This window comes from Prevotella sp. TCVGH, from assembly GCF_023522295.1.
Taxonomy (GTDB): domain Bacteria; phylum Bacteroidota; class Bacteroidia; order Bacteroidales; family Bacteroidaceae; genus Prevotella; species Prevotella timonensis.
In genome coordinates, this window is record NZ_QFFX01000006.1 from 1 (window position 1) to 57671 (window position 57671).

Annotated in this window: 44 protein-coding genes and 1 tRNA gene; 28 read left to right on the forward strand and 17 right to left on the reverse strand. The window is 41.2% G+C overall.

Annotated elements, in window-relative coordinates:
- Positions 1-272: 272 nt before the first annotated feature.
- The 3 genes from DEM91_RS01955 to DEM91_RS01965 all read right to left on the reverse strand — a co-directional run bounded on the left by DEM91_RS01955 (position 273) and on the right by DEM91_RS01965 (position 3656).
- Positions 273-845 (reverse strand): WG repeat-containing protein, encoded by a 573-nt coding sequence (locus DEM91_RS01955; protein ID WP_249857764.1) that lies wholly within the window; start codon positions 843-845, stop codon positions 273-275.
- A 657-nt stretch (positions 846-1502) separates the two neighbouring features.
- Entirely contained in the window at positions 1503-2165 is a 663-nt protein-coding gene (locus DEM91_RS01960; RefSeq protein ID WP_249857766.1) for a SprT-like domain-containing protein, read from the reverse strand.
- 36 nt (positions 2166-2201) lie between these two features.
- Positions 2202-3656: an ATP-dependent RecD-like DNA helicase gene (locus DEM91_RS01965; protein ID WP_249857768.1), complete on the reverse strand. Its 1455-nt coding sequence runs from the start codon at positions 3654-3656 to the stop codon at positions 2202-2204.
- A 186-nt stretch (positions 3657-3842) separates the two neighbouring features.
- Here DEM91_RS01965 and DEM91_RS01970 point away from each other — a divergent pair, with 186 nt between their 5' ends.
- From DEM91_RS01970 to DEM91_RS01985, 4 genes are read left to right on the forward strand one after another with little or no spacing between them, the layout of a single operon-like run.
- The gene (locus DEM91_RS01970; RefSeq protein ID WP_249857770.1) at positions 3843-4325 is read left to right on the forward strand and encodes a hypothetical protein; all 483 of its coding nucleotides are present in this window, start codon (positions 3843-3845) and stop codon (positions 4323-4325) included.
- Positions 4306-5124 carry a DUF3822 family protein gene (locus DEM91_RS01975; RefSeq protein WP_249857772.1) on the forward strand — a complete coding sequence of 273 codons (819 nt, stop codon included), beginning with the start codon at positions 4306-4308 and terminating at the stop codon, positions 5122-5124. Before DEM91_RS01970 ends, DEM91_RS01975 begins: the two co-directional genes overlap by 20 nt.
- The gene (rsmD, locus tag DEM91_RS01980; protein WP_249857774.1) at positions 5124-5702 is read left to right on the forward strand and encodes a 16S rRNA (guanine(966)-N(2))-methyltransferase RsmD; all 579 of its coding nucleotides are present in this window, start codon (positions 5124-5126) and stop codon (positions 5700-5702) included. Before DEM91_RS01975 ends, rsmD begins: the two co-directional genes overlap by 1 nt.
- 60 nt (positions 5703-5762) lie before the next feature.
- A complete protein-coding gene (locus tag DEM91_RS01985; RefSeq protein WP_249857776.1) occupies positions 5763-6986 on the forward strand; it encodes an acyloxyacyl hydrolase in 1224 nt (407 codons plus the stop codon).
- Between the two features lie 172 nt (positions 6987-7158).
- On the opposite strand, the gene DEM91_RS01990 is transcribed toward DEM91_RS01985, so the two are convergent.
- A complete protein-coding gene (locus DEM91_RS01990) occupies positions 7159-9306 on the reverse strand; it encodes a M3 family metallopeptidase (protein WP_249857778.1) in 2148 nt (715 codons plus the stop codon).
- Positions 9307-10197: 891 nt separating this feature from the next.
- Positions 10198-10274, reverse strand: a tRNA-Met gene (locus DEM91_RS01995).
- Positions 10275-10407: 133 nt separating this feature from the next.
- Between DEM91_RS01995 and DEM91_RS02000 the strand changes: the two genes are divergently transcribed.
- The 10 genes from DEM91_RS02000 to DEM91_RS02045 all read left to right on the forward strand — a co-directional run bounded on the left by DEM91_RS02000 (position 10408) and on the right by DEM91_RS02045 (position 21074).
- Positions 10408-10806 carry an START-like domain-containing protein gene (locus tag DEM91_RS02000; protein WP_249857780.1) on the forward strand — a complete coding sequence of 133 codons (399 nt, stop codon included), beginning with the start codon at positions 10408-10410 and terminating at the stop codon, positions 10804-10806.
- 180 nt (positions 10807-10986) lie between these two features.
- Positions 10987-12894: an LptF/LptG family permease gene (locus DEM91_RS02005; RefSeq protein ID WP_249857782.1), complete on the forward strand. Its 1908-nt coding sequence runs from the start codon at positions 10987-10989 to the stop codon at positions 12892-12894.
- 22 nt (positions 12895-12916) lie between these two features.
- Complete coding sequence (locus DEM91_RS02010) at positions 12917-14128, forward strand: bifunctional 3,4-dihydroxy-2-butanone-4-phosphate synthase/GTP cyclohydrolase II (RefSeq protein WP_249857784.1); 1212 nt, start codon at positions 12917-12919, stop codon at positions 14126-14128.
- A 113-nt stretch (positions 14129-14241) separates the two neighbouring features.
- Positions 14242-15435, forward strand: a complete 1194-nt coding sequence (locus DEM91_RS02015; protein ID WP_249857786.1) for a pyridoxal phosphate-dependent aminotransferase — start codon at positions 14242-14244, stop codon at positions 15433-15435.
- 216 nt (positions 15436-15651) lie between these two features.
- The gene (locus DEM91_RS02020) at positions 15652-16473 is read left to right on the forward strand and encodes a MotA/TolQ/ExbB proton channel family protein (protein WP_025071955.1); all 822 of its coding nucleotides are present in this window, start codon (positions 15652-15654) and stop codon (positions 16471-16473) included.
- 31 nt (positions 16474-16504) lie between these two features.
- A complete protein-coding gene (locus tag DEM91_RS02025) occupies positions 16505-17125 on the forward strand; it encodes an ExbD/TolR family protein (RefSeq protein ID WP_008122901.1) in 621 nt (206 codons plus the stop codon).
- A gap of 2 nt (positions 17126-17127) precedes the next feature.
- Complete coding sequence (locus DEM91_RS02030; RefSeq protein ID WP_249857788.1) at positions 17128-17766, forward strand: ExbD/TolR family protein; 639 nt, start codon at positions 17128-17130, stop codon at positions 17764-17766.
- 35 nt (positions 17767-17801) lie between these two features.
- On the forward strand, positions 17802-18638 hold the full coding sequence (locus DEM91_RS02035) for an energy transducer TonB (RefSeq protein ID WP_249857790.1): 837 nt from the start codon (positions 17802-17804) through the stop codon (positions 18636-18638).
- Between the two features lies 1 nt (position 18639).
- Entirely contained in the window at positions 18640-19605 is a 966-nt protein-coding gene (locus DEM91_RS02040) for a PstS family phosphate ABC transporter substrate-binding protein (protein ID WP_249857792.1), read from the forward strand.
- A 50-nt stretch (positions 19606-19655) separates the two neighbouring features.
- Positions 19656-21074, forward strand: coding sequence for a tetratricopeptide repeat protein (locus DEM91_RS02045; RefSeq protein WP_249857793.1), 1419 nt, complete (start codon positions 19656-19658; stop codon positions 21072-21074).
- Positions 21075-21568: 494 nt separating this feature from the next.
- Here the strand turns inward: DEM91_RS02045 and DEM91_RS02050 are convergent, their stop codons facing one another.
- Positions 21569-21739, reverse strand: coding sequence for a DUF362 domain-containing protein (locus DEM91_RS02050; protein WP_081411426.1), 171 nt, complete (start codon positions 21737-21739; stop codon positions 21569-21571).
- 1190 nt (positions 21740-22929) lie between these two features.
- On the opposite strand from DEM91_RS02050, the gene DEM91_RS02055 reads away from it, so the two are divergent.
- Positions 22930-23679: a porin family protein gene (locus DEM91_RS02055; protein ID WP_249857795.1), complete on the forward strand. Its 750-nt coding sequence runs from the start codon at positions 22930-22932 to the stop codon at positions 23677-23679.
- A 54-nt stretch (positions 23680-23733) separates the two neighbouring features.
- On the opposite strand, the gene DEM91_RS02060 is transcribed toward DEM91_RS02055, so the two are convergent.
- The gene (locus DEM91_RS02060) at positions 23734-24579 is read right to left on the reverse strand and encodes a bifunctional metallophosphatase/5'-nucleotidase (protein WP_249857797.1); all 846 of its coding nucleotides are present in this window, start codon (positions 24577-24579) and stop codon (positions 23734-23736) included.
- A 27-nt stretch (positions 24580-24606) separates the two neighbouring features.
- Positions 24607-25371 (reverse strand): 5'-nucleotidase C-terminal domain-containing protein, encoded by a 765-nt coding sequence (locus tag DEM91_RS02065; RefSeq protein ID WP_249857799.1) that lies wholly within the window; start codon positions 25369-25371, stop codon positions 24607-24609.
- Positions 25372-26128: 757 nt separating this feature from the next.
- On the opposite strand from DEM91_RS02065, the gene rplS reads away from it, so the two are divergent.
- Positions 26129-26488 carry a 50S ribosomal protein L19 gene (gene rplS, locus DEM91_RS02070; protein WP_103003271.1) on the forward strand — a complete coding sequence of 120 codons (360 nt, stop codon included), beginning with the start codon at positions 26129-26131 and terminating at the stop codon, positions 26486-26488.
- A gap of 59 nt (positions 26489-26547) precedes the next feature.
- On the opposite strand, the gene DEM91_RS02075 is transcribed toward rplS, so the two are convergent.
- Positions 26548-26850, reverse strand: coding sequence for a hypothetical protein (locus DEM91_RS02075; RefSeq protein WP_249857801.1), 303 nt, complete (start codon positions 26848-26850; stop codon positions 26548-26550).
- A gap of 316 nt (positions 26851-27166) precedes the next feature.
- On the opposite strand from DEM91_RS02075, the gene DEM91_RS02080 reads away from it, so the two are divergent.
- Together DEM91_RS02080 and DEM91_RS02085 are read left to right on the forward strand one after the other, a co-directional pair.
- Complete coding sequence (locus DEM91_RS02080; protein WP_249857802.1) at positions 27167-28348, forward strand: phosphoribosylaminoimidazolecarboxamide formyltransferase; 1182 nt, start codon at positions 27167-27169, stop codon at positions 28346-28348.
- An 85-nt stretch (positions 28349-28433) separates the two neighbouring features.
- Entirely contained in the window at positions 28434-28628 is a 195-nt protein-coding gene (locus DEM91_RS02085) for a hypothetical protein (RefSeq protein ID WP_008122929.1), read from the forward strand.
- A gap of 16 nt (positions 28629-28644) precedes the next feature.
- Here DEM91_RS02085 and DEM91_RS02090 read toward each other — a convergent pair whose 3' ends face one another.
- From DEM91_RS02090 to hpt, 5 genes are all read right to left on the reverse strand, one after another.
- Complete coding sequence (locus DEM91_RS02090) at positions 28645-29781, reverse strand: M23 family metallopeptidase (protein ID WP_249857804.1); 1137 nt, start codon at positions 29779-29781, stop codon at positions 28645-28647.
- Between the two features lie 65 nt (positions 29782-29846).
- Positions 29847-30665, reverse strand: coding sequence for a peptidoglycan editing factor PgeF (gene pgeF, locus DEM91_RS02095; protein ID WP_249857806.1), 819 nt, complete (start codon positions 30663-30665; stop codon positions 29847-29849).
- Positions 30646-31812 (reverse strand): GTPase ObgE, encoded by a 1167-nt coding sequence (obgE, locus tag DEM91_RS02100; protein ID WP_249857808.1) that lies wholly within the window; start codon positions 31810-31812, stop codon positions 30646-30648. Before obgE ends, pgeF begins: the two co-directional genes overlap by 20 nt.
- A gap of 99 nt (positions 31813-31911) precedes the next feature.
- Entirely contained in the window at positions 31912-32484 is a 573-nt protein-coding gene (locus DEM91_RS02105; protein ID WP_249857810.1) for an adenylate kinase, read from the reverse strand.
- Entirely contained in the window at positions 32481-33020 is a 540-nt protein-coding gene (hpt, locus tag DEM91_RS02110) for a hypoxanthine phosphoribosyltransferase (RefSeq protein ID WP_249857812.1), read from the reverse strand. Before hpt ends, DEM91_RS02105 begins: the two co-directional genes overlap by 4 nt.
- A gap of 489 nt (positions 33021-33509) precedes the next feature.
- On the opposite strand from hpt, the gene DEM91_RS02115 reads away from it, so the two are divergent.
- The 10 genes from DEM91_RS02115 (at position 33510) to DEM91_RS02160 (ending at position 49796) form a co-directional block, all read left to right on the forward strand.
- Entirely contained in the window at positions 33510-35033 is a 1524-nt protein-coding gene (locus DEM91_RS02115; RefSeq protein ID WP_249857814.1) for an NAD(P)H-hydrate dehydratase, read from the forward strand.
- A 38-nt stretch (positions 35034-35071) separates the two neighbouring features.
- Positions 35072-36118, forward strand: a complete 1047-nt coding sequence (locus DEM91_RS02120) for a DUF4831 family protein (protein WP_249857816.1) — start codon at positions 35072-35074, stop codon at positions 36116-36118.
- Between the two features lie 125 nt (positions 36119-36243).
- Entirely contained in the window at positions 36244-37254 is a 1011-nt protein-coding gene (locus DEM91_RS02125; RefSeq protein ID WP_195253725.1) for a class II fructose-bisphosphate aldolase, read from the forward strand.
- Between the two features lie 242 nt (positions 37255-37496).
- Entirely contained in the window at positions 37497-38669 is a 1173-nt protein-coding gene (locus tag DEM91_RS02130; protein WP_249857818.1) for a DNA-binding transcriptional regulator, read from the forward strand.
- A 934-nt stretch (positions 38670-39603) separates the two neighbouring features.
- Entirely contained in the window at positions 39604-42789 is a 3186-nt protein-coding gene (locus tag DEM91_RS02135; protein WP_410525614.1) for a SusC/RagA family TonB-linked outer membrane protein, read from the forward strand.
- A gap of 26 nt (positions 42790-42815) precedes the next feature.
- Complete coding sequence (locus DEM91_RS02140) at positions 42816-44453, forward strand: RagB/SusD family nutrient uptake outer membrane protein (protein ID WP_249857820.1); 1638 nt, start codon at positions 42816-42818, stop codon at positions 44451-44453.
- A gap of 105 nt (positions 44454-44558) precedes the next feature.
- Positions 44559-45686, forward strand: coding sequence for an alkaline phosphatase (locus tag DEM91_RS02145; RefSeq protein WP_036864600.1), 1128 nt, complete (start codon positions 44559-44561; stop codon positions 45684-45686).
- A 145-nt stretch (positions 45687-45831) separates the two neighbouring features.
- A complete protein-coding gene (locus DEM91_RS02150; protein ID WP_036875581.1) occupies positions 45832-47445 on the forward strand; it encodes an MGH1-like glycoside hydrolase domain-containing protein in 1614 nt (537 codons plus the stop codon).
- 38 nt (positions 47446-47483) lie between these two features.
- Positions 47484-48311 carry an ROK family protein gene (locus DEM91_RS02155; protein ID WP_230583440.1) on the forward strand — a complete coding sequence of 276 codons (828 nt, stop codon included), beginning with the start codon at positions 47484-47486 and terminating at the stop codon, positions 48309-48311.
- A gap of 30 nt (positions 48312-48341) precedes the next feature.
- On the forward strand, positions 48342-49796 hold the full coding sequence (locus DEM91_RS02160; RefSeq protein WP_249857822.1) for a metallophosphoesterase: 1455 nt from the start codon (positions 48342-48344) through the stop codon (positions 49794-49796).
- 101 nt (positions 49797-49897) lie between these two features.
- On the opposite strand, the gene DEM91_RS02165 is transcribed toward DEM91_RS02160, so the two are convergent.
- The 3 genes from DEM91_RS02165 to DEM91_RS02175 form a co-directional block, all read right to left on the reverse strand.
- Positions 49898-54325, reverse strand: coding sequence for an Ig-like domain-containing protein (locus DEM91_RS02165; protein ID WP_249857838.1), 4428 nt, complete (start codon positions 54323-54325; stop codon positions 49898-49900).
- Positions 54326-54351: 26 nt separating this feature from the next.
- Positions 54352-55641 carry a hypothetical protein gene (locus DEM91_RS02170; RefSeq protein ID WP_249857824.1) on the reverse strand — a complete coding sequence of 430 codons (1290 nt, stop codon included), beginning with the start codon at positions 55639-55641 and terminating at the stop codon, positions 54352-54354.
- 708 nt (positions 55642-56349) lie between these two features.
- Positions 56350-57552, reverse strand: a complete 1203-nt coding sequence (locus DEM91_RS02175; RefSeq protein ID WP_410525615.1) for a sugar MFS transporter — start codon at positions 57550-57552, stop codon at positions 56350-56352.
- Positions 57553-57671: the final 119 nt, after the last annotated feature.

Below are 57671 nucleotides of genomic sequence, written 5' to 3' on the forward strand. Positions count from 1 at the left end.
ATACAATGCTGTTTTTCTAATGGCGGTCATTAGAAAATGACAAGAAGCTTTTTCTAATGACCGATTTGGGTTTAATAATATCGACCTATTTACATCTTCTCTTCTTGTATTTCACCTACTTCAGTTCGAGGTAAGCCCCTACCTACTTTAACAAGTTAACCGTAATGTTCCTTGTTAGAGTCTTGTACATGGTAATACATCCCACTCTATCATGATTAGGATAAGATTTAGATAAAAAATGTGGCTTAAAAAAAATGTATGGCTCACTTCATCTATTTTAAAGTTCTGCCTTTATAGTCTATCTGAAAAAACTTTTCATCCTTTAAGACGAGGGCTTTACCATTCTTAAACCGACGATGGTTGGCGATACTATCATATTTCAATGGAATAATCTCGTGTCCCTGTTTATCGATAAATCCCCACTTACCACCAACAACATATTCATGCTCTGGGTCGTCTCCTGGTCTCACTGTCTTGCAGCCTACAGACACAGCTGCTAAACCTTCATGATATGGGAAGATAGCATCATACTTCGGTTTGACAATAACCTGTCCTTTCATATTGGCAACGCCCATCTTCGTACCGCTCTTATCTAAGATTCTAAAGAGTCCATCCTTTGAGTAGTCATTCCCATTATTAGCCATAAATACATTGAATAATTCTTTGCCCTTATTGTTGATAGCTACACAGCCGACATTCGGTTTAAACACAAAGCCAATAGTACGGATTGTGTCGGTATAACACTGCAAGTATCGATTATAGGGCACAACGGTCCGCCCATCCTGATTAACGTATGCATATTGCTCATATCTTGCAGTCGTATCAACCTCTAAAACTAAATACATGTCTTTTACGTCTTTCGTTGACGAACAAGACAATACTAAACTGCATGACAGAGCGAGTATCAAAAGCTTTAAGTTATTCATATTCTATACATTTTACTTTATTTCCACAAAATATATCTCATTACATCTATTGCTATAGTCATGGCTCCAAACCGTTGTCCCATCATAAAGGTCTATTTGTTCACCTACTCACATGCTCCTTTTCTCCATTCGCAAGCGCCACAATAAAGAAATTCTTTCCGACCTTGTACTATCTTTAAGAGTATTTATGTTAATGCTGGTAAATGGTTATTTGGTTTATTCCAAATACAAAAATACAAATTATATCTATTCTGACAAAAGCTATATTAATCTTTAAGTCAAGATATGTCGCAGCTCTTTCATTTAAGAATTCTTGATTCTTTTTATAAATACTGTTATGTTGCAGCATAACAATGACACGGTGAAAGCTGTTCTTTTCTTAAAATACGACCATGATTGTATGGAAGTTGACTGTTGAAACTCACGTTTTATGATATATCAGATTCATCGTCTAACCATATTAAAATCAATAAAATAAGTACTCATAAAAGTTGGTCAAATGAGTTGCTGTTTTTGTAACTTTATTGTGAAGAAGCCAGCAATAGGCATCAACTTATATAAAAAGCAGGAACAGCCCTACCCTGCGTGGCATGAATGGATGTCAAGCGGCTTTAACTTTCTTGCTATTTTTTCCCATTCAGCACGTGATAGTTTCCTACCTCTCAACGTTCTTACGGTGGGAAAGTCAGAAAAATACGAATCGGACGATGTATACCAACAGTATTTCTTGACCGCAGGTATTCGACTTAGACTTTGAGCAAGAGTTCCAAAATAATGAGGATGCACTACAGACAAATAACAACCACGACTGTCTACCTCTGTAAAAAGTATTAGATACGACCGTTTCTTGTTTGTTTTGGCTGCAGGAATCATCGCTTTACATCTGGAACTCACGTGTATCTCCCATCCATATGTCTGATTCAGTTTGTGCATTATCTGACAGAAAACCTTACCATGGGGTGACGTATCGCAAATTCCTTTGTAGGAGATATAATAATGTATCATCTCGTGCAGGAACACATTCTGATATTGTCGTTCTGTTTGGACGTAATAGTTGCTGATTCTAATCACATAATCACAGGTCGTGATGCCACGCCAAGTAAGCTTTCGCTTACACGACATACTCTCCAACTGCGTTCGAGATGAAGACACCTGCAAACGTGGTAGCGGTAATATATCTTCAAAATAAGAATGATTGAAGGCGTGAAACCATTTCTCTAACCAAAACTCATCTACCATTGTTACCTACAATTTATAAAAACATCAACATATCTATTAAACGCCGTTTTCAAAGGTTTGAGACTTTGGCCAATTCACCAAGTACAACTTTTCTGTAGCTCGTGTAAAGGCAGTGTACAGCCAATGCAAATAATCTGGCGACAACATCTCATCCGTCATATATCCTTGATCTACGTAAACATGTGCCCATTGTCCGCCTTGTGCCTTATGGCAGGTAATGGCATAGGCGTACTTAACCTGAACGGCATTAAGAAAAATATCTTCGCGAAGCTTCTTGACACGGTCTTGTTTTCGAGGTATATCCGCATAGTCTGCCAGCACTTCATCAAACAAACGTTCATTTTGTTCGCGTGACAAGGCAGGGGCTTCCGTATGCAAGCTATCCAAGATAATGGTTGCCTCAAGTTCATAGTCATTATAATCAGGGAACTGTAACCACACATCTGCAAATCGGAAGCCATACAACTCACGAATGTTTCGCACTCGTTGCACCATGGCACGGTCTCCATTAGCCAAAAAGGTCATGCTTGTCGTGTCCTGTTCTTCATTGTTTGCTGGTGGCTGCACCCAATGATAGTTATTACGCACAATCATCAACATGTCGCCTGTTGACAATTCTTCCTCACTCCCCAAGATGGTTTGGCGTATTCCTTGATTGTAAATGTGCGCCCGCTTGTTACTCCGTGTAATAACCATAGTCTCATCAACGCCTACTTCCGAATAACTTGAGTTGAGCGTTTCGATGATCTCGTTGCCGGGAACAACCACAATATCAGCAAACGTATTGAAATGAATTTGGGGTAATTGTGTTAATTCATCTCGCATGATATGGGTTCTAATAAGCGTAGCGTTGTACAATATCCCACTTTCTTCGCTTTGACGGAGCACATTATCTAAATGGCACTCGTACACTTTTAGTCCATATCCTTCCATAAAATTGGACGATAGCGCAGGCGATTGTTCTTCCCCAATGGGTGATAATTGGGCAGCATCTCCCATTAAAATCATTCGACAATTGCGTCCGCTGTACACGAATTGCACCAAATCATCGAGCAAACAACCACTTCCAAACGATGATTCCATTTGACCTTGGTTTGCAATCATCGAACTTTCGTCTACCATAAACAACGTATCACTGTACCGATTAAAATTGAGATTGAACACACCACCATCACTGTCGAAAGATTTCTGTCTGTAGATTTGCCGATGAATGGTATAAGCAGGTTGACCGCTATGAACAGAGAAAACTTTGGCAGCACGTCCAGTAGGAGCCAACAGCATTACTTTTTGCTCTAATTTCACCATGGTTCGAGCGATAGCACTTGCCAAAGAAGTCTTTCCAGTACCAGCACTTCCACAAAAAATCATTACCACACGTGGTTCTTCATCCATCATAAAATGAGCAAATTGTGTCAACACATGTTTTTGTTCAGTCGTGGGCTGAAGTTCAAATTGTTGGATTATCTGGAAAATGAGTTCGTCTATAAGCATGATTTCAAACAGTGAAAATATGAGAATTTAACCGATTTATCTCTTTATTGGAAAGTATTTTGTACTTTTGCAAGGATGAACACCACATGTGATGTAAAAAAGATGCAGGCAATGTAACTTACAACTCACGCTGTTTGAATTGAGAGGCATCGCAGCTTCTGCAAAGATACAACAAAAGGCTGACCTATGAAAGTCAAAATTAAGCATAATTATTTACTGACCTGCTGTGTAGGAGTCCTTGCTCTTATCTGTGTCTTGAGCATTTACAGTCCTATTGCTTTCAGCAACCAACAGTCTGAAAGAGAAACCAGCGTAAAGCACTATTTAGTGCAAATAAGACTGGCAGAAGAAAAGTACCGTGCGAAGACAGGCAGCTATACCGCTTCTTTCGACTCTCTGATACAGTACGGATATTTGGCAGACTCACTACAATTTATTCCATTTACAAATCATCAAAAGTTTGAATTGGAAACATCGATGCAGCTCTCTCCGTCAGGGAAACAAATACCACTGATGGAATGTAGAGCCAAATATACTGACTTTTTACAAGGTCTCAACAAGTCATTTGTTCAGGAACTAATAGAGAATGAACTTTCTGCTGGACGTTATCCAGGATTAAAGATAGGCGACCTTCAAACACCAAATAACAATGCAGGAAACTGGGAATAACACACTTATATCAAAAGCACGATTGGTTTTCAGAATCAGTCCACAATCGCTAAGTTTTTCAGTCGTTGATAATGCTGAAGAAAGTCAGTTGGCATTCGAGCCATACGTCATTAGAAGTGGAATATCATTGGCAGCTAATTTGCGTGAAGCCTTCATTGAGAGTGACCTCCTTAACCGAGGTTATCAACGGGCACAAGTGATGATTGATGCGCCAGTGATGCTTGTTCCCACCGAAGAGTTTCGTCAAGAAGAGATGGAATGTATGTACCAACACACTTTTACAGGTTGTGAAGACGAAGCTGTGTTGCACGCCGTACTACCTAATCTCAATGCTGTAGCTGTTTTCTCCGTGAACAAAGACTTGAAAATGGTCATGACTGATCATTTCAATGATGTGAGATTTTTTCCCGTTTCCCAACCCGTTTGGAGTTATCTTCACAAGCGTAGCTTCACTGGTTCGCATCAAAAACTTTATGCATACTTTCACGACAAGAAGGTTGATATCTTTTGCTTCAAGCAAAATAGATTTAAGTTTTACAACACGTTCCATGTCCCGAATGTCAATGACTCCATCTATTTCATTTTATATACATGGAAAATATTAGCGTTGGACAGCGAGAAAGATGAGCTACACCTTGTTGGGGATATTCCCGAACGTGAGAGGTTGAGCGAATCCCTACGAAGATATCTACAAAAAGTGTATTACGTGAACCCCGTTGCTGAATTTAATCGTGCGCCAATCACCATGATTAAAGGGATTTCATTTGACTTAATCACCCTATTTCTAAAAGGAAAATAATGCGTATCATCACAGGAAAATATAAAGGAAGACACTTTGAGATTCCTCGCACTTTCAAAGCTCGTCCAACCACAGACTTTGCTAAAGAGAGTATTTTTAACGTGCTAAATCGGTACATTGACTTAGAGGGAAAAACAGCACTTGACCTGTTTGCTGGTACTGGCAGCATCTCTTTGGAATTACTCTCTCGTGGTTGCGCACAAGTTGTGAGCGTAGAAGCGGACCGTGACCATGCAAAATTTATTCAACAGTGTATGGAGAAACTGGGTACACAGCAAGACGTTTTGATGAGAACCGATGTCTTTCGCTTCATCAAAAGCTGTCATCAGACATTCGATTTCATTTTTGCGGACCCACCTTATGCACTGCCTGAGCTTAAAGAAATACCAAAACTTGTTTTACAACATGGACTGTTAAAAGAAAATGGCGTCTTTGTTTTTGAACATGGGAAAAAGGATGAGTTTACCAATTTGCCAGAGTTTGTAGAACATCGTCATTATGGCAGCGTCAACTTTTCTATCTTTCAATGCGTACAAAACGTTGAAGGAAAAGAAAATAATCATGAGATTCAACCATGATAACCGCTCCATTCTCCCAGTATCATGACCGTTGCCAATTACTTAAAGTACATTAATCTTATGATGAGTTGGCATTTTACTGCACAAACCAAGCAATGTTTGGCTCTCTTTCTTTTGATGTTCTTCTTTGTAGATGTATCTGCAAACCAAATCGATACTTTGCAAGAAAAAAGCAAAGTCATTCATCGCATAGAATTAGACGTTGTCCCTTCCACCATACTTCACACCAACACCTACTTGAAAGGGGATAATATAGAAAAGCGAACCATGAACCACGCTTTCACTACCCGATTGAAGTATGCGTTTCAGCCTCCAGCAACAAGTCAGCAAGCACAGATGTACAAAGGTGTGTACCAAGGTATCGGGGTGGCTTATCATAATTTCAATCCGCAATTAGGAAATCCACTTTCCGTTTTTATTTTTCAGGGTGCTAAAGTTAAACAACTGACAAATGCCTTATCGTTAAACTATGAATGGAACTTTGGTCTCACGGCTGGTTGGCATCCTTACCATGAAACAGACAATCCTGAAAATCGAGTCATTGGCTCAAAAATTACCGCCTATCTGAACGCGGACCTTTATTTGAAATGGCAATTATCTAAACAATTCGACCTTAATGCAGGACTCTCTTTGAGTCACTTCTCGAATGGAAACACCACCATACCTAACGGTGGCTTAAATATTGCAGGCGGTAGAATCAGTTTAGCCTATTACATTCACCGCCCAACTGAAGAGACAGCCATCCTCATACCACGCCCTACCTTCCAAAGACATATCACCTATGACTTCATGTTGTACGGAGCATGGCGCAAAAAAGGGATGATGCTGGGAGATAAAGCAGTTGCTCTTCCCAAAACATATCAAGTGGGAGGCTTCTCTTTCACACCACTATATCATCTAAATCCGTGGCTGAATGCGGGAATATCGCTTGATGGGGTGTATGACAGCAGTGCAAATTTATATATAGAAGATGATATCATTGCGGCTGGTCAGCCAGCTAATGATTTTGAACACTTGGCTCAACCAACATTTACAAAGCAAATCGCTTTAGGACTTTCAGGAAGAGCCGAATTTGTAATGCCGTATTTCACCATTCAAGCAGGTATCGGTAGAAATATTATCAATGCGAAAGGCGAACTAAATGGATGGTATCAAGTTCTTGCCCTCAAGACTAACATCACGAACAGACTGTTTCTAAACATCGGGTACAGTCTTTACAACTTCCAAACTCCTAATCATTTAATGCTCGGTCTTGGCTATCACTTCCAGAAAAAGAAGAGATAACATTGATTTTCGAAATACTCATCAACACAGAACTCAAACAACTACAAGCAAAATCTTCTATTAAGAAGGCTATTCACAAGAAGAGTTAGACTAAGCCACTCATTGTACCAAAAGAAATGAGGTGTATTCTTTTCTGGAACACACCTCATTTTTATCATATCAACTTTAATGGTTACAAACCTCTTGCCTTGAGCAATGCTTTGGCGTCAGGAGCTTTCAACCCTGTAAAGTCACAAAACATCTGCATCAAGTCTCCAGTGTTACCTCTGCTCAACACTTTGTCACGGAAAGCTTGACCTACTTCTGGTTTCAACGCACCATGCGACTCAAAGTAATCTGCAATATTAGCTGCTAAGACTTCAGACCACAAGTAACTATAGTAACCAGCTGCATAGCCGCCACCCCATACATGGTTGAAGTAGGACGTTGAATAACGAGGAGGTATCTGCGGATTCAACAAACCAATATCAGTTAAAGCCTTTGTTTCAAACGCCAAAGCCTTGTCGGCAGTAGGAATCTGATTGGAAGCTAACTGGTGCCATGCCAAATCCAAACAGGTTGCAGCTAAGTTTTCTCCCAATGCGTATGCCGAATGGAAAGTAATAGAGTTGAGCATCTTCTCTTTCAGCTCTTTTGGCATGGGCTGTTGAGTTTTATAATGTTTTGCGTAGTTGGCAAAAACCTCAGGAACCACCGCAAAAAACTCATTAAACTGTGAAGGCATCTCCACAAAGTCACGTGTCACAGCAGTACCACTCAACGTGTTATACTCACAGTTGGATAACATTCCATGTAAGGCATGTCCAAACTCATGGAACATTGTTGTTACTTCGTCCCAGCTAAGCAAGGTTGGTTTTCCTTCGGGAGCTTTAGCAAAATTACACACATTATATATAATAGGTAACTGATTTCTCAATTTACTCTGTTTTGCAAATGAACTCATCCATGCTCCTCCTCGCTTGGTTGGACGGCGGAAGTAGTCCACATAGAAAAGGGCAAGTTGCTTTCCATCTTTGTCAAACACATCAAAAACCTTCATGTCCTTGTGATAGGTAGGCAAATCTGTACGCTCTTTGAAAGAGATGCCGTAGACGCGATGAGCGGCATAGAACACCCCATTTACTAATACGCTATCAATGTTAAAGTAAGGTTTCACTTCATCTTCCGAGAAATTAAACTTCTCTTTTTTCATCTTAGCAGAGTAAAAGAATCTATCGTAAGGCTGCAATTGAAAATCGGTGCCTTGTGTCTTGCGGGCATAGTCTTCTATCGCTTTCGTCTCTTCATCTGCCTTCGGCTTATAAGCACTGATCAGTTGTTTTAAGAACGCCTCAACTTGAGCCGTATTCTTTGCCATGGTATTGTCTAAAGAATAGGCTGCATAGTTCTTATAACCCATTAGTTCAGCCTTTTCAGCACGCAACTTTGCAATTTCGACAACTAACGGCAAGGTATTGAAGTCGTTCGTACCGTCCGCACGATGGATAGATGCGTTATACACCTTTTCGCGTAATGCGCGATTTTCAAGATTGGTCAAGATAGGCTGTTGCGTAGTGTTGGTAATCACAATACAATAAGGAGATTTCTTATCACGACTTTCTGCATCTTTTTTGCATTGTGCAATGTCGGCTTCACTCAATCCTGCTAAGTCTTCCTTTTTATCTACCCAGACTGCTGCCTCATTGGTAGACTTGGGCAACATATTTCCAAAATCTTGCTGAAGTTTTGCGATACGGTTATTGATTTCCTCCATTCGCTTCTTCTTATCAGCTGGCAGGAGAGCTCCTGAACGTACAAAACGTTTGTAGGTTTCTTCTAAAAGTTTTTTATCTTCACCCTTCAGCTGGTTGTATTCGTGATCGTACACATATTTAACGCGCTCAAAGAAGGGCTGGTTGAATGAGACTTCATTTTCAAAAGCTGTCAACAATGGGGTTGCTTCGTCTTCCGCTTTTTCTATTTCGGGCGTTTTGTCAGCACTTGTCAAAGCGAAGAAGATACTCGTCACACGATCTAAAAGAACACCGCTCTTTTCGTATGCCAAGATAGTGTTCTCAAATGTGGCACTATCCTTATTCTCCACAATACTTTTAATTGCTTTGCGCTGCTCTTCAATACCAGCTTTCATGGCAGGTAGGTAGTGTTCTGCCTTAATCTTACTAAAGTCTGGAGCACCAAAAGGTAGTGTGCTCTCGGTCATCAATGGATTGTTTTCCAAATCGGCTCCTTTCTTGTCGTTACAGCTCATCAGCGTACCAACGCACACAGCTGCACACAACATTCCAATTCTTAAAATTGATTTCTTAAAATGGTGATGCATAATTGATATTATTAGTTGTAAAAAAATGCTTGTAAATGTCTCGAAAAATCATGAGCATAGCATGACTCGTCTGCAAGTCTTATGAATGGTAAATATACGTATAATATTCGAAAATAAATCTTTCTTTTTTATATTTTTCAAACTATTAAGTACTTTTTACAAGAAAAGTAAGTAGTAGCATGACAACGAGGCTAAAGATGAAACATCCAGACTGCATTGTTTCATAAGAAAAAATAATCAACGCTATTGTGAAAAAAAGCAGGAGAAAAAAATATGAAAAATACGGACAAATGCCCTTTCAAAACTCAAATATTTTCCACGACAACGTCCATCGCCTCCAAATACGCGAGAAATGAGCAAGGAAAACAAATTTCTGAATCCCAACGACTTATAGAAATCCTACTTAAAAATCACAACAAGAAAGACACTAAATGCATTACTTAGTCGTATTAAGTCATGGAGATAAGCCTCTTGTTACATTAACTTTGCCACACTAACTGTTTGTTTCAAGCCGATTAAGTCAATGGATCAAGCCACTGATAGCATGATAGTAATGCTGAAAAGGACTATTTTTCGCCAAATTCACCCTTTGAAGTGCCTTTTCAAAGGACTAAAATTTTCTATTTCAAAGATTTTAAGAAGGCGTTTTTTATGATATTATATTTACATTTTCTGAAAATATACGAGTCTTTTCATGTCATAAAAAGTAGCTGCCAAAGATTACAATTAGCAAGCTGTTTTGAGCAGGTCAAAAGTACGTCATAGGCACAAAATCACGGAAAATGAGTGCAAGCAGCACAAGTGTTTGTAGTAAGAAGACAAGACGAATGTAGAAAAAATAAAGGTGTTCACAACATTGTTGCAACATCTCTGACGATAAATTTTGTGACTTGGTAGCGGGAACCGGGATTGAACCGGTGACCTCATGATTATGAATCATGCGCTCTAACCAGCTGAGCTATCCCGCCATGTCTTTTCAATTCGGCTGCAAAGATAATACAATCTTTTTAATCTCACAAAAAAAAATAAGTTTTTATTTTATCCCAAATTATTTTAGTATATTTGTACCAAGTGAACTTTTTATCTATAAAGCAACGAAAAATGTCAAAACAACAAGTCCTAATTGAGAGAGAACTGCAGTCCAATTCAAAAAACAGAATATGGAGCATCATCAGTGATACCGACAAACTGTCACGCTGGATAGCCGATGAGATACAGGAAGAAGGCAAAAAGCTACACTTCATTTGGGGAGACTTACAGAACAGCCATGATAGCAGGATGGCGACTATTGCCAAGAAAGTGAAATATCACTATATCCGTTTGAAGTGGACAGACGAAGAAGATTCCAATGCTTTCTTAGAACTTCGCATGGAGAAAAGTAACATTTCCGACAATTATGTCTTGTTCATTACCGACTTTGCGGAGCCTGACGACATTGACACCATGGAAGACTTATGGGCTGATAATCTGGACAGATTACATCAATTCAGTGGGCTTTAGGGCGCAGACATCATGCACAAGCCCTCATGGAGATTTGCTTTCTAACACTTCATTGACAAGGGAGATGAAAGAAACGAAGGGCGATTACGGAATATAAAAAATTACAAATAGAGCCTTTTCTTGTTTTTTTGTACTAATTTTGCATTTTGTATGTACACTCGTACAAAATGAGAAGTCTACATGTTTCGAATTAAGAAATTAGATATATTTACAGCCAAGCAGTTTGGATTATTGTTCGCTGGTACATTTTTCATCTGTCAATTTGTGCTGATGATGCAATTCCTATGGCGTTACGTCGATGATCTGATTGGCAAAGGATTGTCCATGGAAATCATGGCACAATTCTTTTGGTACATGGGACTCTTCCTTGTTCCTCAAGCCTTACCGCTTGCTGTACTATTATCCTCACTCATCACCTTTGGAAACTTAGGAGAGAACAGCGAATTAACAGCCATCAAATCGTCGGGCATCTCGATGTTCAGAACATTTCAGCCACTCATCTTTCTGACTATCTTTATCAGTTTCAGTTCCTTCTACTTTCAGAATTATGTAGGACCTAAAGCCAATATGAAGCTCGCTCAACTCCTACTATCTATGAAACAGAAGAGTCCGGAGTTGGAAATTCCAGAAGGTATCTTTTACGATGGCATTCCTAACAGCAACCTGTACGTACAAAAGAAAGACGTAGAAACAGGCAAACTCTACGGCATCATGATTTATAGAATGACAGGAAGCTATGAAGACCAAGCCATTATACTGGCAGATTCTGGCATGCTCCAATCTACAGCCGACAAGAAACATTTGCTGTTAAGCCTTTGGAGTGGCGAATGGTTCGAAAATATGCAATCGCAAGAATTGGGAGGCAGTGCTGCCATACCTTATCGCAGAGAGACTTTTGCCAGCAAAAAGATTGTTCTTGACTATGACGGAGGGTTCAATTTGACGGATGTTGCCGCTCTCTCTGGAGATGCACGCTCGAAAAGTCTTACGCAACTCGTTGCTGGTATTGATTCACTGAACGGCGTTTACGACAGTGTTGGGCGGAGCATCTATAAAGAAACCCAACGCATGTTTTACTACATTCCTTCTATTGATAAGCGAGACTCCGTAAAAGCAGTTCGAGCAGGATTAGCGAAAGCATTTGTATTCGACACCATATATAATAAGCTTTCTAACGACCAAAAGATTAGTGTAATGAATATGGCACTGAGTAATATTCAGTCCGAAATCAGCGAGTTAAACTTCCAAAGCATGATTACCAGTGACGGAGATAAGATGCTGCGAGAACATCGCATAGAAATGATTGGTAAGTTTACGTTGGCACTAACGTGTCTCATCTTCTTCTTTATCGGTGCTCCCTTGGGTGCTATTATCAGAAAAGGAGGATTAGGTTTTCCTATCATCATCTCCGTATTGGTCTTTATCATATATTATATTTTTGAAAACACAGGATACCGAATGGCTCGAAGTGGTATATGGACTGTGAGTTTTGGCAAAGGATTGGCACCAGCGGTACTCATTCCTTTAGCAGCTTTCGTTACCTACAAAGCGAACAACGACTCCATGGTACTGAATATTGAAACATGGAAGAGTGTGCTAAGGAAAGCCTTTGGAATTAAAACCAAGCGTCACATCACCGGTAAGGAAGTAATTATTCATGACCCAGACTATACAGCAGCAAGGAATCAACTGCAAATGATGACTCAGGCTATTGAAAACTATGTGAGTCAACACAAGCTACGAACAGCGCCAAATGTGCAAAAGGTGTTCTTTAAGTACGAACCCGATCATGAGATTGAACACTTGAGCGAATTGTTGGAGAACATTATAGAGGATTTGAGCAATACCCGAGACAAGTATATACTGAACGAACTGAACAACTATCCCATATTGATGACAAAAGCCCACACACGTCCCTTTGACCGTCAATGGCTCAATGTCATGTCAGCAGTAATTGTACCATTGGGATTGTTCTTCTATCTAAGAATGTGGCGGTTCAGACTTACCCTCATGCGAGATCTAAAACAGATAATACAAACAAACAATCGCATGATAGACAGTATTGACAGAATGTTACAAAAGAAATAATTAATCATAATATATACCCGATATGGAAAACTTCAAATTAGCTACGATTGAAGAAGCTATCAAAGATTTTAAGGAAGGCAAATTCGTCATAGTTGTTGACGATGAAGATAGAGAAAACGAAGGTGATCTCATTATGGCAGCAGAGATGATTACTCCAGAAAAGGTGAACTTTATGCTGAAGAATGCCAGAGGCGTGCTATGTGCGCCCATTACGCTCTCTCGCTGTGAAGAGTTAGACTTGCCGCGACAGGTAGTCGACAACACTTCTGTGTTGGGCACCCCATTTACTGTAACCATTGACAAACTGGAAGGATGCACAACAGGCGTATCGGCACATGATAGAGCTGCCACCATTAAAGCACTGGCAGACCCAAAATCAACTCCACAAACTTTTGGACGTCCTGGACATATCAACCCTCTCTATGCACAAGACAACGGTGTACTGAGACGAAGTGGACATACCGAAGCAGCCATAGACCTATGTAGACTGGCAGGCTTGTATCCCGTAGGGGCTTTGATGGAAATCATGAATGAAGATGGCACCATGGCTCGTATGCCCGAATTGCAGAAGTTGGCGAAACAATGGGGAATGAAAATCATATCTATTGGAGACTTAATTGCCTATCGACTTCAAAAAGAATCAATTATAGATGTTGGAGAAGAGGTAGAAATGCCTACCCAATATGGCTCTTTCCACCTTATTCCCTTCCGTCAACAAAGCAACGGACTCGAACACATGGCTTTGGTAAAAGGAACATGGAATCCAGACGAACCCATCTTGGTTCGTGTACATTCCTCATGCGCTACGGGCGATATCTTTGGAAGTCAACGCTGTGACTGTGGCGAACAACTGCACAAATCGATGCAACTGATTGAAAAAGAAGGTAAAGGCGTGGTCATCTATATGCAACAAGAAGGCAGAGGCATCGGGTTGATGAACAAGATTGCCGCATACAAATTGCAAGAAGAAGGGTACGATACAGTAGACGCAAACATCCACTTAGGATTCAAACCAGATGAACGTGACTATGGTTGCGGTGCACAGATGCTGCGCCATTTGGGGGTAAGAAAGATGCGATTATTGACAAACAATCCCGTGAAACGAGTAGGATTGGAAGCCTACGGACTGGAAATTACAGAAATTGTACCTATCGAAACTACACCTAATAAATATAATGAACGCTATTTGAAAACCAAACAGAACAGAATGGGACACACATTGCACATTAAATAGTGTGAAAATATTACAATTGTAAAACAATAAATGAAATAATGTCACTTTTATTTCAGATAAAAGAATAAAAATATTACTTTTGCATACATCAACTCAATAAAAAGCAAAATAATATGGCAAAGCTATCAGAACGTCTCAACCGTTTAGCATCATCCGCAACGCTCGCAATGTCACAAAAGAGCAGTGAGATGAAAGCGCAAGGAATTGACGTGATTAACCTGAGCGTTGGAGAACCAGACTTCAACACGCCCGACCATATTAAAACAGCTGCCAAAGAAGCAATTGACGAAAACTATTCGAAATACTCACCTGTTCCCGGATACCCAGATTTACGCAAGGCTATTGTAGACAAGTTACATCGGGAGAATCAACTGGACTATGAAGTTGCTGAGATATTGGTGTCCAACGGTGCCAAGCAGAGTGTATGCAATACGTTTATGGCACTTGTTGACGAGGGAGATGAAGTAATTATACCTGCACCCTACTGGGTAAGCTATCCGCAGATGGTCAAATTAGCGGGAGGAAATCCTACCATTGTGAAAACTGGTTTTGCCCAAGAATTTAAAATCTCACCTGAACAATTAGAGGCAGCAATTACTCCTAAGACGAAGGTGATTATCCTTTGCTCTCCCAGTAATCCAACAGGAAGTGTCTATTCTCAATCGGAACTCGAAGGTTTGGCACATGTAATTCTAAAGCATGAGAATTTATATGTGATTGCTGACGAAATATATGAGCATATTAATTATGTAGGAAAACATGAGAGTATTGCGCAATTTCCAGGAATGAAAGAGCGCACCATCATTGTAAATGGAATTTCGAAAGCTTACGCTATGACTGGATGGAGGATTGGATATATTGCAGCACCTGAATGGATTGTCAAGGGATGTAATAAATTGCAAGGGCAATATACCAGTGGACCCTGTTCCATTAGTCAACGAGCAGCAATCGCTGCTTATACGCAGAGTCAAGCGTGTGTAGAAGAAATGCGACAAGCTTTTCAGCGAAGAAGAGATCTCATCGTAAAATTAGCAAAAGATATTCATGGACTGGAAGTCATCGAACCAAAGGGTGCTTTCTATCTCTTCCCCAAATGCAACTATTTCTTTGGCAAATCTACAAATGGCTATTACATCAAAAATTCAACAGATTTATCGATGTACCTATTAGAAAAAGCGCATGTTGCAACCGTAGGTGGAGATGCGTTTGGAGAGCCCAACTGCTTGAGAATGAGCTATGCAACAAGTGACGAGAATATTCATGAGGCTCTTCGAAGAATAAAAAATGCGCTTGAGCAGCTACAATAAAACGACAAAGCTCTGCATTAAAAAGCGCTATCATCAAAAAAGAATACTCGTTAAAACTTCTTAATTCATCAAGAATTTATATATAATTTATATATCTTTGCGTTGTTGATTAAGAACAAAGTCCACAAGAAAATTCAAATCTACATGGACTTCCAGAAAAACAAAAGAACTATAACAACTTAAATTATTAATAACCAAAAATTAAAATTTCAAATTATGGCAACAACAAAAGCAGCCCCTCAGAAGAAGTCACAAGGATTTCAGGGCGTTAGACATGCGTTTATTATCATCATTTTAGCCTTCATTGTAGGATGGGGTTTCTACAACTTTATCCTTGGTGACCCTGCCAACTTCGCTAACGGTGACCGTGAAGGACACCCATTGAACATGTTGGGTACAGTTTACAAAGGAGGATGGGTTGTGCCTATTATCTTTGGTTTGCTGTGTACCGTTATCGCAATGTCTGTTGAGCGTTTACTTGCTATCAGTGCTTGCTCTGGTAAAGGAAGTGTTACTAAATTTACAGAAAATGTAAAAGCAGCTCTTAGAAACGGTGACATCGCTAAAGCAGAAGAACTTTGCCACAAGCAAAAAGGTTCAGTAGCTAATGTAGTATTGGCTGACTTGAAATCTTACAGAGAGATGGAAAACTCTTCTATCAAACTGAAAGAGAAAATCAATACTATCCAGAACTCACACGATGAGGCAACAGCATTGGAAATGCCAACCATGACAATGAACTTGCCTATCATTGCAACTGTCGTAACATTGGGTACTCTGACTGCTTTGTTCGGAACTGTGCTTGGTATGATTCGTTCGTTCGCAGCCTTGGCTGCTGGTGGTGGTGCTGACTCTATGGCGCTTTCTACTGGTATTTCAGAGGCATTGGTAAATACAGCATCTGGTATTGCTACATCTTGGGTATCTGTTGTTTCTTACAACTACTTTACCAACAAGATTGATAAGTTAACATTTGCAATGGACGAGATTGGTTATACAATAGCTCACACATTCGAAGAAAAGCATCCAGAAGCTTAATTTTTGCTAACCCTTTAAAAATTATTCAGTTATGGGTAAGTTAAAAGTTAAGAAACATGACGTCTGGATTGACATGACTCCTATGTCAGACGTGATGGTGCTCTTGCTGACGTTCTTTATGTTGACTTCAACATTCGTTAAGAACGAGCCAGTGAAAGTTAACCAGCCATCGTCTGTATCAGAAATCAAAGTTCCAGAAAACGACGTGCTAAACATCGTTGTCGATAAAGCTGGCAAGGTGTTTATGAGTATGGATAATCAGAACGACCTGTTGAGTCTTATTCAAGGAATGAACGAGACGAGTAGTATCGGACTGACAAATCAAGAAATGATGAAGTTCCAAGCAGACCCTATGTGGGGTGTGCCATTGAATAGCTTAAAAGGCTACTTAGGTCTTCCTAATGAGAAGATGACCGAAGTAATCACGGGTGCTGAAGCTGGTGTGCCTCTTGACTCTATTGATGGAGGTAAGAGTGAATTCCAACTTTGGGTAACCGAAGCCTTAAATGTGAATGAGGATATCAAAATTGCAATTAAGGCAGATGCCGATACTCCTTATGCCAAAATAAAGAAGCTAATGTCAGAACTTCAAGACATGAACCAAAACCGTTATTATCTCATCACTTCATTAAAGACTGGGGAGGATAAATAAGTATGGCAAATTCAAAAGATACAAGTAAACAGAAGAAGATTAATGTTCGCGTAGACTTCACACCTATGGTGGACATGATGATGCTTCTTATTACGTTCTTCATGCTCTGTACTTCTTTGGCCAAACCACAAACCATGGAGCTGAGTATGCCAAGTAACGATAAGAACATGACAGAGCAAGACAAGTCGGTTACCAAGGCTTCTTACACTATCACAATCTATGTAGCTGGAAACAACAAAATCTACTACGTGGCAGGGTTACCGAAATACGACGATCCATCAACTCTTAAAGAAACAACATGGGGTAAAGATGGTATTCGTAAAGTATTGATACAGCACACGACAGAAGATAACACGCAACCAGTATTGGATGTGATGAAAGCGAAGGCTGAACTTGACTTGAAGAAAGATCAAATGCCCGATTCTGTATATAGCAAAGAATTATCTCAGATAAAGAGAGGTGAAATCAATGGTCAGAAAATTCAGACCATGACAGTCATCATTAAAGCAACAGATAAAGCAAGTTATAAGAATGTAGTAGATGCGCTCGACGAGATGCAGATTTGCAGCATTGGTAAGTATGTCCTCGACAAGATTTCAAAAGACGACGAAAAGTTGTTGAAAGCGAAAGGTGTCGAATAAGAGGATATCGTATTAACCATTAAAAAAGAGTAACAATGTCAAAAATAGATTTGATTTCTGGTGATTGGACCGACATCGTTTTTGCCGGACGCAACCAGTCTTACGGTGCCTATCAGCTAAGAAAAGGCACAGGTAAGAGAAATGTTATCTCTATCCTTGCTGTAGTCGTATTAGTTTTGCTCTGCCAAGTTGGACTTACTATTAAAAAGGCAGCAGACGCAGAAGCAAAAAGGAGAGCAGCAATGACAGAGGTTGTAGAACTTTCTAAGCTTGAACAACCCAAGAAAAAGGCAGAAGTTAAGCAAACCAAGAAAGTTGAAGTAGAACCTGAAAAGGTAGTTGAGCGAGTAAAAAGTTCTATCAAGTTTACAGCACCTGTTATCAAGAAAGATAACGAGGTAAAACCTGAAGAAGAATTGAAAACTCAAGACGATTTGATGAGTTCCAAAACTGCCATCGGTGCCATTGATGTAAAAGGTAACGATGACAAGGGTGGTGAAGTATTGAAACTGAAAGAAGCAGTGGCTCAACCAGAGCCTAAACCAGAAGTAGAAAATAAGGTCTTCGACGTAGTAGAACAGATGCCATCATTCCCTGGTGGTCCATCTGCACTGATGAAGTACTTGAGCGAAAACGTTAAATACCCTGTAGTAGCACAAGAGAATGGTGTTCAGGGACGTGTCGTTGTATCTTTCGTTGTAGAGAGAGACGGACATATCACGGACGTGAAAGTAGTTCGTTCTGTAGACCCCTCATTGGATAAGGAGGCTGCTCGTGTAGTAAGGAGCATGCCTGCTTGGATTCCTGGTAAGCAAAATGGTTCAGCTGTACGCGTGAAATATAACGTACCTGTTTCGTTCAAATTACAATAACATGAAGAGAAATATATCTTACATACTTGTAGGATTAACACTAATCACCTGTCTTTTGGCTTCTTGTAAAAATAAGAAGCCAAAAGATGGGAGAACAGATACTTATTCGTCAGGAGCAATCACTTTTGCTTCTGACGAAAGTTTTAGTCCAGTAATAGAAGAGGAACGCGAGCTCTTTGAATATACTTACCCAGATGCCAAGCTGACTCCCATCTATACAAATGAGTCAGAAGCCATCAACAAGCTACTGAAAGGAGAGGTTTGGATGGCGATTACCTCGCGTGATTTTAAGAAAGAGGAACTTGAAAGTCTAAAAGCAAGAAAACAATTTCCTCGCTCAGTTAGGTTCGCATACGACGGACTTGCATTAATTCAGAACATCAGCAACACTGATTCTTGTATCAGTGTTGACAACATAAAGGATATCCTTAACGGAAAAATTACACGTTGGAATCAAATCTATCCGAAATCCAAAATAGGAGAAATCACTGTAGTATTTGATAATCCAAACTCTTCAGCAGTTCACTTCGTAGAAGATTCAATTCTGGGAGGAAAACCAATTCTAAACAAGAATGTTGCAGCAGTAAAGAAGACAGCTGAAGTAATTAAGTATGTAGAAGAAAACAAAGGTGCTATCGGAATTATTGGAAGCAATTGGTTAAATGACAAACGTGACACTACCAACTTGACCTTCAAAAAAGAAATCCGCCCAATGGCGGTATCTTCTGTTCCAATCGCAAACGTTCAGAACAGTTGGAAACCATACCAATATTATATATTCAATGGGAGTTACCCTTTGGCACGAACTTTGTATATATTACTTAACGACACCCACATGGGATTACCCACAGGTTTTTCTAACTTCATTATATCACAAGACAAAGGACAAAAGATTATTTTAAAGACAGGCTTGTTGCCTGCATACGGAAATCTGACCGTAAGAAATGTTCGTGTATCCAATGAATGATTACAACAGATTTCTGAGAATTAAAAAACAAATCCATAAAGAAAAAGAGTATGAAGAGAATTAAATATTTATTGGCAGGAGCTCTACTCATGAGTATGTCGGCTCCAGTGATAGCACAAAGTGAAGACCAAGTTGCCATTAAACAAGCAACGGAGATTATCAAATCAACAAAGAACGATGTTGAAAAGGCATTAAAACCTATCTATAAGGCAAACAAAAAGAATCCTGCTGTGCTTGTTGGAATAGGAAGGGCATTCTTAGAACAGAAGAATACTGAAATGGCTATGAAATATGCCAACCTTGCTATGGAACGTGATAAGAAATATGCACCAGCTTACATCTTGGCAGGTGACGTTGAAGTAATGAAAGATGATGGCGGAGCTGCAGCAGGTTGGTACCAACAGGCTAAATACTTTGATCCCAAAAATCCAGATGCATATTTCAAATATGCAAACATCCTTCGTGGAAGAAGCCCTGAGGAAGCTGTTGCCAACTTAAATGATTTGCGCACTCAACGACCTGACATTGCTGTTGATGCATTGGCTGCAAGAATTTACTACAATTCAAATATGCTGGATAAGAGCATGCAATATTACGAAAAAGTAGATAAGTCAAAACTCGAAAATGTAGACATTACGAATTATGCCATGGCAGGCTATCTTTCTCAAAAACGTCAGAAGAGCTTGGATATGGCTTTATATGGACTGAGTAAGAATCCTCGTTACGCTGCATGGAACAGAATTGCATTCTACAATTACACGGACGAAGGTCAAATTCAAGATGCACTTAAATATGCCGATCGACTATTCAATGCTTCTGATAGTGCTGTAATCTCTGGATATGATTATACTTACTATGGTCAAGCATACTTGGGTGATAAGCAATACGAGAACGCTATTAAGATGTTCGAGAAGGCATTAACTGCAAATAAAGAGAATGCCGAGCTCTTAAACAATAATAAGAAGGGGCTCTCTGATGCTTACCTTGGTAAAGGCGACTTTGCTAATGCCATCAAATATTATGAAGATTATTTAGTGAATGTCCAGAAGCCTTCTGCTACTGACTTAGCTGGGTTAGGTTCTATCTATACGACCATGGCAGCCAGCCAAAAAGGAGAAGAACAAAAAGCTACTTATCTCAAAGCTGATGAGGTGTATAAACAATTAGGTGAAAAATTTCCTGCAAACATCGATTTTGCTAACTTCATGCGTGCACGTGTTAACTCCAACTTGGATCCTGAAACAAAACAAGGATTAGCCAAGCCTTTCTATGAGGCATTAGCCAAGTCGTTAAGTGAGAAGGCAAATCGTGATGATGTAGATAACACCAGATTGATTGAAACTTATAGATATTTAGGATATTACTATCTGTTACAAGGAAATAAAGCTACAGCTGACTCATATTGGAAAAAGGTTCTTGAACTTGATCCTAACAATGAGGTCGCAAAACAAGCTTTAGGAATGAAGTAAAAGAGAAATAACAAACCAAATAACGAGGGTGTGTCAAATATAAACGGACACACCCTCGTTATTTTTTATACGTATGTGCCAACTTGGCAGAATATTGCGTATTTATGGCTGGTTCTATAAATTACCACCGCACATAGTCATCAAATGTTTATGAAATGCGTTTTGTTATCTTTTGGCTTCTTTTTGGTTCAAAATGTAAGTTCGTTCAGTCGTGTAGCTCGCTACACTCCTTCACTCTCTTGCATTTTGACCTCAAAAATAAGCTCAAAATCTAACAAAGCTAATTTATAGAACCAGCCTTATCAAGATAAACTTATGATTGAACAACGCGCTATGGTATTCTCCGTTCTGAATTTATCAACAGTGACCAACATAAAACGAGACACTCAATCATTTCAAAGTGTCTCGTTACAAATCATTCTGTTATTGTTAGGATATCATATCGAAATGAGCTACCTAACACAGACGTTTACCGTTCTTATAAATACTGTTCTTTACTCAGGTAAAGAGATTGCCTCATTTGGGCAAACTTCTGCACATGTACCACACTCGGTGCAAGTGTCAGGATTGATAGAATAAATTTCACCTTCAGAGATTGCTCCTACTGGGCATTCATCAATACATGTACCGCATGCAATGCAGTCATTTCCAATTACGTAAGCCATAATGTTGTTTTTTGTAAATTAATGTTTTTGTATAAAATAGTACTTATCGAAATAACAGCTATTCCTCGCCGTGACTCGATTTTCATATCATCAAATTATATACGTTGTAGTTTTCTACATTTTAATAGTGCAAAGATACAGTAATTATTTCAAATACTTATCAATTACTATTATTTTTTATCACTTATCTTTTATTCCCCATTGACGAATTTCTCGTGCAAGTACAAAGTTTTTCACATAACTGGGTCTTTGACGATGACCGCAAAAGCTGTTGAAAGGATTTTTCAAAATAGGCTCATCCTCCTACCTCAATGCACATAATGTTTACAGAGGAGATAAACTAAAAAAAAGTGTTGAGCAACGAAAGATACAAATGCTTGCGATGCAGAATCTTCTACTTCCTATTTTTGTCAATATAAATGACAATAAAACTGTAATTGAAAAGTTGCGAAATAGAAAAAGACAAGAGTGAAAAAAGCTGTCTAAACAGCATTTTTGGACGAAAAAAGTGCTGTTGGCTCGCTGAAGCATTGAGTTAAGGCAACTATTACATGTAAATAACACCCTTACTGAGCCACAATTGAGGCATTAAAGCATTGTTACAACAGCATTTTTTGATGGTTTTTGGAAGCAGAAAAGGGACAAAAATGAGGCTTTGTGCGTACGATTTCGCATAATCACTTAACTAACAACGAGTTGCAAAACTATCGCATAACTCGCGTATTTGCGACCGAAAGTAAAGTTGGTTGCAAATATTCGAATTATAAACGTGTGCTTGTTAAATATTTTGACAATAATTACACCCCCATTTCATTGAAGTTATTACCACAAAGAGCGTGGTATAGATAGAAACCGCAAGGCTCATTTATTAACAAAAGGTCGCTTGCTGCCAAAAACAAAGATGTCCTTTTGTTTCAACAACAAATTGAGCAAAAACTGCAAATCCGATGGTTGGAAACTATGAACGCAGACGTTCACCAAATAAAACTAATTTGGCAAGAACACACAATGCGTTGATGCCGGCAGGTTTGTTTCACTCGCAGAACGTTGGCATTCGTTGTCTTGTGAGTTCATTCGCATCCTTCCTTTTGTTCATTGTTCAACAACATTGCCCATCATTGAAAGAGCCGTGTCGGCTAAAGAACTTGTGCCAATTAGCAATATGACGGTAGATTTTACGTTATTCCAACATGAAGAAGACAGTGCTTTGTACAATTCTATTTTTTGCCTCATGGGTTCAGTGCCTTGCACAGATAGACCGTGTCGTCCAAAATCGTCCCTACGCAGATTTACGCCCACTACACTTTGGCGTATTATTGGGTACTCATGTACAAGATGTTGAACTAAATAATGTAGGTATTCAACATCTCACACACGAAGACGGGAGTGTGTCAGAACGTCTCATTACCGTTGACCAAGATAGATGGGATGCAGGACTCACAGTGGGAGTACTCGCAGAAATGAGGCTCAGTAAGCACTTTCAGTTTCGCATTGCTCCTGCCATGTACTTCGGAAATCGTCACTTAACTTTCCGCGACTATGGTATGTTGGATAAAGAAGGAAAGCCAACGGAGCAGCGACAAGACATGAAAACCGCTTACATCTCCTCCGCTTTGGATGTCATCTTCGCTGCGCCGAGATTTAATAACCACCGACCCTATCTAATTACAGGGGTGAACCCTATGATTAACCTCAATGGGAAAAACGACCAGTTTGTAGTCCTGAAGCGTTACGATGTATTTGCAGAGATAGGCGTGGGGTGTGATTTCTATCTACAATACTTTAAGCTAAGACCTGAACTTAAATTTATGTTTGGACTCACCAACAGCTATGATAAAAATCATATCAAAGGTATCAAAGACAAGAACATGATACCTTACACCAACGCTACCAACGAAGCACGCTCCAAGATGATAGTCTTGACGTTTTATTTTGAATAAAGGCTATTGAACAAGTCAGGTTGATAAATAAAAATTTCAACGCTTTAGGCTTGCTTATTTCTTCTTGAATTGCAATAGCAACTTTCCTACATAAACAGCATGTTTCCCATTTTGATCAACAGGAATCTCTTTACCATCTAAATTCTTTACATATCTTAGAGACTGGAAATATGTATGAGAGTGTCCACCTAACAGCAGGTCAATGCCCCGAGTATGTGCAATTATACGTTGTTCGCTCATCCCCTTTTTCAACCAACCCATGTGCGATAAACAAATCACTAAATCACACTTGTATTTATCTTTTAAGAGAGAAGCCATTTGTTGCCCTACTTTGATAGGGTCTAAATACTTCACTCCCTCACACTTCTTCAAATCTACAAGTCCTTCCATCTCTGGCGAGAGTCCAAACACACCAATCTTAATCCCTTTGCGCTTCAGTATAATATATGGTTTTACCAAACCTTCACAAACTGTTCCCGTAAAGTCATAATTGCTGCATACGACAGGATAATTTAATTGTTTGATAAGACGTGCCAGGTTGTCCATTCCAAAATCAAACTCATGATTGCCAAGCACACCTGCATCATACCCCATTTCATTCATCAACTTTACCTCGACCTCTCCTTGATATAAGGTATAATAAGGCGAGCCCTGACTGAAATCGCCACTATCGAAAAGTAACAGCTGAGGGTCTTTCTTCCTTTCCTCTTTTAGCATCCCAATTCTTCGAATAAATCCCCCCCGCCCTGCAAGCATGGTATCTGCTAAGTTCGGGTTTAACGGATATATACAACTGTGGGTGTCGTTTGTGTGGAGAATAGTAAGACTCTTATTTTGAGCCACAAGTGTTGTCCCTAAACATAAGAGCACACTAACTAATATATAACGATAATTCTTCATTTCTAACTTTGGTAATTCTGGTTCAACTTACTCAACAACAATTCTTCCTTCAATAGCAGCATCAACCTCAAGCCCCTGTGCGTTGGCTTGTTGAAAATAATCCATAATAATAAATCGCACATTGTTTTGCTTATCTTGAGGCGACAACACCTGCGTTTTCTTCTTAAAGGCAACAAGTTTGTCATTTCCCTGCGCCAAGTAATCAAGAGTTGCTATACGGTACAAACGCTGTGGGTCAATGGGGTTTCCGTGAACTAAAGCCGACTTCAACTGTCCGTCTTTCGTAATTCTTAGTTCTACTCCATGACTCACACCTTCGCCACCAACCGAGGCAATTTGCTTAAAAAGCTCAAGCACTTGTTCACCTGTTAGTGTTAAGAAGCAAAGTTTGTTTTCAAAGGGTGCCACATCGACCACATCACCCTTCGTCACATCCCCTTTCACCAACGCTGCCCGGATACCTCCCATATTATATACGGCGAAATCAGGAGTCTCATGAAATGCTCTTCCGCCCCAAACCAAGATGTCCGACAATAGATTAGAAAGCGTACTTTCAGGTCGGTTCACAGACATGTCATGCTTAACTCGCCCTACAACAGGACTCATCAAACTATCTACCTCGTGTTTGTAGGGCCGCATCATGGCGTCTACTTTCTCATTACGAATGCCATCATACCGATGATCTACGAGTATTCGAGTTCGCTGAACGTTCGTCAACTGATAGTGCGATGCACACGATGATGCCATCAACGATATGAAAGCAAGCTCAAACAGCAATTTTGTTTTTCTCATTACAATTCTTATTTACCAATATTTATAACCCACAAATGCACAGGACTCATTACTCTTAGTCGTTTTTTATCTCGCCACTACTGAGTAGTTACCAAGCACATCGTTACATCTGAGGCTGAAAACGATTTAATGATAATGCAAAGATAGATTTTTTTGTAAGATTTCAAAAATAGTTTGAAGACAATATTCTCTATGTAAAAGCGATTTCTTCTTATCAAGGTAATTTTACACGTTCCTCCTTACACCGCACTTTCATCTAAAGGATTTTGTTGAACAACAATTCCGTTACGAACGACATCACAGATGATGAATGAAGCTTGGAGACTTTGTCCTCTTTACGAAACCGCAATAGTAATGTATTTAAGGCTGGTTCTATAAATTACCACCGCATATAGTCATTAAAATTTTATGAAATACGTTTTGTTATCTTTTGGCTTCTTTTTGGTTCAAAATGTAAGATTGTTCAGTCGTGTAGCTCGCTACACTCCTTCACGCTCTTGCATTTTGACCTCAAAAATAAGCTCAAAATCTAACAAAGCTAATTTATAGAACCAGCCTTAACTACGCTGTGTGCGTTTGAAAAAACGCGTCACTGCGACAGATTTGCTGTTGTAACAAAAGAAAAAAGGATAAACTTATATTATTTCAAAAAATTGTTGTAACTTTGCACCGCTTTTCGGCATAACCTCTGGAAGTAGAAGAGTTGCTGTTCATGTTGTGTTGGAACGACAAACAATATTTAATGACCAAATTAAAAATGGATTTAATTAAAGTTGCTGAAGAAGCATTTGCAACCGACAAAAAGTTCCCTGAATTCAAAGCAGGTGATACTATTACTGTCGCTTACAAAATCGTCGAGGGTACCAAAGAGCGTATCCAGCTGTATCGCGGTGTCGTAATAAAGATTTCTGGACACGGTGATAAGAAGCGTTTTACTGTACGCAAAATGTCTGGAACAGTGGGTGTAGAGCGTATTTTCCCTATTGAGTCGCCCAACATTGACTCGATAGAAGTGAACAAGCGTGGTAAAGTACGTCGCGCTAAGTTGTACTACTTACGTGGTCTTACTGGTAAGAAAGCACGTATCCAAGAAAGAAGAACTGTCTCCAACAAATAAGATTCAGGTCAAAAGTATTTTTAAGATAAAAAAGGTCGCAATCGTTGTTGCGACCTTTTTTATTTCACTTCGTCATCATCGTCGTAGTTCAGGTCTGCACTATTCTCACCATGCAAGGCGGCTTTTAAATCTTTCCAATTTTGAAAGCCCGCAAGGAGAGCCAATTTATCCAAAGTAGCTACAGACAGTTTCTCTTTTCTTTGTAGACAATCCCATAGTTTATGTACACCGCTCAAATTTGCACACAAACCATGTTTCGCCAATACATGTACGATTTTCTCATCTTCAGTCAACAGATTACCTGCTGTTTCTCCGACCTTTGCCTCCATTTCTTCTAACAGGTGCTTTATATCATGCAACATCATATTTAGAAATTAATTTAGTAGTATATGCAGAACCTTTATTTTATACATCCACTTGAAGTTAATCATTTGAATACTCTTCTCTTCTCGCTTAACACACAAATGAGCAAACAAAATTACAAAAAAATATGAATAAGAATAAATATTACACTGCAATTAACTGAAACAGTCCAGAAAGTTAAAACCAAAAGATAGCTTAACAGAACAGTTTGCTTTTTATATTTTTCCTATAAAGGAAATGCACTTTCTTTATTCCAGCGGACTTATATATCATAATTTTTATGTAAATTTGTAAACCATTAGAACATTTTCCGATATGAAAGAATTAGCATTAAAGTACGGTTGCAATCCCAATCAGAAGCCTTCACGCATTTATATGGAAGAAGGGGAATTACCAATAGAAGTATTAAATGGTCGTCCAGGCTATATCAACTTCCTTGACGCACTCAATAGTTGGCAATTAGTAAAAGAGCTGAAGGCTGCGACAAGTCTTCCTGCTGCTGCCTCTTTTAAACATGTCTCACCAGCTGGAGCTGCCATTGGACTACCACTAAGCGACACCTTAAAAAAGATTTATTTTGTCGACGATGTAGACTTTGAACTCTCACCCCTTGCCTGTGCTTATGCAAGAGCCCGAGGAGCAGACCGCATGTGTTCGTATGGCGATTTTGTTGCATTGAGTGACACCTGCGATGCAGCAACGGCATTGCTCATCAAACGTGAAGTGAGCGATGGCGTCATTGCACCTGATTATACACCTGAAGCTTTGGAGATTTTGAGAGAAAAGCGCAAAGGGACTTACAATGTCATTAAGATAGACCCAAACTATCAGCCGAATCCTATTGAACACAAACAGGTTTTTGGCATTACCTTTGAACAAGGGCGCAATGAAGTTAAACTTAATGACGATCGATTATTCGAGAACATCCCCACAGAACAGCAATCTTTGCCAGAAAATGCCAAGCGAGATCTTATCATTGCACTTATCACACTCAAATATACCCAGAGCAACAGTGTTTGTTATGTTAAAGATGGACAGGCAATTGGAATAGGAGCTGGGCAACAGAGTAGAATTCATTGCACCCGCTTGGCAGGTGACAAAGCAGACACGTGGTGGCTTCGCCAATGTCCCAAGGTCATGAACTTGCCATTCAAGGAGCATATCCGTCGTGCAGATAGAGACAATGCCATTGACTTATACATTGGCAATGAGGCGGATGCCCTGTTGAAAGACGGTGCTTGGGAACCTATCTTTACGAAAAAACCAGAGCCCTTGACCCAAAAAGAAAAGAAAGAATGGCTTTGCCAAAACACACAAGTGGCATTAGGAAGTGATGCATTCTTCCCCTTTGGAGATAATATTGAACGAGCTCACAAAAGTGGTGTACAATACATAGCACAAGCTGGAGGTTCTGTGAGAGACGATCATGTCATTGAGACTTGCAACAAATACGGCATCACAATGGCATTCACAGGAGTGAGATTATTCCACCATTAATTCATCAAACACAGTGGCATAAGTATCTTCGTATGAAGAACATCTAACAAGAAAGCAAGTACCACTGTTATCAATTTATATGTGTATGGACGATTTTGACGATATATTAGAAAACGGGATAGTCTTTCGCAAGCCTCCTAAAGAGAAAAAAGAGGACGGAAAGATTAAGACCAAAGCCAAGAAAAAGAAGTATATTACAGGAGCACATGGCAGTGGCTCTGCTCGCCAAAAAGCGAAATACCGCACACAGCGAGCCAATAGACATAAAGGGAAAGCGTGATATAAAGATATTGCATTTACTTCGGAGCGTTAGTCTTGTTACGCTTCGAAGTAATTTTTCCTAATTTAGTCAAGGTCAAGGTTACATCTTGTAAACTTCGCTTTGCATGGTCGAACAGTATATTTGGATTGTAACGCCGCCCTCTGTATTTTACTTCAAAATGCAAATGTGCGGTTGTTGCACGTCCTGTTCGCCCTGTTAATCCAATCACCTCACCAGCTTTCACTTTTTGACCCACCTTTACAAAGTTTTTAGATTGATGACTGTAAAGGGTTTCAAAGCCATATTTATGTTTTATTTTGATGCAGTTTCCATACCCATAATGTGGCCCTGACAACGTTACTACTCCATCAAAGGCTGCCACTATCTCATCATTCGGCTTGGTCTTCAAATCTACTCCGCCATGTCCTCGTCTGCCTCCGTAAGGACTTATCACCTTTGCACCAGGAAGAGGATAAGCCCATTGACCTGTTTTCCTCACTTCAGACAAGTTCAGTTGAAAAGAATTACTGTTCTTAAAAGGATTTTCTGGGTCGACTCCTGCACGCTGTTGCTCCTCCGTCACCACTTTCACATCAATGTGATGCCCCACTTTCTTAAACTGAAGCAATTGTGAATATAATTGATGACTCGCAGGACTGAGAATAATCGTTGGATTGATACGGGCACCATTCACCATGATTGAAAAGCGCAAAAATGAGCGTCCTGCACGTTCTCCAATAATTGCAATGGTCTGTCCTGCACGCACATGTTCACCCACTTTCACCAAATTCTGCACTTGATGACTATAAACGGTTTCCAATCCATTCTTATGTCGAATCACTAATACGGGTATTTGAGCTGCATTTCGCTTGGACAAGCGCACAGTACCATCAAACATCGCCTTCACCGCATCTCCCTTCGAGGTTCTGATTTCCAGTTCTTGCTGCGGCAAAAGGATACTCTTTCCCACAGGAAGTGGAAAACAATAATCTGTTGAAGGCAACTTTTTGAAATCAATATAGAATTGATCAGATTTGTCAAAGAGATGAGGTGTAGCAATACTCACCTGCTGTCGTTCTGCAGGAGTGAACTGTTCTGTATCGGGAGCAAAAGCCGACAAGCTCATGACCGAAGCTAAACTCAATATTAATTTTCGTAAAGGAAATTTCATTTCATTACCATTTTGGAGAGACATAGACAGATGCTACCATATTTCGGAATCACCTTTCTACCTGCTCATTCATTTAACAGAATACCATTATATATCCGTCCAGACGCCACTCCCAGCCGTCTTGCAGAAAAATATTGGTCTATCTGGTCGTACGTACAAATGCCTGTCTGTAAAATATGGTGCGCCTTTACCCCCTCCTCTATGAGTTGTAGACGATTGCATTCAGGCAAATCAAGGTGCCACTTCGTCTTCTTCACACTGATAGACGAAAGGGGGAAACCTGCTTTTGCAAATCTTTCAAACACTTCATCACCAACCTCAAAATTCTTTAAGGATATTCCGGGTCCTATACAAGCATACACATCAGCTACCGAGGTGTCATAAACCTGCCGCATCATGGAAAGAGTGTGCTGCACAATTCGCTGCACAGTGCCTCGCCAACCTGCATGAATGGCAGCAATAGCATGATGCTTCGTATCATATAAAAGCACAGGGATGCAATCGGCAGTAGACACACCAATGCAAACTTGTGGTACAGAAGTGATGAGCGCATCCACACCTTCTAACAATAAGTGCTGTGCAGATGGTGACAAAGAAAAGAAATCTTTTTCGATAACCCTTGTCTCGACACCGTGAACTTGATGTGGCAACAAAAGACGGTCAGCACTTAACTGGAGTTCGGCACAAAGAGCTGCTCGATTAGACTGTATGGCTTTCGGTTCATCTCCACAATAAGGATTGATGTTAAACGAACTGTAACAACCCTTACTGACGCCTCCGCTCCGTGTGGTAGAAAAAACTTTTATTTGCTTATGTAATGGGAAATAAGTGAGCAGAGGTGTGGGCAAATCTTTTTGTTGCGCATCAGACATCTTCGTACTCATAATCCTCCAAGTCTTCGATGTCTTGATTGTCATTGTCGTTTATTGGAGTTATTTCCTCCACCTCACCCTCGGCAATGAGTTCCGAAGCCATTTTATCCATCTCTTTGTCCCGATGAATCAAATTGTCTTCTGCAATAATCCCCTGCAGTTTATTACTCTCGCTATTAAGTTCTTTCCACAAAACATCCTTCAGTTCATCCAATCCCTGACCTGTCACAGCAGAAATAAACACAACGGGCAAATCAGTAGGAAGAGTGTCGTGCAGCATCTCGATCAGTTCTTGGTCTAACAAGTCACATTTTGTCACTGCTAAGACACGGTGTTTGTCCATCATATCAGGGTTGAAGGTACGCAGTTCATTGAGCAATATTTCATATTCCTTCTTAATATCATCAGTATCACCAGGTACCATAAACAGTAACAAGGAGTTGCGCTCAATATGTCTCAAAAAACGCAAGCCTAACCCCTTCCCCTCACTCGCACCTTCAATGATGCCTGGAATATCTGCCATGACAAACGAATGATGATCACGATATTCCACAATGCCCAAAGATGGTTCAAGGGTAGTAAACGGATAATTGGCTATCTTAGGCCGTGCACTCGATAAAGAGGAAACCAAGGTAGACTTTCCTGCATTGGGAAAACCAACCAATCCCACATCTGCCAACAATTTAAGTTCTAAGATAACGGTCATTTCTTGCATGGGCTCGCCAGGCTGTGCATAGCGTGGAGCCTGATTGGTGGCTGTTCTAAACTGGAAATTTCCAAGTCCTCCTCGCCCACCTTTCAACAATAATACCTCCTGTCCATGCTCGGTCACATCGCAAATAAACTTACCATTTTCAGCATTATACACCACAGTACCACAAGGAACATCAATATATATATCCTTTCCATCAGTGCCATGACACTTGTCTTTACCTCCATTTCCACCATGTTCGGCAAAGATATGTCGGTCGTACCGTAAATGTAGAAGCGTCCAGTAATTGTGGTTACCACGAAGATAGATGCTTCCTCCCTTACCTCCGTCACCACCATCGGGTCCGCCATTGTAGTTGTATTTAACATGACGAAGGTGCATAGACCCTCGACCGCCTTTTCCCGAACGACAATAAATCTTTACGTAATCAACAAAATTAGACTCCATGAAAACATGATTTAGGGTAAGACAACAAAACATGAAATATGACTATCCTTCAAATTCCTCAGTTCTTTGAACTTGAATGATAGTCATATTAAAAGTCAATTATAAAGCTTCAACGACAGCACAAATATCTGCTGTGATTCTATCCAACTCGCCTAAGCCATCAATGTGGTGATGTATCGCTTCTTGCTTGTACCATTCTATGAGCGGAGCTGTTTGTGCATGATAAACACCTAAACGTTTTTTAATCGTTTCTTCATTATCATCACTGCGACCACTCTGCTGCCCACGCAACAACAATCGCTTCATTAATTCATCTTCTGGCACATCCAGTTCTATCATAGCAGCTACATGATGCCCGCGTTTTGCCAACATTTCTTTCAATGCCTCAGCTTGTGGAATTGTTCGGGGAAATCCATCGAAGATAACTCCCTTATGATTTTTACCAAAACTATCATAAACACTGGCAAGGATATCAATCATCAACTCATCAGGAATCAGCTGCCCTTTGTCAATAAATTCCTTGGCTGTCTTTCCCAAGTCCGTACCATTCTTGATTTCGCTACGCAACACATCTCCCGTAGAAATATGTTCCAAACCAAATTTTTCAATGAGCTTATCGCTCTGTGTGCCCTTTCCTGAACCGGGAGCACCAAAGATTACTATATTTTTCATTCTTCTACTATTGTATAAATATCTCGTAAATTTCTTCCTAACTGGTCATAGTCCAAACCATACCCCACAATAAAATCATTAGGTATCTCCATGGCTACGTACTTAATATTAAGTGGTGCTTTGAGCTTACCAGGCTTCAACAACAAAGTACAAATGTCTAACGAGGCAGGACTACGTGTACCCAATTTTTCTATCATACGCTTCATTGTAGCACCCGTGTCTACAATATCCTCCACAATAATGACTGCACGATTTGTAATATCTTCATTAAGACCTATCACCTCTTTGATTTCACCCGTGGAAGCAATACCTTGGTAAGAGGCCAGCTTCACAAAAGAAATCTCACATGGTATGGTGATATAACGCATCAAATCGGCTGCAAAGATGAAAGAGCCATTTAACACCGCCAACAAAAGCGGATTTTTTCCTTCAAAATCGCGGCTAATTTGGTTGGCAACCTCCTTTACACGGCGTAACAGGTCGGTCTCTGGAATGAACGTCTTAAACGTCTTATCTTTAATCGTAACTTCACTCATGGATGGTATGATTTATATTTAGAAAGCACAAAGTTACTAAAAATATCATGAAGTTGCGAAGCTCATAGGCATTAATTAGTATAATTTAAAATCTATCTATCATCTACAAAATATTGATTTCCATAACCTTTTGACACATTCAAAATCTTTTGTTAAACAGCAAACATAGAGAGATATAATCTTCATTTGTACCCTTTCCTCGGTAAGAATAGCCATCAACATTTCTAACCCATAGAGTTACCTGCATAGAATAATGGAGGAAAGGGCTTACCTTTTTGCAATAATGTTATTAAGCCAATAGGATAGAGAAACAGAGAGTCTTCTTCTTGTTTAACTTTCTATTGGAAACGGCGTAAAGGCAGTGCTGAGTTTCCCTATATGAGGATTTCCATAACAAGAAAAATGATAAAGGGCATTTTTTGAAGAAATTAACTAAAAATAGGAAATACCAATCCCACCTTATTATATTATTTTTGTATTTTTGCAGTAATGAAGATACTAACAAGTGCTCAAATTCAAGAGCTTGACGATTATACCATTGCACACGAGTCCATTAAAAGCATTGATTTGATGGAGCGTGCGGCGCAGGCATTGAGCCTCGCTATCATGAATAGCTGGACGACAACATCGCCCATGGTAGTCTTTGCTGGTCCTGGAAACAATGGGGGTGACGCATTGGCTGTAGCTCGGATATTGGCAGAGAACGGATATTCCATTGATGTGTATTTGTTTAATATTAGCAACAAACTATCCGAGAATTGTGCTGTCAATAGAGTTCGATTGAAAAATCACCCAAAGATTACCCATTTCACGGAAGTTACGCTCAATTTTGAACCTCCTACTTTGGAAGCTAACACCGTTGTCATTGACGGATTGTTTGGAGCAGGACTTAACAAACCACTCACAGGAGGCTTTGCATCACTGGTAAAATATATCAACCAATCGCCTTGCAAGGTGGTAAGCATTGACATGCCTTCAGGACTCTTACCCGAAAACAATGCTTTTAATGTTCGGACAAATATCGTGAAGGCAGATGTAACGCTCACGCTTCAGCACAAAAAGTTGTCCATGATGATGGCGGACATGCAACCCTATATTGGACAAGTAAAAGTGTTAGACATTCAACTTTCAGAAGCTTTTACCCAGCAAATTGATGCCAAATACAACATTGTGGAAGAACATGAAGTGGTTGAGAAGTTGCTAACACGTTCTGAATTTGTACACAAAGGCGACATGGGCCATGCACTATTAGTGGCTGGCAGTTACGGTATGGCTGGTGCTGCAACACTCGCCACTCAAGCTTGTCTGCGAGTAGGCGTGGGAAAAGTGACCACTCACATTCCTAAACATCTTCTTAATATTCTCCAAATATCAGTTCCAGAAGCCATTGTGAGTGTGGATCCTGAAAAAGAACACTTCACCGAACCCGTAGACACAGACCCTTTTGATGCTTTAGGTATAGGTCCTGGATTGGGACAACACGAGAACTCTGCCATCGCCATGATTGCACAAGTAAGGCGTGCGCAGTGTCCCATTGTTGTTGATGCCGATGCTCTGAACATGTTAGGTACACATCGAGCATGGATGCAACAATTGCCCAAGAACATTATTCTTACTCCTCATCCCAAAGAGTTTGACCGACTGGTTGGAAATACAAGTGCTGACAGTTACGAAAGACTCGCAAAAGCCTGCGAATTGGCAGAACGGTTGCACGGCTTCGTGCTATTGAAAGGGCATTATACCGCACTGTGCCAGCCTAACGGAAAAGTATTCTTTAACTCAACAGGCAATGGGGGCATGGCAACTGCAGGTTGTGGAGATGTCTTAACGGGCATCATCACAGGACTATTGGCACGCGGATACCGTCATGCAGACGCATGCATCGTAGGTATGTATCTTCACGGATTGGCGGGCGATTTGGCAGCACAAGAAATGGGAAAAGAGAGTATGATTGCGGGCGATATCATTCGCTGTATACCACAGGCATTCATGAAATTACAGGCATTGCATTGAGGTTTGACACACATCCCTCATGAAACATGATTTGAAATATGAAAAAAACATTTTTATCCACCCTATTTTTAGCATTGAATATCATTGCGCTTTGGGCACAAATTCCTACAGAAGGTGTAACCTACTTCCTACCCAAAACAGCTTTGCGTTTTTCCGTTCTGGTAGAGAAAACAACATTTACACCTGGAAAGTACGCACGCTTTTCAGAAAGATACCTCAAAACACCTGTGAAAGATACGCCCACCACGACCTACAGAATTGTGGGTACTAAAATGAACACCTATGCCGTACCCGACTCCTCTAAGCAGTTTACTGCAACGATTGATAAGAAGCATAGTATCATCAGCGTGAGCAGAGATCAAAATGGAGTAATCATGGCGGTGAACAGTGAGCCAATGCCTGTGGAGAAGGTTACATCTTTTCAGTCAGCACCCAAATCAGTAGCTATTGACCCAGCTAAATACATGACCGCTGAAATATTGGCTGCTGGCAGCAATGCCAAGACGGCAGAACTCATTGCACAGGAGATATACGATATCAGAGACAGCAAAAATCAACTCTCAAGGGGCGAGGCAGACTTCATGCCCAAAGATGGCGAACAACTAAGAATCATGCTGGACAACCTCAACACGCAAGAAAAAGCCATGTTGCAGTTTTTCCAAGGCACCACGATTACCGACACTGTCGAAACTATTGTGGACTATGTCCCTGTCAAAGGAACCGAACACGACTTGCTGTTCCGCTTTTCCAAGTATTTGGGAATGGTGGACAAAGACGACTTGGGAGGTACACCTTATTATATAAGTATCAAAGATGAAGAAATCATCCCCGTACTCTCGCTGCCCGATGAGAATACAAAAAAAGACAAGAACAATGTGGGTATCAATGTAAACCTGCCAGGAAAAATCAATATTACACTTTTGAAAGAGGAACAACCCTTGTCATCTTTCGAAACCTACGCTGCACAATTCGGTCGCATAGAGAACATTAGCGGAAGACTGTGGGGGAAGAAATTTACTACACATTTGGTTCTAAACCCAATAACAGGCAATGTAGAAAATATCAAAATAGAAGCCTTAGACTAAACCAAGAGTGAAAGACGAGTTAAACATTAAAAAATGTTGTATCACTTGGGGATAACAAATTAAAATGTTAACTTTGCAATAACTATCAAAGGTATTAGTAAACCAACTTTATAAAAATAAAAAATATGGTAGATTACAAATCATTAGGACTCGTGAACACTCGCGAGATGTTTAAGAGAGCCATCAATGGCGGATACGCTATTCCTGCTTTCAACTTTAATAACATGGAACAGTTGCAAGCCATTATCAAGGCTACTTCTGACCAAAAATCTCCTGTTATCTTACAAGTTTCTAAGGGTGCACGTCAATATGCCAACCAAACATTACTTCGCTATATGGCACAAGGTGCTGTAGAGTACGCTAAAGAATTGGGTTGCAAGCATCCTGAAATTGCACTCCACTTGGATCACGGAGATTCATTTGAGACCTGCAAGAGCTGCGTTGACTATGGTTTCTCTTCCGTGATGATTGATGGTTCATCACTTCCTTACGAGGAGAACATTGCATTGACCAAGAAAGTTGTAGAATATGCTCATCAGTTTGATGTAACCGTAGAAGGCGAACTCGGCGTTTTGGCTGGTGTAGAAGATGAGGTAGTTGCAGAAGAATCTCATTACACTAAGCCTGAAGAGGTTATCGACTTTGTTAGTCGTACAGGCGTTGACTCGTTGGCTATCTCTATAGGTACCTCACACGGTGCATACAAGTTTAAACCAGAGCAGTGTACACGTGACCCGAAGACAGGCTTGTTGGTACCACCTCCATTGGCTTTCGACGTATTGGACGAAATTATGGAGAAGCTTCCTGGATTCCCAATCGTACTTCACGGTTCTTCTTCTGTACCACAGGAGTATGTAAAGATTATCAACGAAAATGGCGGAAAACTGCCTGATGCAGTTGGTATCCCAGAGGAGCAGTTGCGCAAAGCTGCGAAGAGTGCTGTTTGCAAGATTAATATTGACTCAGACTCTCGTCTTGCTTTCACCGCTGCCGTTCGCAAGGTATTCAACGAAAAGCCAGGAGAATTTGATCCACGCAAATACTGTGGACCAGCTCGCGACTTGATGACAGAGCTTTACACACACAAGATTGTGAATGTTTTAGGCTCTAATAACAAGTTAGCTCAACTCGACTAATTGTCATTGAAGATGAAGAGATAACCATGCATTGTGAGCATTGTCAAGCATGGAATCGTCTTTTCGTCAAGTAGTACGATAGCACTTACCTCCATTGAGTTAAATACATCGTACAGCATTAGATAAAAGCGGGATCAACATTGTTTGATACCCGCTTTCTTTTCAAATCCATGTAAGCACTCTACTATAAATGAGGAAATCTATTATCATGACGGGAATGATGATTTGATAATGTTCTAAATATGGTACGCCTTATTTTTCTATCCGATTTTACAGAAGCCTACGCCCACCATTTACTGCAGGGAATTTTAACCTATGCCAAACAAAAAGACCAAGAAGCATGGGTCGTTTGTCGCATGCCTCCTTCTTATAAAGAAACTTATGGCATAAAAGGCGTTGTTGAATGGGCAAAGAAATGGGAAGCAAATGCTATTATCGGACGATTCAACCATGATGACGACATCGATTTGTTTCGCAGAAATGGAATCATTGCAATAGCACAAGACTTTAAGCGAAGATTTAATAACATTCCAAATATCACCAGCAATTATCACGATACAGGAAGATTGGCTGCCCAGTTTTTTATAGAAAAAGGCTACAAGCATTTTGCATTTTACGGTTACAAAGATACAGTATGGTCTGACGAACGATGTGAAGGATTCTACGAAGGCATTAAAGAAGCTGGGTACAGCAAAAACTTTTATACGTATACCAATCAACAATTGGAAACGCTTTGGTATTACGACACTACCCCATTATTAAATTGGTTAAACCAACTCCCACAACAAACAGCCGTCTTTTGCTGTGATGACAACCAGGGAAATAAAATCACTGAAATTTGTAAAAGTAACAAAATCCAAATCCCAGAACATCTTGCCGTATTAGGAGTAGACAATGATACGACCCTTTGCGAACTGTCCGATCCTCCCCTCTCAAGTATTCATTTAGATATTGAAGCTGGTGGTTATGAAACTGCAGAACTCATCATGAATCTCATGAAACAAAAGGATTTTCAGCCACAAGATGTAATCATCAAGGCTATCTCCATCATCAATAGAGCATCAACCAACAGCTTTGCAACCAATGATATGTACATCAATGAAGCGTTGGAATTTATACACAGCAACTTAGATAAAGCCCTGAATGTGACAGACTTGGTTAAAAAGCTGCCACTATCAAGGAGATTGCTCGAGATGAGATTTAAAAAGGTAACAGGAAGATCGGTTTATAATTATATCATCTATAACAGAATAGAAGAGTTTGCGCGAAAAATTCATGAAACAGACAAACCCATCAATGAAATCGCCACAGAGATGGAGTTTTACAACTACAGTAACTTGGTACAACAATTTAAGCAAATCAAAGGTTGTACACCTACTGAATTTCGCAAAAGAAACAAAGCATACGACTTGTAACAAGTTACATTTCATTGCATAAACACTCATGACGGTCTATTATTTGCACAACTATTGCACAACGAACAACACAAAAAAGACAAAAACATAATTTGTTCAGAAGTGTAGGATTGTTGTACTTTCAGTAAATTCATACACCGCTCTTTTGTCCTGTTATTTTACCAAAAAACGGTCATTGAAAATCTTCAAAATAGAAAATTTTAATAGGCAAACCATCCACAAAAGTACCCTGATTTGAGCAAAAAAAACGTCTTTTCAAGTTAGAATATTGACTTAACGCTCTTGGAAACACTCTTTAAGGGTGTTATTCACATGCTTCAGCACCATTAAAGCATGCAAATTGCAGGCTTATCTCAATGCTTTAGGCGCCAAGAAAGGGTAAAAATAGGAAAGAAAAGAGATGTTACAAACGTAACATCCTTAACTACAACGAATTATGAAACTCGCTCATTTTTCGCGTATTTGCGACCAACTTTGCCGTTGGTTGTTAATACGCGAGTTATGAGAGGCACTTTGTAAAGAAAATTCAGCATCTATTATCCTTCTTTACAGCGTGCCACCAATGGTTCATATTCTGCCTTTTGGAGGCTTTTCATTGTAAAAATATCATCCTTCAATGAAAGAGCCGTGTGTTATTTGACGTGTTTACGCATTTTCGATATTAAAATGCGCAAATACGTATCTACATTCAATAGAAAAGTACTAAATTCGCAACATTGAACCAAAGGTCTTAAAATCTAATAAGAAGTTTTCAATAATAAAAGAGAAATACAAGCAACTCATTTATTACGAATAGATTACAAAACTATGAAAAGAACAAGAACCGTATCTATTTTTACCCACTTATGCTAAAAATATAAGCTACGCTAATTATCTTTGCATGGCAAAAAGAGAAATCTAAAACAATTATACTATCACTATTAATTTCAACTGCATGAAGAAGTTTATTTTTTCAGTAGGCAACAAAAACAAGCTGTTCAAAGTCACCGCTTTAACGGCATTGACACTGTGTTTGCCTGCTATGGCATCTGCATATAATGCAAATGCAAACAAGGTAGAGATGAGTCAGCAGAAAGCTGACCAAATTACAGGTACCGTAACTGATACTAATGGAGAACCAGTTATTGGTGCTACCATTAAAATTGTAGGTAGTAGCAACGGTACTGTCACAGACGTAAATGGTAAATTTACACTCAGCGTTGCAAGAAATGCTGAACTGCAGATTTCATCTATTGGGTATGTTACTAAAAAAGTAACAGTAGTTAGCAATAACTTAAATGTTGTTTTGGCAGAGGATCGTGCTTCCCTTGATGAGGTAGTTGTATTAGGCTACGGTGCTGGTCAGCGCAAACAAGACCTTTCTGCCTCTGTAGGTGTGATTAATAATGCGGATAAACTATCCGTTCGTCCAGTCAGCTCTACGGAGGGTATGCTGCAAGGTCAGTTAGCAGGTGTTACTATTACAGCCAATGGAGGTGACCCTACTTCTGCACCAAACATTGTTATTCGCGGACAAGGCTCCATGAATGGCGACAATGTGCTGTGGGTTGTAGACGGCATCCCAGGCGCTCCTATTCCTTCTATGAATGACATAGAGTCAATTGTTGTACTGAAAGATGCTGCATCAGCAGCCATCTATGGTGCACAATCGGGAGCTGGAGGCTGCGTGTTGGTAACAACCAAGAAAGCCAAAGAAGGAAAAGTGAGCTTGAGTTATGACGGTTTATATGGTTTCAGACAAGCTACCAACCTGCCCAAAGCACTCACTGCAGAAGAGCAAATCAAACTAGCTAATATCTCGTATAAGGCAGCAGGACTGGATACTCCTATTGGTTGGGATACAAAAGTGAATCCTTATATCGCCACCAATCGTACAGACTGGATGGACGAAGTATTTAGAAATGCTTTCTACCAAAGACACAACGTGGTTATCAACACAGGTACCTCCTCGGCAAGAAGCCGGTTGAGTTATGCCTATGACGGCGATGACGGTGTATTGATTGGCACATTTAACAAGAGACACACCATACATTATAACGGTCAGTTCGACATTAACAAATGGATAACCATTACTGAGGATTTCACTTGGCGCAACTCGCAAATGCGCGGAGCCAATACTGCAAATCCAGAAGGTGGTGTCATTATGAACGCATTACACATGCCTTCGAGTGCCAGTGTTTACAATCCAGACGGAACCTATGGCGGCGTTTCAGAGCCTGGTAACGGTTACACCGACATCCATGGTGATGCTATCAACCCTGTGCGCATACTATGTGCCAGCAATGCTTATAACAAAACGAGTGATATGTGGTCAACCACCTCACTACAACTCCATGACATTGTTCCAGGATTGAAGTTTACCAGCAGATTTTCTTTCAACATTGAAAACAACTTCTATAAGGAGTTCAACCCTATGCGTCCTGAGTCTGGTAAGCCACAACTATTTAACGAGATGAACGAATCGGCTTACAGATATAAAAAATGGATGACAGAAAATACGCTGACTTACGATAATGCCTTTGGGAAACACAACCTGGGGCTTTTGTTATCTACAACAGCCAACAAGTTGGTACAACGAGGTGTTAGTGTGTATGCACGTGGTTTCTCGGACGAAACTCCTGCTCTACAATATTTGGCATACGCTGGAACTACCACACCAAAAGACTATCTCATTGGTCCTGATGCAAACGTAGCTTGCATTGCACGTGCTTCTTACTCATACGATGATCGTTATTTCCTAACAGCATCATGGCGTAGAGACTACGCAGGTCGTCTGCCTAAGGATAATAACTATGGCGACTTCCCTGCTTTTACAGGTGCATGGAAAATCTCAAATGAAAGCTGGTTCCCTAAAAATAAAAATCTAAACTTACTGAAACTTCGTGCTTCCTGGGGACGCGTTGGTAATCTTGGCTCCATTGGCTATGGTTACAAAGCTGCACAACTGTCATCATCGGTATGGTCAGAAGGTGCACAGTACGGCGTTACAAGTAACACCTTATGGGGAACCCTCATATATAATGGTACAGCATTAAATCCATCGTTGACTTGGGAAACATCCGAGCAGTGGGATTTAGGTTTGGATGCAACCATGTTCAACAACAGACTGTCTTTAGGATTTGACTATTTCAACAAGCGCACCTACAATCTTATACAACAACAATCTGTAGGTTGGCCATCGACAATTGGACTTGATGCCATGCTTGTTAACTTAGGAGAAGTTAAGAACGAAGGTGTGGAAGTGCAAGCCGCATGGAACGATCAGGTGAACAAAGACTTCTCTTATTATATCAATGGTAACTTTGCGTGGCTGAAAAACCGTGTTACCGACACTGGTACTCATGATGAGAATGGTAATCCAGGCATCTGGGTTGGTGACGTTTACGGACATAATGACTTCAAGACCCTAACGAATCTTTTCCAGACAACGCAAGGACAAGCTCTTAACTCGTTCCACCTCATTAAGACAGACGGTATTTTCCAAAGTGATGAAGAAGCTGCAGCATACGTTGACAAAGATGGAAAACGGATTCAACCCAATGCTAAGGCTGGTGATTTGAAGTTTGTTGATGCGAACAACGATGGAAAGATTGACGACAAAGACCGGCAATATTGTGGTAGTTCTATGCCAAAGACGACCTATGCGCTCACAGCAGGATTTAATTGGAAAGGGCTATCTGTAAGTGCTATGTTCCAAGGTGTGTCTGGCGCTCAGGCGCTCTTTGTAGGAAAGGGCCTCACGCTGAGCGACACAGAGGGTAACTTCAACCGCTGGAACAAGATATTGGATGCGTGGTCTCCTGAAAACAGAGGAAGCGACATTCCACGTATTTCGAAGAACGATCCTAACGGTAACTTCACAACTTCTTCGGATTGGTACTTGGAAGATGCATCCTACTTGCGCTTAAAGAACCTAACCATAGGATACGACTTTACAGACTTTATCCGGAAATGGGGACACCTGAACGATCGTAAAAGCTCGCTCTACGTATATTTCAGCGCAGAGAATGTTTTCACCATCACCAAGTATTCGGGCATGGACCCAGAGGTGGGTGGCTTTGACACGATGAAATATCCTCTGTCAAGAGTATTTTCATTAGGTGTAAAGATTACTTATTAAAACCAAACAGCTAAGAATTTATCATTATGAAAAAATATATTTCAATTATCACTGTTGTAGCTGCTGTGACTTTTACATCGTGCAGCGACTTTCTTGACGTACAGCCAGAGGGAAAGCCAACAACTGAAAACTATTTTGCCAATGACCAACAAGCCATTGATGCCATTGACATGTTGTACGGAAGGTTGCACCAAGAGAATGTTTTTGGCCGTGAATTCTTCTGGGAACAAGGCGGCGGTCAGGATGTTGTATGGGGACGCACGCGAGGCTATGGCACGTTAGCAACCTTGAAATACAGCGGTGACGAAAGTCCATTAAGAGACACTTTCGAGCAATTTTATAACCAAATGGCAAGAGCCAACTGGGTCATTGTAAAGTTACTGAACAAGGAAAAACAAACCAAATTGACTCCAGTAGAGAGCCGCTCGTTAGGTGAAGCTTTGTTTGTACGTGGAATGTGCCACTTCTATATCGCATACCGCTATGGTACTGATAAACAGGGTGTGCCATTTGTACGCTACGAAGATTTTGAAAATGGCTATGACAACAGCATTCCAAAGCAAAGTGCAACGGTCATGGACGATTACAAGATGATTATTGAAGACATGGACAAAGCCATACAATATCTTCCTACGGTTGATCAATACGATGACAATAATAAGGGTCGTGCACACCAAGCTGCTTGTGTAGCATACAAGGCAAAGACTTACGCATATTGGGCTTGTTGGGACAAGTCACAGTGGAAACATGTTGTTGCTTGTGTTGATGAACTGGAAAACAAATATGGACGCGGTCTTGCTTCTACCTATGATGAGGTATTTACCTCAGACATGAGCAAATTCTATGGGAAAGAATATCTATGGGGTGTGCCTGGCTATGGCGGTCAAACACCTGGTGGAATTGAATTCACAGGCGTTGTTTTGGAAAACAAAGGATGGGGTGTCTATAACGGATGGGGACAAAACAAGCCCTCATACGAGATCTACGAAGAGCTGATGAAAGACGGCAAAGACAACGTACGCTTGAAACGTACTCTGTTAGAGTACAATCAAGAGTTCAAATTCTTTGGAAAAACCAGAAAATTCTTTTCTGCATCTGACGTAGAATCGGGCTTCATGTGCAACAAGTATATGCAAGCATTCGAACCAAAAGACTGTGTAGAGAAAGGAATGGTTAGTGGCAACGGTAACTGGCCCACTACTCGCATCATGTTCCCGTTAATTCGTATGGCAGAAATGTATCTGTTCCGTGCAGAAGCCAACATCATGATTGGCAACGCAGCTGCTGCCGCCAAAGATATTAATAAGGTGCGAAATCGCTCAAACCTCGCTTCACTCGACCACAATCCTACAATGATGGATATCTATCACGAACGAAGATGTGAACTTACCTTCGAGTTTTACGATGCTCTCTATGACTTAAAGCGCTGGCACAAGAGCTGTCCAGAGCTCAAAAACGTTACTGCCAAAGCATTGACTAGTCAACCTCGTGTTCGTAAGTACAAGGATCGTTCTAATCCTGAATCATCCTTTGAGATTGTACCTTATGCAGATAATCAGGATAGGATTACTACTTACGACGACCACCTCATTGTGTTCCCATATCCAAGTAAGGTAATCACTGAATCGAATGGGCAACTAAAGCAAAATGAGGGATACAACTAATTCTATCCGTCGTTAATATAGAAGATAGTCTATCCTTTCCACAAAAAAGGATAGACTATTTTTATAAATATTTTGTACTTTTGTAAATCTAAGAAATTATATTTAATGAAACGTCAAATTCTGCTATTAGTAGCACTATTAGTAAACGCTTACGCGGGCTTGTTTGCACAAAATACCAATATGCAAACATACACCATGGAGCATCCATACAAGGTAGAAAAGCTCAAGGCTCCCAAAGGTAAAAAAGTAAAAAATGTTATTTTAATGATAGGCGATGGCATGTCGCTGATGGATGTCTATTCCGCTTGGGTGTGCAATCGAGGATGTTTATGGCTCGACAATGCACAATACATTGGACTGTCGGCTACCCATTGCACCGATAAACTCATCACCGACTCGGGCGCAGGTGGCACAGCATTGGCAACAGGACACAAAACAAAATACCATGCCGTAGGGGTTGACCCAGAAGGAAAACCGCTTACAACAATCATAGATCTTGCAAAACGAAAAGGCAAAGATGCGGGAATTGCTGTAACATGCCGCTTATGGGATGCCACGCCTGCCGACTTCTGCTGCCATAACATTAACAGGGACAACGAACAAGAAATTGTAGCCGACTATCCAACCAGTGGCGTTGACTTTGCTTTTGGTGGTGGAGCCAAATACTTCACAAACAGGAAAGACGGTCGCAACATCTTCGAAGAGCTGAAAAATCAAGGTTACTACATTGCCAAGACGTGGGAGGAATTAGAAAAATGGGAAAGCGGAAAGGTGTTCTGCGTGCCTTACGAGGTGGATACTCCCCTGCCTGATGAGCGTGGTGACTTGCTTGCTCGCGCTACCATGAAAGGCATCAGCTTGATGAATCAAAACAAGAACGGCTTTTTCATGATGGTTGAAGGGTCACAATTAGACGACTATGGACATTTTAATCAACTGGATATGCTCATGAAAGAATTGCACGACTTTGACCGCACCATCGGTGAAGTCATGAAATGGGCTGCCAAAGATGGTGAAACGTTAGTTGTCGTAACTGCTGACCATGAAACGGGAGGTCTTACTTTGCACGGGGGTGATTTAGCAACTGGACGCATTGAAGCAAAATTTGCAAGCACTGGTCACACTGGCGTTATGGTTCCCGTATACGCTTTCGGTCCTGGTGCAGAAGAATTTACTGGATTCATGGACAATACAGAAATATTCTGGAAGATCAAAAAACTAATGCGACTATAATTGAGGCTTGCACTATTCGTCTCAAAAGTCGGTCAATACTCGAAATTATACCTACCAGTCACACAAGATACAAGCAAAAAAAACTGGTATGTACTATCAAGAAATCCTATCGCAAGATAACTTATCAAAGCTTACATCATCAATTATGCTGAAAAAACTTAATCAACTTCTTCTCTTCCTCGGTATTATGTTGCCACTGAACATAATGGCACAAAACCTAATATCGTCGGGGTCTCCTCTGTACAAACTACCTTACAAGAATACCTACGTCATGGAAACGTTAGTGGCAGAGAACAGTTTTCGTACGGCTAAGGTTGAGAAGACCCAACCAGGAACCTTTGCACAAGCCAAAAAAGTGTTGCCATCTCCCTATTGGGAAGGGCACAACAAGGAAATAGAGATGTACTGGAAGGCATGGGAAATAGGGATTAAAAACATCTGTCAGCCGTTAGATGACTCTGGATTTGTAACCAGTTATATCGCTCCAGCCTACAACGGAAACATCTTTATGTGGGACAATGCCTTTATCACAATGTTCTGTCGATATGGTAAAAACTTCTTCCCATTTCAGAAAAGCTTAGATAACTTTTATGCCAAGCAACATCCCGATGGCTTTATTTGTAGAGAGATACGTGCCGATGGTAGCGATTGTTTCGGTCGATACGACCCTACCAGCACGGGGCCCAATATTCTGCCATGGTCCGAATGGCTGTATTATACGCAGTTTGGCGATGACAATAGGCTCAACAAGGTATTCCCTGTACTGGCGGCATACTACAAGTGGTTAAAGCTAAACCGTACTTGGCGCAATGGTACTTATTGGTCGAGTGGCTGGGGAACGGGCATGGATAATATGCCACGAGTACAAGACGGATACAACACCATCTACAGTCATGGACACATGATATGGTTAGATGCCTGCTTGCAACAAATCATGGTGGCTAAGATTTTGTTGAAAATGGGCTTCTACTTGGAACGTTGGCAAGAGATAGAAACCTTCGAAGATGATATAAAGCATCTTTCACAATACATTAACGACAATATGTGGAGCGACAAAGATGGCTTTCTCTATGACCAATACGCGGATAACAGCCTTAGTACTACACAAGGTATCTATGCCTATTGGGCGCTACATACCGACGTGTTGTCCAAAGACCGGTTGGATAAACTGGTTGCTCACTTGACCGATACTACCAAATTTAACCGTCCGCATCGCGTCCCTTCCCTCTCGCATAGTCATCCTAAATACAAAGCTAATGGGCGTTATTGGGTTGGAGGCGTATGGCCAGGCACCAATTATATGATCATCTCTGGACTCGTAGACAAAGGATTTCGACAGTTGGCATGGGATATTACCATGAATCATTATAACAACGTACTGGAGGTGTACAAAAAGACGGGTACTTTTTTTGAGTATTATGCACCTGAAAGTAATCATCCTGGCTTCATGGCTCGCAAGGACTTTGTAGGTTGGACGGGGCTTCCTCCCATTGCAGAACTCATAGAATACATCTTTGGCATTCGAGCCAACCATGAACAGAACGCCATTACATTGGATGTCAACCTGTTAGATGCTTATGGTATTGATAAGTATCCTTATGGTCAAGATGGACTTATTTCCTTCAAAGTACAAAAACGTAACTCCAAAGAGGAGAAGCCTAAGGTCACGATTCAAACGAACGTTCCCTTTAAAGTCATCTTACTTTGGAGTGACAAAAAAATAGAACAACAGGTTGGGGTTGGTAAACATTCCCTCTAACACTTTTATTGATATAAAAACTAAGCATATATCAAACAATGACAACACGTATAGCCATCGACCTTGGTGGTACCAATCTTAGAGCTGCGAGAGTAAGAAATGGGCAAATTGAAGCCTCCCTGCAAGAGCCATGCCTTGCCAACGGAACTCAAAATGAAGTGCTAGAGCAAATCATTCAAATGATAACACGGCTCAACCAGTCATCAGTTGAACGCATAGGCATAGCAGTACCCTCCATTGTAGACTACAAAAAGGGCATTGTTTACCACGTACAAAACATACCTTCGTGGACAGAGGTACATCTAAAGGATATTCTTGAACAACGCTTTAACTTGGAGACAAGGGTGGACAATGACGTGAATTGCTTTGTTGCTGCAGAGAATGTGCTGGGAGCGGGACAACCTTTCAGAGATTTTGTAGGCATCACTTTAGGAACAGGTGTCGGTGCTGGCATCGTTATCAACAATGAGGTGTACCGAGGAGTCCATACAGGTGCTGGCGAAATTGGCTGTATTCCTTATTTAGATAGCATCTACGAAGACTACACCAGCAGTCAGTTGTTCAACAAATGGCACACAACGGGGCAGCAAGAAGCATTGAAAGCCGCACAAGGAGACCAAGCAGCACTCGAAAAATGGCAAGAATTAGGCTTCCATTTAGGAAAGTTATTGCAAGTAATTCTGTACGCATACAACCCTGAAGCCATCATCATCGGAGGCGGCATCTCTTTGTCGCACCCTCTCTTTGAACAATCAATGTATGAGTCAATGCACGAAAAATTCTTGTTCCCGAAAGAAGCCGAAGCCGTTCAAATCATCTTTTCTAAGCTTAAAGACAGTAATATTTTAGGTGCTGCCCAATTATAAAATTTATTCATTTATCCATTCTCACAAATAATGAAAAAGTCACTTTTCTTGTCATTGCTACTGACATTCCTAACCACGTTTAATGTATGGAGTCAGCACTCGTTCCGTTTCCATGATGGAAAGTTTAGGATAGCTCAATTCACAGACATTCACTGGGATGCGAAATCTGCTAATTGCAAGCAAACTTCAGCAATCATTCAGAAGGTCATACAAACGGAAAAGCCCGACATCGCCATTCTTACGGGCGATATTGTAACCGAACAACCTGCCGGCGAAGGTTGGAAATCAATCATCCAAATCTTTGAAAATTCTCATCTGCCTTTTGTGGTTGTAATGGGAAATCATGATGCCGAGGTGATGAGTAAAAAAGAAATATACCAACAGCTTACAGCTTCTCCCTATTACGCAGGATGTATCGGGGCAACCAACATCACGGGGTATGGCAACTGTTCTATTCCTATTTATTCTTCAAATAAGAGCAGCGACCAACCAGCAGCCTTGATTTATTGCATTGACTCCAACGATTACCAGCCTATCAAAGAGTATGGTGCATACGATTGGATACACTTTGACCAGATACAATGGTATCGGACAGAAAGTAAGAAATATACCCAAGCCAATGGTAACAAGCCACTCCCATCACTTGCTTTCTTCCATATACCGCTAGTAGAGTTCAAGCATGTAGTGGCTCGCAACGACTACTTGGGGAGCTATGGCGATGGTGAGGTCTGTTCATCCAATATCAATTCGGGCATGTTTGCTTCTTTCATTGACATGAAAGATGTAATGGGCGTGTTTTGTGGACACGACCACGACAACGATTTCATCGGCATGGAATACGATATTGCCTTAGGTTATGGTCGTGTGAGTGGTCTTGATGCGTATGGAAAAGTAGACCGTGGCGGTAGAATCATTGAGCTATACGAAGGTCAGCGCAAATTTGATACATGGGTACGGACAGCCAACAAGAAAGAGGACACTTTCTACTATCCGTCTGCACTCACTTCGAAAGATGAACGAATCATGAACTATCTGCCTGCGAAACCAGTCAAGCCATCCAAGCAGGGAGTAGCATACACGTATTTTGAAGGTAAGATTAAGCACACCAAAGACATTCACACTTTGAAAAAGGTAGAGAGTAGAACAATGAAAAACTTCTCTATCAGCAACGCAAAGCAAAACGACCATTTTGCTTATATCTTCCGAGCATTCATCCAAATAAAAGAACGTGGCGTATATCGTTTCTACACCTATTCAGACGATGGCAGCAAATTATTGATTGATAACCAATTAGTTGTTGACAATGATGGTGGACACAGTGCACGAAGAGCTGAAGGAAAAGTGGCGCTTGAGCCAGGTTTTCATGAAATTGAGGTTCGATACTTTGAAGACTATATGGGACAGGAATTGCAGGTAGGCTATGCCAGTCGCAATATCACCGAGCGTCCATTGCCCGACAACATCCTTTTCTTGCCACAACCATAAAGCAAACTATATCCCTCAAGGAAAATGCGTATGAACAAAAATCCCACCGTTGGGGTTTGTTCATACGCATTGCATTTTTGTAAGGTCACAGGAAAACGAGCCTATCTTGCAATCTTCTTTGCCGAATTGCCCTTCTGTATATACACGCCATGCACAGGTGCTTTTTCCAAACGCCTGCCATGCAAATCATAAAAGGCGGGTTGCCCCACACTGTCTGTTTCCACCTGTTCAATGTCAGTTGAGTCATTCTCAACCTGCAAAATAGCATCAACTATCACACCTCCATTGGTCAGTATGCCATTGTCACCTGTACAAGTGCCGTCAGCTGCCTTGCGTCCACCAGCATCTACACTGTTCCAGTCAATCTTGAACCGCATGCGATAGTCGCCCGTCTTTTTTGGAGCCGTGAACGATGGTGGATTAAGAACGTTACGCGCATTGCCACTAATGTTCTCTCCTAAGGAATTTACCCCCGATTCATTTTTGAACGGATTGCCCGAGTAAAAGCTAAAAGCACGTAACTCGCTACCTTGCTGATTGGTATTTCCCTCTACGAAGGAGAACTGTTTATCGTGGTCTTCGTCAACATACACATAGCCATGCATCCAAGCACCAGCATAATCAAATTTTACCGTTAATGTCACTCCTGCCTTGCAAACAAAACGCTTGGCGTCGTCGGCAGTAAGGTCTACATAAGGCATCCTGCTGCCAATCGTCACCAGTTGCGGTGTTTCGCTGTCCGCGGTGAGTGAGATTGCGTTCAAATGCCTTTGTGTATTTACTGGCTGTGTCTGTTTGTCAAAGTTCACGGCATACAGTTGTTGCTCACCTATCGTAGCCTTCACTACTTCTATCTCGATTTCTGTCTCCACGCCCGAGCCGTCCAATGCCGTCGCTTTTATCATTGCTTTTCCTGGCTTCAGCCCTTTTACACAACCGTTGTACACAGTTGCCGTCTCTGTATCGCTCGATGTCCATGCACAAACGGGATAAGTAGCATCGATGGGCAACACATTGGTTTGTAGCACAAAGGTTTTGCCAACTTCTACCTGTCTATTGTCACGCTCAGCGACAAGAGCGATGGATGTCACATTTACGGCAAACGCCGAAGCATCCATGCCTTCGAAACTATACATGCTGCTGCCTGGTAATTTTACGATAAGTGAGCGGTCTATGTCAACGGGTACGCCCTCCTGCAGCCCATTCAAAGCAGCTTGTTCGCCAAACGATTTGCGCAACACTACACTTCCAGTCACTTTGGCAGGAATGTTAAGCGCCTCACGAAGTGTAAACTGGTATGTTTGCTCATCATTTCCACCATTGCGAAGCGTCAACACCGACTTTGTTCCATTCCATGCAGCCCAACCATAAATCGTTGTCTTGACGCCATTCCAAGGATTGCCACCAACCCAATGTATGTCGGGCAAGACATCGGCATTGCGTTTCTGCCATTGTATGCACTCTGCCAAGTCGCTCCACAATTTGCCGTCAGCGATATTGTTCATCAAGGCATAGTCGTTGTACAGCTCCACCATACCCGAACCACAGGCAAAGGCGCAACGCAACTCACGCCTGCATGCCTCATAGTCCATATTCTTGCTCACCTGTCCAAAGCTGGTGAGGATGAATCCATGAGTCATCAAAGTATTGATAGGACACAGCGGTGAACTCGCCACATAGTTTTGGTAAACCAGTCTGTCGCGATAAGTAATCCAGTTTTCTCGATCAATAGCGTTGTTGCCAATGGTTCCATAATCGCCCTCCTGTCGCCAAGTAGCATCCGTAAAATGATACCAAAATGGACTGGCCCAGGTTCCTACCGTAGTGTTGAAAAAGATATCGCGCTTGAGTTTTTCACGCACATAACGCTCCAAACGGATGATACCTTCAGCATTTTCATTGCCCACATCTCCCTTGTCTGGACCTGTTGCCGAGAACTGTGCGGAGATGCCGTCGAACTTAAAAAAGTTGAAGTTTCCGTTGTTTTGAGTAAGATTGTTAGCCGCATCCAAGAACACTTTGTAGTAGGCTGGGTTTGAAAGCACCATGCCACCCTTGTCTTTCCAATAGTTTCTGCGGTATTCTCCGCTTTGCCCATATCCGCCAACGGGTCCTAACCATGCACCAACACCTGCACCCATTGTAGCTGCTTTGGCTGCAATGTCACGCATTTCGTTAGGAAAGCCTGCATGAAACGTCCATGTTCCGTAGTTATCCCATCCATCATCAATCACAAAACTGTTGGGGGCTACACCATAACGGTCGTAGAGTTTTGCTTTCCATTGGTTAAGTATGTTCAGCACCTGACTGGCTTTCATGTTGTCTGTGGGGTCCAAAGCGTTGTTGCGATCAATGTTCAGTTCGTACCATGAGATGTAAACTGGGTTGGAATGCCATGGTACTGCGCGCTCACGTTCGGAGTAAGCAAGGAACGAACGGCGTTTCTGTGTCTTATTTATGTCGTTATTGGCTTGTTGCCCATCTTGCGCAACCAATCCCACAACACTTGATATTTTCCACGTTTCTCCATTTTTCAAGGTAGTGTTTCTACTCCAAAGTCCCTGTATTGGCACCAAGTCTTGTTGCGCTACGATGTTTTCCTTGGGCGAGAAAATATCTACTGTCAGTTTGCTGGTAGCCGTTATCGTCTCGGTCTTTGTCTCCGCAAAGACACGCAAGTCGAATGTTCCGTCGTAAGGAGCAATAAAAGAAAATGCATTATCTTTCTCTGTAGAACCCGTATATCCCTTGTGATAATCACTGGCAGTAACGTCACCATGACCATCCAGCAAGTCGGCTCCACCCAAATTTAATCGGTGCGATCCACCTGTATAGCTGACCGTTACCGACACCTTTTGATTCTTCTTCAATACAATGTCGTGCATGGTATAGGCACAAACCTGCGGATAAGCTGCACCAGTAGCTTCTATTACTCGCATGGGCAAACGAGTCTCATCTACCTGCAACCATGATGCCACCTGCAAGTTCTCCTCTTTGTTGCTCACCAACTCGTACGCATGGTCGCTTCCTACTGCATTACCCACGGAGTTGTATCCTACGGGATTCTCCAATCCTGCAAACAACTGATTGCTCAAAATCACAGCACCACGGGTGTTTCCCACCACTTGTGGCACACTACCAGCGGCTTTTGTATCTACCATATATAAAAGAGGTGTCACGCTGTGCATATCTACATCGCCCATGCCAGTCATCTCCATTTCGCTTCGTAGGTAGTGACTACCGTCCCTTAGTACGGCTTTCCATACCGTTTGCAGGATGGCATCGCCAAACTTGTATTCATACTTTGCCACCAATGCCTTTCCGGGATAATGTTCCGCACCACCCACCGCTTGGGGGTTGGCAGGCAAGTCTACAAGTTCAACGCTCCTTAATTTCATGGCTGAAGCAGGAACACACATGCCCTCACCAAAAGCCACCACAAAGAGTTCGGTGCCTGGTTGCAAGTTCATGGCTTTACATCCAGCAAAATACAGTTGTCCGTCTACTTGCATGAACGAAGCTGCCAACACATTGTTGCTCAAGGTGTACACTCCATTTTTCTCCGTTGCAACAGCCACTCCAACATTGTTTTGCTGTGCAGGGTACACCACGGCATTAGCATAAGTGGCAACGGCAGGCTGCACGGGAGTATTGGCATAAGCTACCGTGATGCGATGCAATGCATCGTCGATGGATATAACGGCAAACTTACCCGTTTGACGTGGTGCGACAATATCGGATTGCTGCAGTGCTTGCAGGGTAGTGTAAACATCGCCAGAGACATAGTTCTCACCCTTGATTTGTATCTTTTCCGCTCCAGTTACTTTGACGGTATAACTATGGCGTACCATTTCCTTGATGTTCCACTTACTTCCGTTGTCCCGATTGCCACCATCTGTCCAAAGTCCTACAGACACCTTGCCGTCCAAAGGGTTGCTTGCACCTATGCCCTCAAACCAGTTGAAGTATAATGCCGCCTTGTCTCCTTGTGCCGTGACAGGTGAGAATTCGTAGCTATCGTTACCAACGGGCGAAGTAACAAAATAGCAGTGTTCGTTTTTCTGCTCGCTGAGCGTAACGAACGCTGTACCTGTTCCATACGATGCGCCAACTGTATAGGTGAGCCACTTCTTGGCTCCATAGCTGTAAATATAGTAGCTTCCAGTCTTTCCATCAACGGCATAGAAGGCAAACAAACCGCAATTCGCATCCGTCTGTGTAGGAGCAGTTAGCATATTCATGCTGTATCCGTTGCCATTTTTAATGGTGTAAAGATGTTCGGGACACCCATCGGCAGGCAAAGTGGTTGACGGCTGCAACACTTCGGCACTACCATGCAACGCAAAGAGGTTCACCATCAAGGTAAATAATAACAATGTTTTCTGAATCATAGAAATGAAAATATTTAGGTTTAGAATGTTTGTACGATTGATACTGCCACCACACTTCATGGCAGTGCCAGCTATCGGTACACTGTTGCTCCAAAAAGAAGCGTGCCTTTCCTGCACATCAGCAGGAAAGGTACGCATCAATTATTTTGTCAAATGTGATTGGGTTACTTCACCACTTTCACAGTCTTGGCTCCCTTACGGATAAATACGCCATGGGTAGGTTCGCCTTTGAGGCGGCGACCAGACAAGTCGTAGTATTCTACAGGCTTGTTGTTGCTCTTCTCAACACCAGCAATACTCGTAGCCTCATTTGTTACACGCAGTATAGTGTCGATGATTTTTCCACGGTTTTTCAATATGCCATTGTCACCGTAGCATGTGCCGTCAGCAGCAATCTGACCACCTGCGTCAACACTATTCCAGTCTACTTTCAGGCGAATCACATAATCGCCAGGCTCTGAAGGAGCATTGAATGCCGGTGGATTCAGTACGTTGCGGTCATCGCCCGTAAGTGTTTCTCCCTTAGAGTTCACACCCTGGCTGTCATCGCTGAAGTTACCCGAATAGAAGCTGTACGCATAAAGCTCTGTACCCGTTTGGTCAGTTTGACCATCATTGAAGCTGAACTGCTTGTCCTTGTTGGTGTCGATGTACACATAGCCATGCATCCATACACCAGTAAATTGGAATTTAACCGTCAGCTCTTCACCCTTCTTGCAGGTAATCACTGCACTGGGGTCTTTCATAAGATTTACATAAGGCTTAATGCTTTCTATGGCAACAGTTTGCTCAGCGGTCTCTGTACCTGCAACAGAGAAACCAGTAACCTTACGGTCGGTGTCGACAGGATCAACTTCCTTGCCGAAGTTCACCTTATAGTCACCATCTACGGGATTGGGGTTTGGCTCGTCTGCCTCAAGGGTAAGCACCCACTTGCTGCCATCGTCCAATCTGGCAGGGTCCTTCCACAAACCTACGGTAACAGTTCCATTCAATGGGGTTTGCTCTCCTACACCGCCATACCAGTTAAGGTACTGCTCAGCTTTGTCACCTCCTGCCGTAGCGGGAGCAAAGTCGTATGCGCCATCGTCGGTCTTGCTTACGAAGAAATAGCACGCATCAACCTTTTCAGCACCTAAAGTCACAAATGCCTTTCCGCCCTCATACTCGTCAGCAGTCTCGTAAGTAATCCATTTCGCCTCAGTAGTACTGTAAATGTAGTAGGCATTTTCTTTCCCTGCCACTGCATAAAATGCAAACTTCCCGTATTTGTCATACGTTCTGGTAGGACAGGTCTGGCCATTCATGTGAGTACCTTTGGCACTCTTAATAGTAAACACATGCTCAGGAGTACCAGCAGAAGGCAACGTAGTAGATGCCACCAAATCGGCTGCAAATCCTTGTGCAGAACAACAGGCTACAAACATAGCCAACAAAAGTAAAGTTTTTCTCATCACTTGTTTTGATTAAAAGATTAATAATAAATGTTTGGTTAATTATTTGCTTTTGCAAAAAAGTTTCACATCTCGTCCGTGTGTGTCGCCTCGTGATAGCAAAGCGAACCGTAAGTCATAGCAACATTGTTTATGCACCATTCCATGATGTAATTGATTGCTCAAGACATCTGTAATGCAAAAATAACAATAAAAAGGACATAACCACACTTTTTTGCAATCTTTTTTTTCATCAACGAATGTTTTATTGCAATTTTTCTCATACGCTGATACAAAAATAGTGATTCGGGTTATCAATTTGATGTTTGCCAAAAAGCCCTTCAACATCGAGCATAATAATTATGAAAAATTAGGACAAGGGCGTCCAAAACTTGCATATTTGCAACCACCCTCTCACTTGGTCGCAAATACGCGAAAAATGTAATCGCTTGATTATCAAGTACTATCATCACTATCGTGCTTCACACGTCCTATTATATCAATGTTTCAACCTGCTTAAAGCATGACAATAGCCGTGCAAGTACAATGGAGTTGTCCCACTATTCTCATGTTCTGGGAGTGTTATCTCAATGAGTTAGTGAAATTGAGACGAAAAAACACTCAAATAAAGGCTATCAAAGAAGAATAAAAACTCTATTTTGAAAAAGTAAAAATGTCAAAATATTGTACAAATCTCCTTCTTTTCTTAGTCTTTTACACCAAAATTTTTCATGATTTTTGCTTACACACATAAGCGGCAAAAAGCAGCACAACAGCATATCCCACCAAAGGGACAACAAATGGCACTAACATATTGATGGTGTCTGCAAGATAACCCATCAACAGAAAGCCACAACCTCCGATAGGGGTCATCATCAATAACGACGATGCACTTTTTGTTAGATTTCCTAAATGGCTCAATGAAAGCGCAAAGATAGTGGGAAACATAATCGCCTCAAACAGATAGTTAGCAATGAGGGCTATCATCGAAACTTTTCCTATATCCATTAACACCAGTGCTACACTGCACACACTCCCCACGGCACAATACAAGAGCATTTTTTGTGGAAGAATGTGACGCATCAACCAACTTCCTAAGAATCGCCCTACCATGAAGAACGCTAAAGCTGCCGTCAAGACAATGGAAGCTTGGTTATCTGACATCCAACCTTGTCCTGTCACAAAGTTGATAAAATAGCTGTTGATAGAGATTTCTGCCACTTCGTACGCCAAAAGAGCCGATAACCCAAACACAAACAGGGGATGCTTGCAAAGTTTGACAAAATGATTACCTTGGGCTTGGTCTTCTGCTGTAACCTCATGCTGGATTTCAGGCAAATCAACACGCATAAAAATAACAGCGATACCCAACACCAAAATACCTAAAATGGTATAGGGAATCACCACGTTACCCCCATTAGAAGTACCGTTAAAAAGGAATTGACCTACCGCCAAAGTTGCAAAAAGACTTCCCAATCCGTTGAAACTCTGTGACAGGTTGAGCCTACTGGTCGCTGTTTGCACTGGACCAAGCTCCGTGACGTAAGGATTGGCAGCCGTCTCCAAGAATACCAAACCGCAACCGATGACAAACAACGCACCCAAATAGGCATAAAACTGACCTATCTCTGCACTGGGAATGAACAGCAATGCCCCCACTCCAAACAACAACAATCCAAATACGACACCTCTTCTATAGCCGAACTTATTGATAAACAAACCTGCTGGAATGGCCATCAGGAAGTAGCCTAAATACGTAGTTACCTGTATCCAAGCCGATTGCGTAATGGTAATGTCAAGCGTATTTTGGAAATGCTTGTTCAGCACATCAAGGATAGCACGTGAAAATCCCCACAGAAAAAACAGTGAGGTGATGAGTACAAAGGGTACAAGGTAACGCTTATTGGTGAGTTGAGGGTTGTTAGATTTCATCGTTTGTTTATTCATAAATATGCTGTTCTTTCGCTTGATGACGGACACTGGGCTGTCATCCACTACGTCTTATAACAAAGAGATAGTAGGGCAAAGGTAGTAAAATATGTGTACAACAC

Excerpts from the sequence above, each read along its gene's own strand:
- rsmD (WP_249857774.1), top strand. The coding sequence starts at position 5,124 with ATGCGTATCATCACAGGAAAATATAAAGGAAGACACTTTGAGATTCCT.
- DEM91_RS02135 (WP_410525614.1), top strand. The coding sequence starts at position 39,604 with ATGAAGAAGTTTATTTTTTCAGTAGGCAACAAAAACAAGCTGTTCAAA.
- DEM91_RS02030 (WP_249857788.1), top strand. The coding sequence starts at position 17,128 with ATGGCAAATTCAAAAGATACAAGTAAACAGAAGAAGATTAATGTTCGC.
- DEM91_RS02130 (WP_249857818.1), top strand. The coding sequence starts at position 37,497 with ATGGTACGCCTTATTTTTCTATCCGATTTTACAGAAGCCTACGCCCAC.
- DEM91_RS02160 (WP_249857822.1), top strand. The coding sequence starts at position 48,342 with ATGAAAAAGTCACTTTTCTTGTCATTGCTACTGACATTCCTAACCACG.
- DEM91_RS01960 (WP_249857766.1), bottom strand. The coding sequence starts at position 2,165 with ATGGTAGATGAGTTTTGGTTAGAGAAATGGTTTCACGCCTTCAATCAT.
- DEM91_RS02025 (WP_008122901.1), top strand. The coding sequence starts at position 16,505 with ATGGGTAAGTTAAAAGTTAAGAAACATGACGTCTGGATTGACATGACT.
- DEM91_RS01965 (WP_249857768.1), bottom strand. The coding sequence starts at position 3,656 with ATGCTTATAGACGAACTCATTTTCCAGATAATCCAACAATTTGAACTT.
- DEM91_RS02035 (WP_249857790.1), top strand. The coding sequence starts at position 17,802 with ATGTCAAAAATAGATTTGATTTCTGGTGATTGGACCGACATCGTTTTT.
- DEM91_RS02175 (WP_410525615.1), bottom strand. The coding sequence starts at position 57,552 with ATGAAATCTAACAACCCTCAACTCACCAATAAGCGTTACCTTGTACCC.
- DEM91_RS02000 (WP_249857780.1), top strand. The coding sequence starts at position 10,408 with ATGTCAAAACAACAAGTCCTAATTGAGAGAGAACTGCAGTCCAATTCA.
- DEM91_RS01970 (WP_249857770.1), top strand. The coding sequence starts at position 3,843 with ATGAAAGTCAAAATTAAGCATAATTATTTACTGACCTGCTGTGTAGGA.
- DEM91_RS02015 (WP_249857786.1), top strand. The coding sequence starts at position 14,242 with ATGGCAAAGCTATCAGAACGTCTCAACCGTTTAGCATCATCCGCAACG.
- DEM91_RS02120 (WP_249857816.1), top strand. The coding sequence starts at position 35,072 with ATGAAAAAAACATTTTTATCCACCCTATTTTTAGCATTGAATATCATT.
- DEM91_RS02085 (WP_008122929.1), top strand. The coding sequence starts at position 28,434 with ATGGACGATTTTGACGATATATTAGAAAACGGGATAGTCTTTCGCAAG.
- DEM91_RS02075 (WP_249857801.1), bottom strand. The coding sequence starts at position 26,850 with ATGTTGCATGATATAAAGCACCTGTTAGAAGAAATGGAGGCAAAGGTC.
- DEM91_RS02055 (WP_249857795.1), top strand. The coding sequence starts at position 22,930 with ATGAAGAAGACAGTGCTTTGTACAATTCTATTTTTTGCCTCATGGGTT.
- DEM91_RS02065 (WP_249857799.1), bottom strand. The coding sequence starts at position 25,371 with ATGAGAAAAACAAAATTGCTGTTTGAGCTTGCTTTCATATCGTTGATG.
- rplS (WP_103003271.1), top strand. The coding sequence starts at position 26,129 with ATGGATTTAATTAAAGTTGCTGAAGAAGCATTTGCAACCGACAAAAAG.
- DEM91_RS02145 (WP_036864600.1), top strand. The coding sequence starts at position 44,559 with ATGAAACGTCAAATTCTGCTATTAGTAGCACTATTAGTAAACGCTTAC.
- DEM91_RS01990 (WP_249857778.1), bottom strand. The coding sequence starts at position 9,306 with ATGCATCACCATTTTAAGAAATCAATTTTAAGAATTGGAATGTTGTGT.
- DEM91_RS01975 (WP_249857772.1), top strand. The coding sequence starts at position 4,306 with ATGCAGGAAACTGGGAATAACACACTTATATCAAAAGCACGATTGGTT.
- DEM91_RS01955 (WP_249857764.1), bottom strand. The coding sequence starts at position 845 with ATGTATTTAGTTTTAGAGGTTGATACGACTGCAAGATATGAGCAATAT.
- DEM91_RS02050 (WP_081411426.1), bottom strand. The coding sequence starts at position 21,739 with ATGGCTTACGTAATTGGAAATGACTGCATTGCATGCGGTACATGTATT.
- DEM91_RS02045 (WP_249857793.1), top strand. The coding sequence starts at position 19,656 with ATGAAGAGAATTAAATATTTATTGGCAGGAGCTCTACTCATGAGTATG.
- DEM91_RS02115 (WP_249857814.1), top strand. The coding sequence starts at position 33,510 with ATGAAGATACTAACAAGTGCTCAAATTCAAGAGCTTGACGATTATACC.
- DEM91_RS02005 (WP_249857782.1), top strand. The coding sequence starts at position 10,987 with ATGTTTCGAATTAAGAAATTAGATATATTTACAGCCAAGCAGTTTGGA.
- DEM91_RS02170 (WP_249857824.1), bottom strand. The coding sequence starts at position 55,641 with ATGAGAAAAACTTTACTTTTGTTGGCTATGTTTGTAGCCTGTTGTTCT.
- DEM91_RS02010 (WP_249857784.1), top strand. The coding sequence starts at position 12,917 with ATGGAAAACTTCAAATTAGCTACGATTGAAGAAGCTATCAAAGATTTT.
- DEM91_RS02165 (WP_249857838.1), bottom strand. The coding sequence starts at position 54,325 with ATGCGTACCTTTCCTGCTGATGTGCAGGAAAGGCACGCTTCTTTTTGG.
- DEM91_RS02060 (WP_249857797.1), bottom strand. The coding sequence starts at position 24,579 with ATGAAGAATTATCGTTATATATTAGTTAGTGTGCTCTTATGTTTAGGG.
- DEM91_RS02105 (WP_249857810.1), bottom strand. The coding sequence starts at position 32,484 with ATGAAAAATATAGTAATCTTTGGTGCTCCCGGTTCAGGAAAGGGCACA.
- DEM91_RS02090 (WP_249857804.1), bottom strand. The coding sequence starts at position 29,781 with ATGAAATTTCCTTTACGAAAATTAATATTGAGTTTAGCTTCGGTCATG.
- DEM91_RS02150 (WP_036875581.1), top strand. The coding sequence starts at position 45,832 with ATGCTGAAAAAACTTAATCAACTTCTTCTCTTCCTCGGTATTATGTTG.
- DEM91_RS02155 (WP_230583440.1), top strand. The coding sequence starts at position 47,484 with ATGACAACACGTATAGCCATCGACCTTGGTGGTACCAATCTTAGAGCT.
- obgE (WP_249857808.1), bottom strand. The coding sequence starts at position 31,812 with ATGGAGTCTAATTTTGTTGATTACGTAAAGATTTATTGTCGTTCGGGA.
- DEM91_RS02020 (WP_025071955.1), top strand. The coding sequence starts at position 15,652 with ATGGCAACAACAAAAGCAGCCCCTCAGAAGAAGTCACAAGGATTTCAG.
- pgeF (WP_249857806.1), bottom strand. The coding sequence starts at position 30,665 with ATGAGTACGAAGATGTCTGATGCGCAACAAAAAGATTTGCCCACACCT.
- DEM91_RS02140 (WP_249857820.1), top strand. The coding sequence starts at position 42,816 with ATGAAAAAATATATTTCAATTATCACTGTTGTAGCTGCTGTGACTTTT.
- DEM91_RS02040 (WP_249857792.1), top strand. The coding sequence starts at position 18,640 with ATGAAGAGAAATATATCTTACATACTTGTAGGATTAACACTAATCACC.
- DEM91_RS01985 (WP_249857776.1), top strand. The coding sequence starts at position 5,763 with ATGATGAGTTGGCATTTTACTGCACAAACCAAGCAATGTTTGGCTCTC.
- hpt (WP_249857812.1), bottom strand. The coding sequence starts at position 33,020 with ATGAGTGAAGTTACGATTAAAGATAAGACGTTTAAGACGTTCATTCCA.
- DEM91_RS02125 (WP_195253725.1), top strand. The coding sequence starts at position 36,244 with ATGGTAGATTACAAATCATTAGGACTCGTGAACACTCGCGAGATGTTT.
- DEM91_RS02080 (WP_249857802.1), top strand. The coding sequence starts at position 27,167 with ATGAAAGAATTAGCATTAAAGTACGGTTGCAATCCCAATCAGAAGCCT.